Source organism: Nocardioides alkalitolerans DSM 16699, assembly GCF_000426525.1.
Lineage (GTDB): Bacteria > Actinomycetota > Actinomycetes > Propionibacteriales > Nocardioidaceae > Nocardioides > Nocardioides alkalitolerans.
The window spans coordinates 170029-222639 of the sequence record NZ_AUFN01000014.1; the positions used below are offsets into that span (position 1 = coordinate 170029).

The 52611-nt window shown below is 74.3% G+C and carries 49 protein-coding genes (1 of these 49 only partly in view); 33 read left to right on the top strand and 16 right to left on the bottom strand.

The window, feature by feature from the left end:
• Positions 1-1251, bottom strand: partial view of an acyl-CoA dehydrogenase family protein gene (locus tag K329_RS0114290; RefSeq protein WP_028473587.1) — the 5' portion only. The gene continues 870 nt to the left of window position 1, outside the view; only the first 1251 of its 2121 coding nucleotides appear in the window; it begins with the start codon at positions 1249-1251; the stop codon falls past the left edge of the window.
• A gap of 60 nt (positions 1252-1311) precedes the next feature.
• On the opposite strand from K329_RS0114290, the gene K329_RS0114295 reads away from it, so the two are divergent.
• Positions 1312-1923 carry a TetR/AcrR family transcriptional regulator gene (locus K329_RS0114295; protein ID WP_028473588.1) on the top strand — a complete coding sequence of 204 codons (612 nt, stop codon included), beginning with the start codon at positions 1312-1314 and terminating at the stop codon, positions 1921-1923.
• A 9-nt stretch (positions 1924-1932) separates the two neighbouring features.
• On the opposite strand, the gene K329_RS0114300 is transcribed toward K329_RS0114295, so the two are convergent.
• Positions 1933-2499: a hypothetical protein gene (locus tag K329_RS0114300; protein WP_043643612.1), complete on the bottom strand. Its 567-nt coding sequence runs from the start codon at positions 2497-2499 to the stop codon at positions 1933-1935.
• A gap of 72 nt (positions 2500-2571) precedes the next feature.
• Between K329_RS0114300 and K329_RS26905 the strand changes: the two genes are divergently transcribed.
• On the top strand, positions 2572-3126 hold the full coding sequence (locus tag K329_RS26905; RefSeq protein ID WP_052336905.1) for a uracil-DNA glycosylase family protein: 555 nt from the start codon (positions 2572-2574) through the stop codon (positions 3124-3126).
• Here K329_RS26905 and K329_RS0114310 read toward each other — a convergent pair.
• Entirely contained in the window at positions 3123-3803 is a 681-nt protein-coding gene (locus K329_RS0114310) for an HAD family hydrolase (RefSeq protein ID WP_028473590.1), read from the bottom strand. The two genes, K329_RS26905 and K329_RS0114310, sit on opposite strands and share 4 nt — an antisense overlap.
• Positions 3804-3818: 15 nt before the next feature.
• Complete coding sequence (locus K329_RS0114315) at positions 3819-5180, bottom strand: SLC13 family permease (protein ID WP_028473591.1); 1362 nt, start codon at positions 5178-5180, stop codon at positions 3819-3821.
• 123 nt (positions 5181-5303) lie between these two features.
• Here K329_RS0114315 and K329_RS0114320 point away from each other — a divergent pair, with 123 nt between their 5' ends.
• Entirely contained in the window at positions 5304-5921 is a 618-nt protein-coding gene (locus K329_RS0114320) for a FadR/GntR family transcriptional regulator (protein ID WP_028473592.1), read from the top strand.
• Between the two features lie 25 nt (positions 5922-5946).
• On the opposite strand, the gene K329_RS0114325 is transcribed toward K329_RS0114320, so the two are convergent.
• The 3 genes from K329_RS0114325 to K329_RS0114335 form a co-directional block, all read right to left on the bottom strand.
• The gene (locus tag K329_RS0114325) at positions 5947-7233 is read right to left on the bottom strand and encodes a PucR family transcriptional regulator (protein WP_028473593.1); all 1287 of its coding nucleotides are present in this window, start codon (positions 7231-7233) and stop codon (positions 5947-5949) included.
• An 86-nt stretch (positions 7234-7319) separates the two neighbouring features.
• Entirely contained in the window at positions 7320-8282 is a 963-nt protein-coding gene (locus K329_RS0114330; protein ID WP_028473594.1) for an HAD family hydrolase, read from the bottom strand.
• A gap of 137 nt (positions 8283-8419) precedes the next feature.
• On the bottom strand, positions 8420-9436 hold the full coding sequence (locus tag K329_RS0114335) for a hypothetical protein (protein ID WP_028473595.1): 1017 nt from the start codon (positions 9434-9436) through the stop codon (positions 8420-8422).
• 235 nt (positions 9437-9671) lie between these two features.
• Between K329_RS0114335 and K329_RS31945 the strand changes: the two genes are divergently transcribed.
• Both K329_RS31945 and K329_RS0114345 read left to right on the top strand, forming a co-directional pair.
• Positions 9672-10316, top strand: a complete 645-nt coding sequence (locus K329_RS31945) for a hypothetical protein (protein ID WP_028473596.1) — start codon at positions 9672-9674, stop codon at positions 10314-10316.
• 150 nt (positions 10317-10466) lie between these two features.
• Positions 10467-11093 carry a hypothetical protein gene (locus K329_RS0114345; RefSeq protein ID WP_028473597.1) on the top strand — a complete coding sequence of 209 codons (627 nt, stop codon included), beginning with the start codon at positions 10467-10469 and terminating at the stop codon, positions 11091-11093.
• Between the two features lie 113 nt (positions 11094-11206).
• Here the strand turns inward: K329_RS0114345 and K329_RS0114350 are convergent, their stop codons facing one another.
• Entirely contained in the window at positions 11207-12445 is a 1239-nt protein-coding gene (locus tag K329_RS0114350; protein ID WP_028473598.1) for a PucR family transcriptional regulator, read from the bottom strand.
• Positions 12446-12745: 300 nt separating this feature from the next.
• Here K329_RS0114350 and K329_RS32100 point away from each other — a divergent pair, with 300 nt between their 5' ends.
• The 12 genes from K329_RS32100 to K329_RS0114415 all read left to right on the top strand — a co-directional run bounded on the left by K329_RS32100 (position 12746) and on the right by K329_RS0114415 (position 25017).
• A complete protein-coding gene (locus K329_RS32100) occupies positions 12746-14530 on the top strand; it encodes an ABC transporter permease (RefSeq protein WP_084541299.1) in 1785 nt (594 codons plus the stop codon).
• The gene (locus tag K329_RS0114365; RefSeq protein ID WP_043643614.1) at positions 14530-15351 is read left to right on the top strand and encodes an MlaE family ABC transporter permease; all 822 of its coding nucleotides are present in this window, start codon (positions 14530-14532) and stop codon (positions 15349-15351) included. Before K329_RS32100 ends, K329_RS0114365 begins: the two co-directional genes overlap by 1 nt.
• A complete protein-coding gene (locus tag K329_RS0114370) occupies positions 15348-16679 on the top strand; it encodes an MCE family protein (RefSeq protein ID WP_028473600.1) in 1332 nt (443 codons plus the stop codon). The genes K329_RS0114365 and K329_RS0114370 overlap by 4 nt, the downstream gene beginning before the upstream one ends.
• A complete protein-coding gene (locus K329_RS26920; RefSeq protein ID WP_052336906.1) occupies positions 16676-17713 on the top strand; it encodes an MCE family protein in 1038 nt (345 codons plus the stop codon). The genes K329_RS0114370 and K329_RS26920 overlap by 4 nt, the downstream gene beginning before the upstream one ends.
• On the top strand, positions 17713-18747 hold the full coding sequence (locus K329_RS26925; protein WP_043643615.1) for an MCE family protein: 1035 nt from the start codon (positions 17713-17715) through the stop codon (positions 18745-18747). Before K329_RS26920 ends, K329_RS26925 begins: the two co-directional genes overlap by 1 nt.
• Positions 18744-19829, top strand: a complete 1086-nt coding sequence (locus tag K329_RS26930) for an MCE family protein (protein ID WP_043643616.1) — start codon at positions 18744-18746, stop codon at positions 19827-19829. Before K329_RS26925 ends, K329_RS26930 begins: the two co-directional genes overlap by 4 nt.
• Positions 19826-21208 (top strand): MCE family protein, encoded by a 1383-nt coding sequence (locus K329_RS0114390; protein WP_028473601.1) that lies wholly within the window; start codon positions 19826-19828, stop codon positions 21206-21208. The genes K329_RS26930 and K329_RS0114390 overlap by 4 nt, the downstream gene beginning before the upstream one ends.
• The gene (locus tag K329_RS0114395; protein WP_028473602.1) at positions 21205-22407 is read left to right on the top strand and encodes an MlaD family protein; all 1203 of its coding nucleotides are present in this window, start codon (positions 21205-21207) and stop codon (positions 22405-22407) included. Before K329_RS0114390 ends, K329_RS0114395 begins: the two co-directional genes overlap by 4 nt.
• Positions 22404-23081 carry a hypothetical protein gene (locus K329_RS0114400; protein WP_052336907.1) on the top strand — a complete coding sequence of 226 codons (678 nt, stop codon included), beginning with the start codon at positions 22404-22406 and terminating at the stop codon, positions 23079-23081. The genes K329_RS0114395 and K329_RS0114400 overlap by 4 nt, the downstream gene beginning before the upstream one ends.
• Positions 23082-23098: 17 nt before the next feature.
• Positions 23099-23695 carry a hypothetical protein gene (locus tag K329_RS0114405; RefSeq protein WP_157571740.1) on the top strand — a complete coding sequence of 199 codons (597 nt, stop codon included), beginning with the start codon at positions 23099-23101 and terminating at the stop codon, positions 23693-23695.
• Between the two features lie 176 nt (positions 23696-23871).
• Positions 23872-24777, top strand: coding sequence for a DUF6892 domain-containing protein (locus K329_RS31490; protein WP_211225868.1), 906 nt, complete (start codon positions 23872-23874; stop codon positions 24775-24777).
• Between the two features lie 30 nt (positions 24778-24807).
• Positions 24808-25017 carry a hypothetical protein gene (locus tag K329_RS0114415; RefSeq protein WP_028473605.1) on the top strand — a complete coding sequence of 70 codons (210 nt, stop codon included), beginning with the start codon at positions 24808-24810 and terminating at the stop codon, positions 25015-25017.
• Between the two features lie 60 nt (positions 25018-25077).
• Here the strand turns inward: K329_RS0114415 and K329_RS0114420 are convergent, their stop codons facing one another.
• Both K329_RS0114420 and K329_RS0114425 read right to left on the bottom strand, forming a co-directional pair.
• Positions 25078-27255 carry a glutamine synthetase III family protein gene (locus K329_RS0114420; protein WP_028473606.1) on the bottom strand — a complete coding sequence of 726 codons (2178 nt, stop codon included), beginning with the start codon at positions 27253-27255 and terminating at the stop codon, positions 25078-25080.
• Between the two features lie 179 nt (positions 27256-27434).
• Positions 27435-28427: an aldo/keto reductase gene (locus K329_RS0114425; RefSeq protein ID WP_028473607.1), complete on the bottom strand. Its 993-nt coding sequence runs from the start codon at positions 28425-28427 to the stop codon at positions 27435-27437.
• Positions 28428-28598: 171 nt separating this feature from the next.
• Between K329_RS0114425 and serA the strand changes: the two genes are divergently transcribed.
• Entirely contained in the window at positions 28599-29798 is a 1200-nt protein-coding gene (gene serA, locus K329_RS0114430) for a phosphoglycerate dehydrogenase (RefSeq protein WP_028473608.1), read from the top strand.
• 96 nt (positions 29799-29894) lie between these two features.
• Here serA and K329_RS0114435 read toward each other — a convergent pair whose 3' ends face one another.
• A complete protein-coding gene (locus tag K329_RS0114435) occupies positions 29895-30536 on the bottom strand; it encodes an SAM-dependent methyltransferase (RefSeq protein WP_028473609.1) in 642 nt (213 codons plus the stop codon).
• 232 nt (positions 30537-30768) lie between these two features.
• On the opposite strand from K329_RS0114435, the gene K329_RS0114440 reads away from it, so the two are divergent.
• The 8 genes from K329_RS0114440 (at position 30769) to K329_RS31285 (ending at position 38859) form a co-directional block, all read left to right on the top strand.
• Positions 30769-31371: a helix-turn-helix domain-containing protein gene (locus K329_RS0114440; protein WP_028473610.1), complete on the top strand. Its 603-nt coding sequence runs from the start codon at positions 30769-30771 to the stop codon at positions 31369-31371.
• A 74-nt stretch (positions 31372-31445) separates the two neighbouring features.
• Positions 31446-32240, top strand: a complete 795-nt coding sequence (locus tag K329_RS0114445; protein WP_028473611.1) for an SDR family NAD(P)-dependent oxidoreductase — start codon at positions 31446-31448, stop codon at positions 32238-32240.
• 56 nt (positions 32241-32296) lie between these two features.
• Positions 32297-34066, top strand: coding sequence for a SpoIIE family protein phosphatase (locus K329_RS29660; protein ID WP_052336908.1), 1770 nt, complete (start codon positions 32297-32299; stop codon positions 34064-34066).
• A gap of 132 nt (positions 34067-34198) precedes the next feature.
• Positions 34199-35059: an SDR family oxidoreductase gene (locus K329_RS0114455; RefSeq protein ID WP_028473612.1), complete on the top strand. Its 861-nt coding sequence runs from the start codon at positions 34199-34201 to the stop codon at positions 35057-35059.
• 35 nt (positions 35060-35094) lie between these two features.
• Entirely contained in the window at positions 35095-35685 is a 591-nt protein-coding gene (locus K329_RS0114460; protein WP_028473613.1) for a hypothetical protein, read from the top strand.
• A 53-nt stretch (positions 35686-35738) separates the two neighbouring features.
• The gene (locus tag K329_RS26945; protein ID WP_052336909.1) at positions 35739-36812 is read left to right on the top strand and encodes an acyl-CoA dehydrogenase family protein; all 1074 of its coding nucleotides are present in this window, start codon (positions 35739-35741) and stop codon (positions 36810-36812) included.
• On the top strand, positions 36809-38164 hold the full coding sequence (locus tag K329_RS26950) for a bifunctional PIG-L family deacetylase/class I SAM-dependent methyltransferase (protein WP_043643618.1): 1356 nt from the start codon (positions 36809-36811) through the stop codon (positions 38162-38164). Before K329_RS26945 ends, K329_RS26950 begins: the two co-directional genes overlap by 4 nt.
• A complete protein-coding gene (locus tag K329_RS31285) occupies positions 38161-38859 on the top strand; it encodes a glycosyltransferase family 2 protein (RefSeq protein WP_043643620.1) in 699 nt (232 codons plus the stop codon). The genes K329_RS26950 and K329_RS31285 overlap by 4 nt, the downstream gene beginning before the upstream one ends.
• A gap of 217 nt (positions 38860-39076) precedes the next feature.
• Here the strand turns inward: K329_RS31285 and K329_RS26960 are convergent, their stop codons facing one another.
• Both K329_RS26960 and K329_RS26965 read right to left on the bottom strand, forming a co-directional pair.
• Positions 39077-41371: a SpoIIE family protein phosphatase gene (locus K329_RS26960; RefSeq protein WP_052336910.1), complete on the bottom strand. Its 2295-nt coding sequence runs from the start codon at positions 41369-41371 to the stop codon at positions 39077-39079.
• A gap of 125 nt (positions 41372-41496) precedes the next feature.
• On the bottom strand, positions 41497-41970 hold the full coding sequence (locus K329_RS26965) for a PGPGW domain-containing protein (RefSeq protein WP_052336911.1): 474 nt from the start codon (positions 41968-41970) through the stop codon (positions 41497-41499).
• 97 nt (positions 41971-42067) lie between these two features.
• Between K329_RS26965 and K329_RS26970 the strand changes: the two genes are divergently transcribed.
• From K329_RS26970 to K329_RS0114510, 5 genes are all read left to right on the top strand, one after another.
• Positions 42068-42949 carry a siderophore-interacting protein gene (locus K329_RS26970; protein ID WP_043643622.1) on the top strand — a complete coding sequence of 294 codons (882 nt, stop codon included), beginning with the start codon at positions 42068-42070 and terminating at the stop codon, positions 42947-42949.
• 75 nt (positions 42950-43024) lie between these two features.
• Entirely contained in the window at positions 43025-43957 is a 933-nt protein-coding gene (locus K329_RS0114495) for an ABC transporter substrate-binding protein (protein ID WP_028473614.1), read from the top strand.
• Positions 43954-44976 (top strand): FecCD family ABC transporter permease, encoded by a 1023-nt coding sequence (locus K329_RS0114500; RefSeq protein ID WP_245596564.1) that lies wholly within the window; start codon positions 43954-43956, stop codon positions 44974-44976. Before K329_RS0114495 ends, K329_RS0114500 begins: the two co-directional genes overlap by 4 nt.
• Positions 44973-46052 (top strand): FecCD family ABC transporter permease, encoded by a 1080-nt coding sequence (locus tag K329_RS0114505; protein ID WP_028473616.1) that lies wholly within the window; start codon positions 44973-44975, stop codon positions 46050-46052. The genes K329_RS0114500 and K329_RS0114505 overlap by 4 nt, the downstream gene beginning before the upstream one ends.
• Positions 46049-46891, top strand: a complete 843-nt coding sequence (locus K329_RS0114510; protein WP_028473617.1) for an ABC transporter ATP-binding protein — start codon at positions 46049-46051, stop codon at positions 46889-46891. Before K329_RS0114505 ends, K329_RS0114510 begins: the two co-directional genes overlap by 4 nt.
• A 2-nt stretch (positions 46892-46893) precedes the next feature.
• Here K329_RS0114510 and K329_RS26975 read toward each other — a convergent pair whose 3' ends face one another.
• On the bottom strand, positions 46894-49104 hold the full coding sequence (locus K329_RS26975; RefSeq protein ID WP_052336912.1) for a TerD family protein: 2211 nt from the start codon (positions 49102-49104) through the stop codon (positions 46894-46896).
• 133 nt (positions 49105-49237) lie between these two features.
• On the opposite strand from K329_RS26975, the gene K329_RS26980 reads away from it, so the two are divergent.
• Complete coding sequence (locus tag K329_RS26980; RefSeq protein WP_052336913.1) at positions 49238-49915, top strand: potassium channel family protein; 678 nt, start codon at positions 49238-49240, stop codon at positions 49913-49915.
• Positions 49916-49997: 82 nt separating this feature from the next.
• Here K329_RS26980 and K329_RS0114525 read toward each other — a convergent pair whose 3' ends face one another.
• A complete protein-coding gene (locus K329_RS0114525) occupies positions 49998-50654 on the bottom strand; it encodes a hypothetical protein (RefSeq protein ID WP_157571741.1) in 657 nt (218 codons plus the stop codon).
• Positions 50655-50719: 65 nt separating this feature from the next.
• The gene (locus tag K329_RS0114530) at positions 50720-52066 is read right to left on the bottom strand and encodes an HNH endonuclease signature motif containing protein (protein ID WP_169721594.1); all 1347 of its coding nucleotides are present in this window, start codon (positions 52064-52066) and stop codon (positions 50720-50722) included.
• Positions 52067-52342: 276 nt separating this feature from the next.
• Between K329_RS0114530 and K329_RS0114535 the strand changes: the two genes are divergently transcribed.
• Positions 52343-52611: cupin domain-containing protein (locus K329_RS0114535; RefSeq protein WP_028473620.1), on the top strand; the 269-nt coding region annotated here is incomplete at its 3' end.

The following is a 52611-nucleotide window of genomic DNA, read 5'->3' on the forward strand; positions in this document are numbered from 1 at the left end:
GATCAGCATGGTGGCGCTCATCGCCCGGTCCACGGGGCCGCCGGCGTACTTCATCTCCTCGTGCACGACCGCCTGCTCGACGGCCGTGGCCGCCCGGCCGCCGAGCCCGTCCGGCCAGCCGAGGGCGAAGAGCCCCGCGGCCGCGGCCTCCCCACGGACACCATCGGCGTCGTGCCCCGTCGGGTGCGCGGCGCAGACGGGGCGGGCGTGACGCGCCAGGAGGTCGCGGACCTCGCGTCGCAGGGCCTCCGCCGCGGGGCCGAGGTCGAAGGCGGGCAGGGGACGGCCGGCGTCGACCAGCCGGGCGACGACACCGCCCCCGAGGTCGGCCGAGGCGTCGTCGACGCCGGGCGAGCGCAGCAGGGTGAGGTCCGCGTGGACGCGCCGGAAGAGCCACGGCACCTCGTGCTCCTCGAAGTAGCCGACCGCGCCCAGCGTGTGCTGCGCGCCGGCGACCACGCCCGCAGCGCCGTCGCGCACGAGCCGCGCCGCCAGGGCCGCGACGTACGGACCGTCGGGACGGCCGTCCGCGAGCAGCCGCCCGGCCCGCCCGACGAGGGACCGCGCCGCGGCGACCTCGACGTGGCACGAGGCCACGCGCTGCTGCACCGCTCCGAAGGCACCGACCGGACGGCCGAACTGACGACGGGTGCCGGCGTGGGCGACGGCGAGCTCGTGCGCCCCGGCCGCGGCCTCGAGGCACCGGACGGCGAGGGCGAGGCGCAGGACGGCGACCGCCTCCTCCGCCGCACCGTCGGCCAGGGGGTGGCGCTCGGCGGGGCCGAGCGTGAGGCGGTGCCAGGCGGGCACGGCGAGTCCCGGCGCCGCCCGCCGCCCACGGACGGCCCGCAGCCCCACCTCCGTCTCCCCCACCTCGAGCACGTGGGTGGCGTCACCCGCGCCCTCCAGAAGCACGTCGTCCGCGCCACCGACGACCACCAGCGGCCGCACCTCGCCGGCAGCGATCGCCGCCGCGAGACCGGGCAGCAGGCGCGCGGCGACGTACGCGTCGGCGATCGCGAACGGGCAGGCCCGACGCCCGAGCCGGGCGACGGCCGCGAGGAGGAAGTCGACCGCGTCGTGCTCGGCGAGCTCCAGCCACCCGTGCCGGACGGCCACGGCCCGGACCGCGTCCAGGTCGCCCGTCGCCGCCGCGGTGGCGTCGCCCCAGACCGCGTCCAGGAGCGCGCCGACGGACCGCCCGAGCTCCGTGACCTCGCCCTGCCGACTTCCTGCACGAGTGTCGTTCATGAACCGATAGTGAACGGGTATCGTTCAGGTAGTCAAGGTCCGTCGTCCCCAGGAGCATCGATGCCCCGCCCCGTCCCCGTCCCCGAGCGCAGCGGACGCCCTCGCGACCCCGAGGTCGACCGCCGCGTGCTCGACGCCGCCGTCGACGTCTTCGCCCGGACCGGCTGGGCCGGGTTCAGCATCGACGCCGTGGCCCGGGCGGCCAGCGTGGGCAAGGCGTCGATCTACCTGCGCTGGAGCGGCAAGGAGGCGCTGCTGACCGAGGCGGTCGGGTCCGCCTTCGCGCCGATCAGCACGATCGACTCCGGGTCCGTGCGCGACGACCTCCTGGCCCTGGCCCACCTGCTCCTCGACCTGTACGACGGCCCCACGGGCCTGGCCGCGCGCCGCATGGTGGTCGAGTCGGAGGCCACGCCGGGCCTCGCCGACCACTGGTCGGAGGTCCGGGCCGCCCAGGTGCGGGCCACCCGCGGCATCGTCCGCCGCGCGGTCCGTCGCGGCGAGCTGCCGGCCGGCACGTCGGTGACGCTGGTCGTCGACACCCTCTGCGGTGCCGCCATGCTGCGGTCCGTCGCCGTACCGGCACACCTGCGCGACACCGCCGGGCGCGCCCGGTCGCGCTACGCGCGGGAGCTCGTCGACTTCGTGCTGGCGGCAGCGACCCGGGGGTGACCGGGGGCGTCAGACCGTGCGCGCGCCCTTCCGTGCCCGCGTACGGCGGTAGCGCCGTACCACCGCTCGGGTCTCCACGACGAGATAGGGGACCCCGAAGAACGGCACCACGGCGTACAGGACCCTGGACACAGCGGGCGAGGAGTCGTCGGCGGCGAGCAACCCGAACACGAGCATCATCCCGACGAGGACCGTCAGCGACAGCACACGCCACCGGGTCGCGGAGCTCGGACGACCACCGAGGGGACTCCGCTCGTCCGCGGTCTCCGGAGGCAGGCCGAGGAACCCGTCCACGACGTCGAAGAGGTCGTCCAGGTTCCGGTGCTCGGGGCCCTTGGCGGCGAGGTTCGAGCTCATGGTGAGCCGCCCGGCGGCCCGGACGATCGCGCCGCCGGGCACCGGCACGACCTGGGCTGACACCGTCGCGCCCCACGACCAGGCCGAGATCTTGGTCCCGAAGAACACGCCGAGGTGCACGTCGTCACGACCGCGGAACTTGGCCTCCTGGTGGACGGCTGCGACCAGCGCCTCGAAGACGCGATCGGGGTCCACCGGGAAGAAGCGCTCGTGCTGCATGCGCACCGACCCTAGGGCTCCCCGACCCCCGCCGTCCGGGAGTTGCGAGCACAGCACCGGCACACTGGCCCGATGCACGACGACGAGCTGGTCGACCACCAGGCCCGCACGCAGTGGCAGGGCGCCACCGTCCTCACCCTCGCGAGCCTCTGGCCCGAGCGCCCGCGCGCGATGGTCGTCGGGCTCCACCCCGTGCCGTGCAGCGTCGAGGCCGGGCACTACTTCCAGGGTGCGGTCGGCCAGCGCCAGTTGCGACGCCTGACCGGGACGGGGCTCTTCGACGCCCCCGCCGACGACACCTTCTACGAGGCCGGTGCGCTCGCCGCCGGCGTCGGGTTCACCAACGTCGTGCCGCGCCCGGCCAGCGGCACGAACGCCGTGTCGCCCGACGAGATCACGCTCGGCCGCGAGGTCGTCACCCGTGAGCTCGCCGCGCGCGAGGTCCCCCTGGTCGTCTGCCTCACGCGGCTCCCGGTCCAGGCCCTCCTCGGCAGCCCGGGCACGCCGGGCTTCCAGCGTGGCACGGTCGCGGGCGCCCGGGTGTTCCGCATGCCCGGGCCCTTCACCGCGCTGGCCGACGTGGCGCCCGCGCTCGACGACCTCCGGGTCTGGCTGGCCGACGCCTAGGGCAGGTCCTGGCCCAGGGCGGCGACCACCGCGGCCAGGTCGGCGGCGTCGTGCACCTCGTGGGCCGGCTGCGGACCGTCCGGGTCCACCACGTGCCCGGGCCGCACCAGACGTACGGCGACGAGCCCCGCCTCGAGCGCGCCCCGCACGTCGCGGGCCGAGGCCGCCACGTGCACCAGCGGCTCGGGGGCCGCCTCGGCCCGGGCCGCCGCGTAGATCTCCGGGCTCGGCTTGAACGCCCCGAGCCGCTGCGAGCTGAGCACGAGCGAGGGGTCGACGAGCGCGTGGGCCCGGGTGGCCCGGGCGAGGTCGTCGTCGACGTTCGACAGCAGCCCGACCCGCGCGTGCCCGGCCACCGCGGCCACGGCGTCGGTGACGTCGGGCCACAGCGGCCACTCCCCCACGCCGTCGTGCAGACGGTCCAGGTCGCCGGCGGCCAGCCGGGGCTCGAGGCCGAGCGCGTCGTACGTCGCGACCAGCGCGCTCCGCGACACCTCGCGGAACGTGGTCGGCGGCCGGGCGTCGCGCTGGGCGGCCTTGTTGCGGGCGTCCCAGGCGTCGTACAGCTCGGGCCCGGTCATGCCCCAGCCGCGCTCGGCCGCGATCTCGGCGAACGTGCGCGACGCCCCGGTGCGGGAGTCGGTGAGGGCGCTGAAGAGGTCGAAGGTGACGATCACGGGAGTGTCCTCGGCTCAGGCGGTCGGCACGACGAGCACGGCCCAGGCCAGGAGCGGCGCGATCACCACGATCGACATGCCCCACTGCATGAGGCGCTTGAAGACGAGCTCGCGCTGGTCGGGCTCGGCGTTGGCGACCACCAGGGCACCGTTGGTGGAGAACGGGCTGCAGTCGACGACCGAGCTCGAGATGGCGAGGGCGGCGATGAGGCCGATGGCGCTGACCTGGTCGGTGAGCAGGAACGGCACGGCGAGCGGGATGAGCGCGCCGATGATGCCCGTGGTGGACGCGAACGCGGAGACCACGGCCCCGATGAGGCAGATGAGCAGCGCGGCGACGAGCGGCGCCCCGACGTCGGCGACGCCGTCGCCGAGCCAGTCGACGACACCCTGGTTCTGCAGCAGCGTCACGTAGGTGACGATGCCGCCGATGAGCAGGACTGTGCCCCAGCTGATCTTCTCGACCGCGCCCTTGGCCGAGGCCGGGAAGGCCAGCGTGAGGACGACCGCGATCGTCAGGGCGGTGAAGCCGACGTCGAGGTCGAAGCCGAGGGCACCGACCATGAGGGCGACGAGCCCCAGCAGCGTCACCGTGCGCTGGGTGTCGAGCCTCGTGACGTCGTCGCCCGACGTACCGGCCCCACCGACGGAGCGCTTGGCCTCGACGGCGGAGTGGGGTGTGCTGCGACCACCCTCGGTGCGGGTGGCGGTGAGCGACGCCTGCTCCGCCTCGGCGCCCATGGCGGCGACGGCCGCGTCCTCGCGACCGCGGGCGATGAGGGCGCGCCCGCCGAAGGCGACGTAGGTGACGACGGCGATCGTGGTGGCGGCGAGGAAGGTGGAGAAGAAGAGGAAGGTCTGGCTGCCCGGCAGGTCGTTCGACTCGACGACGCCGTTGGTGATGGAGCCGAAGATGCCGATGGGCGAGAAGCTGCCGGCGGTGGCGCCCTGCACGACCATCATGCCCATCATCACGGGGTGGATCTGGTAGCGCACCGCGAAGCCCATGGCCACCGGGGCCACGATCGCGACGGCCGCCGGGCTGACCGCGCCGATGGCCGTGACCAGCGCGCAGACGACGAACATCGCCCAGGGCACGAGGGCCACGCGGCCACCGACGGCGCGCACCGAGCCGTGCACGATCCAGTCGACGGTGCCGTTGTTCTTGGCCAGGGCGAAGAGGTAGGTGACCCCCACCAGGATGACGAACAGGCCGCTGGGGAAGCCGGCGAGCACGTCGTCGGTCGTCGCGTCGTACACGGCGAGGCCCACGATGAACGACGCCACGAGCGCCAGCGCGCCCATGTTGACGCCGCGCACGGTGGCGACGAGGAAGACGATCACGAGGACCGCGAGCGAGATGATCTCGTGGGACACGGCGGAGCCACCCTTGCTTGGTCGGTGAGGACGGGTCAGTGACCTGGGTCACCTGCAACGTCCCGCACTATGTCAGTGGCTAGGCCTCCTGACAACTGAACCACGACTGGCTACGATCGCGTCATGCCCGACGAGTCGAAGCGCACGCTGCCCCCGCTGCGACGGGAACGGCTCTACGAGAGCCTCGCGGCGCACATCTCCGACTTCATCGAGGCCCAGGGGCTCGTCAGCGGCGACCGCCTCCCGCCCGAGCGCCAGCTCGCGGCCGAGCTGGGGGTCAGCCGGGCCACGCTCTCCCGCGCGCTCGCCTCCCTGGAGACCCTCGGGCGGATCGAGGTGCGCCACGGCGTGGGCGCGCTCGTGCGCAGCTCCGACGGCCCGTCGGACACCCGGCTGCAGGAGCAGGTCGACAGCCGCCCGCGCACGGAGGTGGTGACGGCGCGCGAGTCGATGCTGGCCGGGCTCGCCCGGGCCGCGGCGGTGAACCCCAACGACTCGCTGCGGGTCGCGATGCTGGCCGACGACGGTCGTCCGCGCACCTTCGACCTGACCTGGCGCTGCGTACGACGCCTCGCGGCCTCGCCGCTGCTCGTCGACCTCGACGACCTGCTGGCCGACAAGGCACCGGCGCCGCCCGACTCCCCCGCCCTGCGGGCCTCCCTGGACCGCCTCGCCGAGGCGATCATCCGGGCCGACGCGGGCGCCGCCGCCGTGGCGTGCCTCGGCATGCTGTCCGACTAGACGCCGACGCCCCGCCGGGCCGCGCTCAGCCCGCGACGCCCCGGAACCGCTCGAAGTCCCGCTGGTCGCCGGCCTTCCACAGCGGCACGCTCGCCTTGAGCACCAGCGTCAGCCCCACGACGAACTCCGGGTCGTGCAGCGACTCGCCGAACAGCTCGTTGATGCGCTTCCAGCGGTAGCGCACGGTCTGCGCGTGCACCCCGAGCCGCGCGGCGATCGCCGGGGCACTGTCGCGCGACTCGAGCCACGCCAGCAGCGTCTCGGAGAGGATCTCGCGGGAGTTCGGCGTCTCCGCGAGCAGCGGCGACAGCAGGTCCTGCACCATGCCCTGGCGCAGGAGCGGCTCGGCGTGCAGCCACAGCTGCGTGCGGTGCTCGCTGCAGCGCAGCAACGGCCGGTCCGGCACGATGCCCGCCGCCGCCAGCGTCAACGTCGTGCGCACCCAGCGCAGCGCGTCACGCAGCTCCGCGGGGGCCACGGCCCACCCGAGGCTCAGGCGGTTGCCCTCCCCGGTGAGCACGGGATCGAGCACCTCCAGCACGTCGTCGACCTCGGCGGCCGGCACGAGCAGCAGCAGCCCGGCGGTGTCGGGACGCACGAGCACCCGGTCGAGCACCCGCGAGTCGGCGAGCAGACCGCGCACCCGGTGGCGCAGGGTCGTGGTCGCCTCCTCGCCCGCGTCACGGTCCCCGTGCTGCAGACCGGCGACGACGAGGCGCTCCGGCACCCGCCACTGGGCGGCCGCCGACAGGATGCGCAGACCCTCCCCCTCGGCACCCCGCAGCAGGGCGTCGAAGAGCCGACGCCGCGCCCGACCCCGGTCGGACTCGAGGCGGCGCCGCGCCACGTCGTACCCGATGCGGGTCTGCTCGACGAGGTGGTCGAGGTAGGCGAACATCCGGTCACCCAGCACCCCCAGCGCGTGCGCCGAGAGGTGGTGGGTGCGCGCCAGCGCGCGCAGGTGGCGCCACGCGTCCTGCGTGGCGATACGGAACGCGGCCTGGGTGGCGTCGAGGTCTCCCTCCTCCAGCGCCTCCCCCTGCCCCATCTGCCGGAACATGTCGTCGACCCGCGCGTTCGCGAACGGTCGCCCCTCGGTCACGGCCAGCAGGTGCTCGATCGCCGCCGAGACCGCGGTCTCGATCAGCTGGTGGCGGCGCCCGTCGGTCGGACCGGCGTAGCTGGCCACCTTGTCCTGGATCTCGTCGGCGATCTCCGCCGCGAGGTCGGCGGCCACCGCCCGTGCGGCGGCGGCGAGCTGTGCCGCCGCGGCGGCGTCCTCGGCCTTGATCGGCAACATCACGCTGCCCATGGCGCTCCCATCGTGTCCCTCCCCGAGTGCTGCGACCCGCCGCGAGCGCGACGGGCTCCTCCCCTGCTGCTGCGCGGCCGAGCCGTTCACAGCACCACTCCTGCAACGACCAGCGCGAGGCCGACCGTCACCCCCGTGCAGGCCCAGGCGCGCACGACGCGCACCCGTGCGGGCAGCGCCCGCAGTCCCGCGAGGAACCGCTCGACGCGCTGCACCGCGAGGTCCGGCAGCTGCACCACCGGACCGTGCGTCGTCACCGGGGCGCCCTCCGCGCCCGTCCGTGACGTCAACCAGAGGTCGGCCTCCGCCGGCGCCGAGCCCCAGGCCCCGGCGCCCGCCACGCAGGCGACCGTGCGGCCGGCGCCCCGCAGGTCGCTCACCGCGGCCCGCCAGCCGTCCGCGTCGGCCGCGGCCACCACGTCGTACGACGTCTCGGTGGCGAGGCGCCTGGCCTCGAGCTCCCCGGAGGCGCTGACGAGGCGGAGCGACCAGCCCGCCTCGACGAGGCGGCCGAGCGAGCCCGGCGCCTCCGGGCGCACGCGCTCGGCGACGGTGATGGAGCCGAGGGTGCGTCCGTCGACCTCGACGGCGACCGTGTGACCACCGGTCGCGACCGGCGGCGTGGCGAGCCCGAGCCAGCGGGGGTCGCCGACGCGCACGGGGTGGCGGTCCACGGCACCCTCGATGCCGGCGCCGGGCACCCGTCGGACGTCGGTGACGCGGCCGTTGCTCGACAGCCGCGAGATCGCGCGCGCCACCGGACCCTCACCCTGGTGCTGCAGGGCGCCGGCGAACCAGCGCAGGTTGCGGTCGTGGTCCGGCTCGACCGGCTGGACCGCCACCACCTGGAGCTCGCCGTCGGTCACGAACCCGCTGGCGTCGGCCACGAGCGCGTCGACGCGGCGTCCGACGACGGGCAGGTGCACGTCGCGCGGCAGGACGGCGCCGTCGCGGCGCAGGGGGGCGGTGGCGACCTTCTCCGCGAGCAGCCCGAGCAGGAGGCCGACGAGCAGCAGCACGGCACCGACGGCGAGCAGCGCGGCGGTCATGCCGGCCGGCTGGTCGGAGCGAGGGGTCGGCCCATCAGCCGACGACCGTGTGCGTCCACGCACTCACTTCCCGATAAGTCAGTGTGGTTCGGGTCACAGTTGTACGACGCGGTCGGTACGGCGTCAACTCCCGGCCCTCACGGAGCGACCTCGTCGTCGACGCCCTCGGGGAACGGCAGCGGGCTCGGGATGCCCTCGACGTCCTCGCTCACGTCGGGCGCACATCCCGCCTCAGCGATCGGCGTCCCGGGCAACGCCGGCAGCGGGGCGAACGTCTCCTCGTCGAACCCGTAGTAGCAGCCCAGGATGCCGAGCTTCACCGTGACCGGGTTGCCCGGACCGGAGATGACGGACGTGAGGACCGCCGAGAGGTCGTCGCCGTCCGGGGTGCTGCAGCCGGTGAACGGCGGGATGTCCAGGCTGCCGTCGAGGGTCCCGCCCTCGATGCCGGAGAAGCCCCGGTCCTGGTCGAAGGTCTCCCCCGCTCCCTGGTCGACCACGACGGCCTCGCTGGCGAGCGCCAGCCGCGCCGACGGGCCCGTCGCACAGGTGTCGGCCAGCGGGACGTCGACGGCGTCGATGCGCAGCCCCAGGACGGCGACGTCGACGACGTCCTCGAACCCGGTCGGCGGGTAGGTCCTGAGCTGTCGCGCGTAGTTGTCCGTGAACTGGGTCTCGATGTGGAAGCCGAACGGCAGGTCGGACGTGTCGCGGCGCTGGCGCAGCTGGAGCTGCACCTCGGTGGGGATCGAGCCGAACGCGACGGTGCGGATCGTGATGACCGGCGAGACGCCGTAGTCGTCACCGCCCCCGCCGGTCGGGAGGAGGTAGGCGTAGATGTCGTAGTCCGCCGTGACGTTGAGGTCGCCGTTGTCGTCGGTGAACTCGGTCGTCCGGAACTCGATGTTGGTGGCCAGGAGACCCGCCGGCACCCGGCCCCACTGCTGGGCGACGGGCGAGTACGCCCGACCCACCTGCGCCACCCCGAGCCAGCCGTAGGTGTTGCGGGTCGCCTGGTCCTGCTCCGACGGCAGCTCGGGCAGGCCGGGGTACGGCCCCTGCTCCTGCGCGTCGCTGGCCCCGGGCAGGAGCAGCAGCGGCATGACGAGAGCAGAGGCGATGACGGCGCGTCGAGCACGCGAGAGGGACCACACGGTCCTCACCCTCGTGGTCGGACCGCAGCGACGCCATCGGTGCACGGAGCGCTCCCCCGCCGTGGCCCACAACTTGTCACGTGGGTGACAAGTCCGCTTTCCCGGTTGTCACGCGCATGACAATCCACGCTCCCGATCCGCACCCGGACGCCCGACGTCCTGGACGTCGGCTCCCGGCACCTGGCTCCATGTGCTCCGTGACGCCCGTCACACGCTCGGACCCCCAGGAGGAATCATGAAGATCAGGCACATCGCCGCCGGTGTCGCAGCCGCCGCCGTCATCACGGTCTCCAGCCCCGCGTTCGCCGCCGGCCCGCCGTACACCGTCTCCGTCGGTGGCAGCAGCGCGGCCGGCACCCACGCCATCACCGCTGCCAGCGCCGGCAACGTGCAGTTCAGCGCGCGCAACAACGCCGGCACCGTGGTCAACATGAACTGCACCTCCGTGCGGGGAGCGGGCGCCGCCACGTCCGGCACCGGCGTCAACCCGGTCGCCACCATCACCTCCACCACCTGGACCGGCTGCAGCATCCCCGGTGGCGCCGCCACCGTCACCCAGTCGGGCACGTGGAACGTGACCGGCACGGGCACGAACGCCACCACCGGCAACGAGACCATCGCCGGCAACATCGGCAACGTCACCGCCGGCGTCCAGACGACGGCCAACCCGAACGTCTGTCGCTTCACGGTGACCGGGGCGCCCCGCGGCTCCTTCAACGAGGCCACCCAGCAGCTCGTCGTCACCGAGACCGGCTACACCGGCAACCTCGTGCTGTCGAACGTGGTCGGCTGCCTCGGCCAGCTGCAGAACGGCAACCCGGCCAACTTCGCGACGACGCTCGCCGTCACGTCCCCCGACGGCGCGATCAACCTGTCCTGACCGCTGACCGCTGACCGCTGACCGGCCGGGCCGGACCGGAGTTCCCTCACCCCGGTCCGGCCCGGCCACGCAGCACCCGCTCGCTCCTCGTCACCGCCACCGGCCATCGACGCCGGCGCCGGCGCCCACCCTCGCTCTCCAGGAGAGACCATGACCACGACCACCCGGGTACGTCGTACCCTCGCCGCCGCCGGAGCCGCCGCGCTCGTCGCGCTGATCCCCGTCGCCGCCCATGCCGCCACGATCGTCCCGATCGAGTACGACGCCGTCGGCACCAGCACCATCGCCAAGACCGACTCCGACGTCGCGCTCGGCCCCACCACGCTGCGCACCGACCTCGACGTCGACAGCGGCAACTTCACGGGCTCCCTGCCGCTGCCCGGCACGCGCACCTCGTTCAAGGCGGCGGGCTTCCTGCCCGTGCAGGCCGACGTGACGTTCGTCGAGGCGGCGCCGCTCACCGGCTTCATCAACCTCTCCGGCGACATCGCGTCGGTGACGTCGACCGCGACCTACAACGTGAAGCTGTCGAACATCAAGGTCCTCGGCTTCCCGACGTTCACCGGCCCGAACTGCCAGACCGTGGCACCGGTCACCATCCCCGTCGGCACGGAGCCCGGGGTGGGCTTCGACCTCGCCCTCGGCGGTCGCCTCGTCGGTGAGTACACGATCGGCAAGTTCGCGAACTGCGGCCTCAACACCGGCCTCATCAACGCGCTGGTGCCGGGACCGGGCAACACCGTCGACATCCAGGTCAGCAACGGGGTCTTCCTCTGACCGCTCCCCCGCTGCTGGTCACCTGACCGGCTGATCCCTCCCACCGCGGCCGTCGTGCCCGGGACCACCCCTCGCGGGCCCCGGGCGCGACGGCCGTGGTGCGTCCCGAGAGGTCAGGGGGCGGCGGAGCCGCGGTGGGCCTCGAGGGCCTGGAGGAGGGCGGAGACCTGGGCGGGATCGTCCAGGGCGTCGCCGAAGAGCTCCCGCACGCGGCGCAGGCGGTTGCGCACCGTCTGGTGGTGCACGCCGAGGCGCTCGGCCAGGACCGGCGCGCTCGCCCGGGTCTGCAGCCAGAGCAGCAGGGTCTCGCCGAGCACGTCGCGCTGCTGGGGCTTGAGGGCGAGCAGGGGCGCGAGCAGGTCCTGCGTGACGTGCTCGCGCAGCACCTGGTCGGCGTGCAGCCACAGCGCGGCCTGGTGGTCGGCGCAGCGCACGAGCCGGTCGGCGGGGAGCGGGATGACGCCCTGGCGCGCGAGCCGCAGGGCCCGCAGGGTCCAGCGGACCGCGTGGGCGACGTACCTCGGCTCGATGCCCCAGCTCAGTGCGACGAGACCGGGGCCGCCCCGCACGAGCGCCGCGGCGGCCCGCTCGGCGCCGGCGTCGTGCGCCACCAGCACGAGGTGCTCGCGGTGCACGCCCGCGAGCACGTCGGCCAGCCCGTCGACCAGCCCGTCGACCAGACCGCCGACCAGACCGGCGGCCGCGCGGCGCACCGTCGGACCGGCCGTGGCCGCCACGACGACGAGCGGCCCCGGGGGCGGCCAGTCGACGGCCGCGGCGCGCGCCAGCTCGACCAGCCGGCCCGCGGGGGCGCCGCCCACGAGGCCCCGGAACAGGCGGTCCCGGGCGGCCTCCTCGCCGCTCGGCGACGGCAGGCTCCGCTGCTCCCGCACGAACCCGTGCACGGCCTGGTCGTGCAGCCACTGCTGGTAGGCCAGCAGCACGCCCGTGAGGTGGTCGACGACGTCGACGGGCACGGCGAGCTCGGCGGCGACGTGGCGCAGCTCGGCCCAGCTCAGCTGGGTGACGACCTGCTGGGCGGCCCGCATGGCGTCGAGGTCGTGGCCGGCGGCCGCCTCGAGCCGGCCGAGGCGGTCGAAGTGGGCCGCCAGGGCCGTCCCCCGCACGGGGGCTCCCGCGAGGGCGTCCACGAACGCCTCGACGGCCAGCGAGATCGCCTCCGTCACCACCGGTCGCAGCGTCGGGTCGGCGTAGCCGGCGACGGCGGTGCACACCTCGTCGGCGATCCGACGGCTCAGCGCGGCGGCGCGCGGTCGGTAGGCCAGGGCCACGTCCGGCGCGGCCCCGTGGGCGCGCGCCAGGGGGAACGCGACGCGCGCCGGTGACGACATGGGGGTCCTTACGGGGTCGGGCTCCGCGGCGGCGAGGTGACGGGCCGCGGCGGACCGGTCCTGCTCCCTCCACGGACGGCCGGCACGCGCAGTGAACGTGGCCGGCGCGGTCGCGGTCCACCGCACCGACCGGCGGGGAGGAGAAGTTGTCAGCCCCGTGACAAGAAAAAGCCCGGTCGCCTCCGGGTGCTCCTGCATTCGCCTCTGACGCTGGGCACGTGACCGGTGCCACACCTACGGTCGCACCGGCCGCTCGCTGAGCCGGCCCCAGCAATCCACGCAGCACGGGGAGGACCGCACATGGGCGGCACCGTCGAGGTCAGCGGCCTCACCAAGAGCTACGGCAGCCAGAACATCTGGCACGACGTCACCGTCACCCTGCCGCCTGGCGAGATCACCGCGCTGCTGGGCCCCTCGGGCACCGGCAAGTCGGTCTTCCTGAAGTCCGTGATGGGCCTGGTGCGGCCCGAGGCCGGCACCATCCTCGTCGACGGCACCGAGATGGTCGGCGCCCGCGAGTCGCAGCGGCTGGCCCTGCGCAAGAAGTTCGGCGTGCTGTTCCAGGACGGCGCGCTGTTCGGCTCGATGAACGTCTACGACAACGTCGCGTTCCCGCTGCGCGAGCACACGAGGCTGCGCGAGCGCGACGTGCGCCAGCTGGTGCTCGAGAAGCTCGACATGGTCGGCCTGATCGGCCAGGAGCACAAGCTGCCCGGCGAGATCTCCGGCGGCATGAAGAAGCGCGCCGGCCTCGCCCGCGCCCTCGTCACCGACCCCTCGATCATCCTCATCGACGAGCCCGACTCGGGCCTCGACCCGGTGCGCACCTCCAACCTCGCGCAGCTGCTCATGGAGGTGAACACGGCCACCGACGCCACGATGCTCGTGGTCACCCACAACATCGAGCTGGCGCGCACCCTGCCCGACAACCTCGGCATGCTCTACCGCCGCGAGCTCGTGATGTTCGGGCCGCGCGAGGAGTTCCTCCTCACCGACCACCCGGTCGTCTCGCAGTTCATGAGCGGCGACCCCGAGGGCCCGATCGGCATGAGCGAGGAGACCGACCACCGACGTACGGACCCGCTCGCCGACCCGGGCTACGGGCCCGCCGGTCCCGGCGGTCCGGCGGGCACCGCCCTGCTGTCGCGCCACGCGGGCGCCCGCTCGATCGAGGTGCTCCCCCGCCAGCTGATCTCGGCCACCGGCAACCCGCGGGCGGCCGCGACCCGCCACCGCGAGCGCATCGAGACCGGGGCCTCGCGCCTCTACGTCGCCCCCGACGACGAGGTCGACCGAGCGCGACCCCCGCGGCGGCCCCTGGCGGCGGTGCGGGCCGCCACCGCGGTCGGCGACGTCTTCGGCCTCGGCCTCGACGCGATGCGGGCCTCGGTACGACGCCCGTTCGCCGCGAAGGAGCTGCTGGAGCAGTTCTGGTTCGTCGTCAGCGTCTCGTGGATCCCCGCGATGCTCGTCGCCATCCCCTTCGGCGCCGTGATCGCGCTGCAGCTCGGCACCCTCACCAAGCAGATCGGCGCCCAGTCGTTCACCGGCGCGGCCAGCGTGCTCGCCGTCGTGCAGCAGGCCGCCCCGATCGTGACCACGCTCGTGATCGCGGGCGCCGGCGGTGCCGCGATCTGCGCCGAGCTCGGCTCCCGCAAGATCCGCGACGAGATCGACGCGATGCGCGTGATGGGCGTCGACCCCGTGCAGCGGCTCGTCGCCCCCCGGGTGCTCGCCTGCATCGTCGCCGCCGTGCTGCTCAACGGCCTCGTCTCGGTGGTCGGCGTGCTCGGCGGCTACTTCTTCAACGTGGTCGTCCAGGACGGCACGCCCGGCGCCTACCTGGCGAGCTTCACCGCCCTCGCCCAGCTCTCCGACCTCTGGGTCGGGGCCCTCAAGGCCGCGATCTTCGGGTTCGTCGCCGGCGTCATCGCCTGCTACCGCGGTCTCAACGCCGCCGCCGGCCCGAAGGGCGTGGGTGACGCGGTGAACCAGTCCGTCGTCATCACGTTCCTGCTGCTCTTCTTCGTCAACTTCGTCATCACCACGCTGTACCTCCAGCTGGTGCCCGGCAAGGGAGCCTGATGTCCGTCCCGCTCGTGACCGCGCCCCTCGACCGCCTGGCCAGCCTGGGCGCGGGGCTGCGCTTCCACCTCCGCGTGCTCGCCAGCGTGCCGCACACGCTGCGGCGCTACCCCCGCGAGATCCTCCGCCTGCTCTCCGAGGTCAGCTTCGGCTCCGGGGCCCTCGCCGTCATCGGCGGCACCATCGGCGTGATGGTCGGCATGACCCTCTTCGTCGGCACCGTCGTCGGCATGCAGGGCTACTCGGCCCTCGACCAGATCGGCACCGCCGCCCTCAACGGCTTCATCTCCGCCTACTTCAACACCCGTGAGATCGCGCCCCTCGTCGCGGCGCTCGCCCTCTCCGCCACCGTCGGCTCCGGCTTCACCGCCCAGCTCGGCGCGATGCGCATCAACGAGGAGGTCGACGCGCTCGACGTCATGGCCGTCTCCAGCCTGGCGTACCTCGTCACGACCCGGGTGATCGCGGGCCTGGTGGCCATCGTCCCGCTGTACGTCGTGGGCCTGCTCGTCTCCTGGGCCGGCTCGAGAGCGGTCACCGTCTACTTCTACGGGCAGTCGGCCGGCACCTACGACCACTACTTCCTGCAGTTCCTGCCGCCGATCGACGTGCTGGGCTCCTTCGCCAAGGTCATCGTCTTCTCGGTGCTGATCATCCTCATCCACTGCCGCGCCGGCTTCATGGCGAGCGGCGGACCGGCCGGTGTCGGCATCGCGGTCGGCACGGCCGTGCGCCGCAGCATCGTCACCGTCGCGATCCTCGACCTCGTGCTCTCGATGGTGCTCTGGGGCACCACCACGACCGTGCGGGTCGCGGGATGACGCGCCGGGTCGACGTCGCGCTCGGCGTCGTGTTCCTCCTGCTGATCGCGCTCGGCCTCGGCGCCGCGGCGCTCGCCTACGACAAGGCGTTCACGCCGCGCACCGAGGTGGTGCTGGCGACCGGCACCGTCGGCAACGCGCTCCAGCGGGGCTCCGACGTGAAGCTCAACGGCGTGCCCGTCGGCGAGGTCACCGGCATCGAGCCCACCACCGAGGGCGCCCGGCTGACGCTCGCGCTCGAGCCCGCCATCGCGGAGGGCCTGCCCGACGACACCGTCGCCCGGCTGCTGCCCAAGACCCTGTTCGGCGAGCGCTACGTGCAGCTCGTCGCCGACGGCGCCACCTCGGGCGCGGGCATCGCCGACGGCGGCACCATCCGCCAGGACGGCTCCGACGAGGCCGTCGAGCTGGAGGAGGTGCTCGACGAGCTGCTCCCCGTGCTCCGCTCGATCCAGCCCGCCAAGCTGGCCGCCACCCTCGGCGAGCTGACGCTCCTCCTGCGCGGCCAGGGCGCCGAGATCGGCGAGTCCATGCGTGCCTGGGGCAGCTACCTCACCGACCTCAACCCCTACGTCCCCACCCTCACCGACGACCTGGCGCGCCTCGCCGAGGTGGCCGACGTGTACGACGTCGCGGCCCCCGACCTGCTCGGCGCCCTCGACGACCTGACCGTCACCGCCACGACGCTGGTCGAGCGCCGTACCACCCTCGACGACCTCTACGCCGGCGTCATCACCGCCGCCGGCACCTCCGAGACGTGGCTGGAGGCCAACCGCGACACCATCGTGGTGCTCGCCGACGACAGCCGCGACGCGCTCGCGGCGGTCGCGCCGTACGCCGAGCAGTTCCCGTGCCTCTTCCGGTCGGTCGCCGACTTCGAGCCCGTGATCGAGGAGGTGCTGGGGGTCGGGACCGCCGAACCCGGGCTCCACGTGGACCTCGACATCTCGTCGGCCCGCGGCGCCTACCGGCCCGGCACCGACGAGCCGACGTACCTGGTCGACGGCAGCCCCCGCTGCCCGTACACGGTGAGCTCGCGCAGCTCGGCTGCCCCGTCCGGCACGACGGCCGGCGGCACCGACGGCGGCGCCGCGCCCGCGCAGGTCGCTCCCCCGACCAGCGAGGTCGTCGCGGCCTACCTGGCGCCCGAGAACGCGCCCCGGCTGGCCCTGGCCACCGGTCTCGGCGACGCCAACTCGCCCGGGGAGAACCGGCTGATCGCCGAGCTCATGGCCCCGTCCGAGGGCATGGCCCCGTCCGACTACCCCGGCTGGGCCAGCCTGCTGGTCGGACCCGTCCTGCGCGGGGCGGAGGTGACGCTGCGATGACCACCCCCACCGACCGCCGCCACGTCGCCGTGCTGGCCACCAAGAGCATCGTCTTCACCCTCGTCACCCTGCTGGCGACGCTGGCCCTCGCGGCCACGATCCGCAACAGCAGCGGCGGCGGCGAGGAGTTCCGCGCCGACTTCTCCGACGTCACGAGCCTCAACCGCGGCGACGACATCCGGATGGCCGGCGTGAAGGTCGGCTCCGTGCGCGACATCGAGGTCGGCGACGACAACCTCGCCCGCGTCACCTTCACCGTCGACCCGGCCGTGACCGTGCCCGAGGGCACGCAGCTCGAGCTGCGCTTCCGCAACCTCGTCGGGCAGCGCTACATCGCGATGGAGCCGCCCGTGTCGGGCAGCGGCGGCGAGATCGAGGCGGGGCACACCTTCCCCGTCTCCGAGACGGCCCCGGCCCTCGACCTGACCCTCCTCTTCAACGGGTTCCAGCCGCTGTTCCGGCTGCTCGACCCGGAGGACGTGAACACGCTGAGCGGCCAGATCGTCGCCGTGTTCCAGGGCGACGGCGCCTCCGTCGACACCCTGCTCGCCAGCGCGGGTCGCCTCACCACCACGCTCGCCGAGCGCGACGCCGTGATCGGCGACCTCATCGACAGCCTCGGCTCCGTGCTCGAGACGGTCAGCACCCGCTCGGCGCAGCTCGACGCGACGATCGTGACGCTGCAGCAGCTCGTCACGGGCCTCGCCCAGGACCGCGACACCATCGGGCGCACGCTCGACGGCCTCGGCGCCCTCTCCGTGAGCGTCGCCGACCTGCTCGAGCAGGGCCGCGCTCCCCTGGCCGAGTCGATCGTCGGGCTCGGCGACCTGGCCGGCAACCTCTCGGACTCCGAGGAGGTGCTCGACCGGGTGCTCACGAACCTGCCGCCCAAGCTCGACGCGCTCGGCCGCACCGGCAGCTACGGCTCGTGGCTCAACTTCTACGTCTGCTCGATCCAGGGGAGCATCCCGCTGCCCGAGGGCTACCGGGGCGACCTGGGCGCCGAACCCGACGCTGCGAGGTGCTACGCCTGATGGGCACGACACGTTCCCCCCGCTTCCCGAAGGCGTTCACCGAGCGCAACCGGGTGGTCATCGCCATCATCGGCTCGCTCAGCCTGGTGGCGGTGTTCCTCCTGGCCTTCAACGCCTCCTCGCTGCCGGTCGTCGGCTCGGGGCGCGAGTACTCCGCCGAGCTCGCCGAGGCCGGCGGGCTCGCGGTCGGCAACGAGGTGCGGGTGGCGGGCGTCCGCGTCGGCGAGGTGACCGGGATCGAGCTCGACCAGGCGGTCGTCGTCGTGACGTTCCGCGCCAAGGGTGTCGAGCTCGGCGACCAGAGCCGCGCCGCCGTCCGCATCAAGACGCTGCTCGGGCAGAAGTACCTGGCCGTGGAGTCCGCCGGTCGCGGCGAGCTCGACGAGGCCATCCCGCTCGAGCGCACCACCACGCCGTTCGACGTCACCGCGGCGTTCTCGGAGCTCTCCGAGACCGTCGGCGAGATCGACACCGTGCAGCTCGAGGCCAGCTTCACCGCGCTGGCCGACGCCTTCCGCGACACCCCGGAGTCGCTCCGGGCGACGGTCGGCGGGCTGGCGGCGCTGTCGCGCACGATCTCGAGCCGGGACGAGGAGCTGGCGGCCCTGCTCGAGGCGAGCAGCGACGTGACCGGCACCCTGGCCAGCCGCAACGCGGAGTTCGCCAACATCCTCGACGACGGTGAGCTCCTGCTCACCGAGCTCTCGGCCCGGCGCGAGACGGTCGGCGCGATGCTCGAGGCCACCGTGAGCCTCGGCCAGCAGCTGCAGGGGCTCGTCGCCGACAACGAGGCCACGCTCGCCCCCGCGCTCGCCGAGCTCGACGAGGTGGCGGCGATCCTCAACCGCAACCAGGCCAACCTGGACGCCGCGCTCGCGCGCCTCGGCCCCTACTACCGCGTGCTGGCCTCGGCCACCGGCAACGGCCGCTGGGTCGACGCCTACGTCTGCGGCCTCTACACCGCCGACGGCGTGCCGCACCTGGACAACTCCGTCGAGCGCACCTGCGACCCCGCCGCCGGAGGTGGCTCATGAACGCCCTGACCCGACGCCCCGCCCTCGGGCGCGGCCTCGTCCGCAGCCTGCTGCTGGCCCTGGTGCTGGCCGTGGTGCTCGTCGGCACGGCCGCACGGTCGGCCCACGTGCGCGGCGCCAGCACCGAGCTCAGCGCCGAGTTCTCCTCGGCCGTCGGCCTGTACGTCGGGTCCGACGTGCAGGTGCTCGGGGTCTCGGTCGGCGAGGTGACCGCCGTCGAGCCCGCGGGCGACGTCGTGCGCGTCGACATGCGCCTCGACCCGGGCGAGCGGGTCGCCGCCGACACCGCTGCGGTCATCGTCGCGCCGACCGTGGTGAGCGACCGCTACGTGCAGCTGACCGAGCCCTGGACCGAGGGCGCCGAGACCCTCGCCGACGGCGCCCGCATCGGGCCCGACGACACGGCCGTGCCCGTGGAGATCGACGAGCTCTACACCAGCCTCGAGGACGTCAGCACGCAGCTCGGCCCCGACGGCGCCAACCGTGACGGTGCGCTCTCCGACTTCCTCGACGTCGCCGCCGAGAACCTCGAGGGCACGGGCGCGGACCTCAACACGATGCTCACCGAGTTCAGCCGGCTCAGCGCCACCACGGCGGGCGTCGACGACGACCTGTTCGCCACGGTCGGCAACCTCGCCGAGTTCACCGACGTGCTCGTGGCGAACGACGACACGGTGGCCGCCCTCAACACGCTGTTCGCCGACGTCACCGGCTACCTGGCCGAGGACCGGGGCGACCTCGCCGGGGCGATCGACCAGCTCGGTGCCGCCCTCGCCGTGCTCGACGACTTCATCGCCGAGAACCGCGACGACCTGCGCACGAGCGTCGACAACCTCGTCGGTCCCACCCAGACGCTGGTGAACCAGCGCGAGTCCCTCGAGGAGCTCCTCCGCATGGCGCCGCTGACCCTGCAGAACTTCCTCCAGGCCTACAACCCCGAGACCGGCAGCATCGAGGGTCGCGGCAACCTCAACGAGGCCAACCTGTGGGCCGGTGGCGGCCTCGGTGCGCAGAGCTCGCCCGACGCCCCGCCGGTGCTGCTGCCCGGCCTCGGCGACAGCCCGACCGGAGCCGGTCGATGAGCGCCCTCGCGCGTCCGCGCACCCGGCTCGTGCGCGGCGTGGCCGCGCTCGCCCTGAGCCTCGGGGTGCTCGGGGCCACCGCGGGCTGCGGCCTGCTGCAGGGCGGGGTGTACGACGCCCCGCTCCCCGGCGGTGCCGACGTCGGCGACGACCCCATGACGCTCACCGTCGAGTTCGACGACGTGCTCGACCTGGTGCCGCAGTCGGCCGTGAAGGTCGACGACGTGCCGGTCGGCCGGGTCACCGACATCCGGCTCGCCGAGGACGGACTGTCGGCCGAGGTCGAGCTGCTGGTGAACAGCGACGTCACCCTGCCCGCCGGCACCAGCGCCCGGCTGCAGCAGACGTCGCTGCTGGGCGAGAAGTACGTCTCCCTCGATCGCCCCGCGGAGGCGGGCGACGGCGCCCCGCTCGCGTCGGGGGCCCACATCGCGATCGCCGACACCGACGAGGCCGCCCAGGTCGAGCAGGTGCTCGGCGCCCTCTCGATGGTGCTCAACGGCGGCGGCATCGCGCAGTTCCAGGAGATCTCGACCGAGCTGCAGGCCATCTCGGGCGACGACCCGGAGCAGGTGCGGGTGTTCCTCCAGCAGCTCGACGGCCTCGTCGGCCAGCTCGACGAGCGCCGCGGCTCCATCACGGCCGTCATCGACTCGCTCGCCGACCTGTCGGGCACGCTCGAGGACCACGAGGCCGAGATCGTCTCCGCGCTCGACGGCCTCAGCCCGGGGCTGGCGGCCCTCGAGGAGCAGCGGCCCCAGCTGGTGGCGATGCTCGAGGCGCTCGAGGGTCTCTCGACCATCGCGGTCGACACGCTCGACGCCGCGCAGGCCGACATCGTCGCCGACCTGCAGCTGCTCGCGCCGGTGCTCGAGCAGCTCGCCGCGGCCGGCACGGCGCTGCCCGACGCGCTCGGCATCCTGCTCACCTACCCCTTCCCCGACTCGGTCACGGGGGCCATCCGGGGCGACTACCTCAACGTCTTCGTCACCACCGCCTTCGCGAGCCTGCCGGCCGGGTGCGAGGGCATGGGCTGCGCCTGGCCCCAGCCGGTGGTCCCGCTCGCCGACGGCGAGGTGCCTGCGCCGGCGGGCCGCCCGGCCCTGCCGCCCGGCCTGCTGCCGCCGACGAGCTCGGCCACGCCCGGCCTGCCGTCACCCACGGTGACCGTGCCCACGCCCACGGGCTCGCCCAGCGCCGTACCGAGCGCGCCGTCGACCGGTGCGCCCACCGGCAGCCCGACGTCGCCCCCGACCGGGTCGCCGGCGCCGCCGACGTCGTCGCCCTCCTCGACGCCGTCCGCCTCGCCGTCGGCGAGCCCCACGGGCACGCCGACCTCCACGCCCTCGGGCACGCCCACCTCGGGAGGGGACCGATGATCACCCGTCGTGTCGCGCTCAAGCTCGTCGCCTTCGTCGTCATCGGCGTCGTGGCGACGGTGCACCTGCTCTCGACGTACGTCGGCATCGCCCCCTTCCGGGACGACGTGCGGGTCACCGTCGCGCTCACCGACGCCTCCGGCCTCTTCGAGGGCAGCGAGGTGACCTACCGCGGTGTGCAGGTCGGACGGGTCGAGGAGATGACGGTGACCGACACCGGCACCGAGGTGTCCGTGCTGCTCGACGACGACGCCCCCGACCTGCCCGCCGACCTCGACGTGACGGTCGCGAACCGCTCCGCCATCGGCGAGCAGTACCTCGACCTGCGCGGCGCCGAGGGCGGCGGCGACGAGGTGCTCGCGGCGGGCGACCGCATCGACGCCACCGAGGCGACGGTGCCGCCCTCGTTCGACAACGTGCTGCGCTCGGGCCGCGACTTCGTGGCCTCGGTGCCCGAGGACTCGCTGCGCACCGTCATCGACGAGAGCTACCTGGCCTCGCAGGGCGTCAGCGACGACGTCGCCCAGCTCGTCGACACCTCGCTGTCGTGGGCGAAGACGGCCGACGCCAACTTCCTCGTCACGACCCAGCTCATCGAGAACTCCGCCACCGTGCTCGACACGCAGCTCGCGTCGGCCCGGAGCATCCAGGGGTTCAGCGCCGACCTCGGCCTGCTCGCCGAGACGCTGCGCACCTCCGACGGCGACCTGCGCGCGCTCATCACGGCGGTGCCGCCGGCCGCGACGCAGGTGCAGCAGCTCGTCGCCGAGGTCGGACCGTCGCTCGGCGTGCTGCTCGGCAACCTCGTCACGCCGGCCTCGGTCTTCGGCGTCAACGCCGCCGGGGTCGAGGACGTGATGATCCGGCTGCCCGAAGCCGTCAGCGCCGGGTGGGTCGTGGCCGGGTCGGGCGAGCTCCAGCTCACCCTCGTGACGAACTTCGCCGACCCGCTGCCGTGCACGACCGGCTACGAGGGCACGACCCTGCGGCCCGGCCTCGACACGAGCGGCGCCACCTTCAACACCGACGCGGGCTGCACGACGGGCGACGCGGGCAGCAACGTCCGCGGGCCCGGGTCCGTGCCGAGCAACCTCGACGAGATCGCGACCCCCGCCCGCTCGGGCTCGGGCTCGACCACCGGTGACGTCGTCGTCCGCGACGCCACCACGCTGCAGGACCTCTTGGGAGGAACGGAATGAGCACGGACACGAGCATCGACAGCGACCGCGACGTCGACCGGGACGACACCGACGCCGGGACCGGCACGGGCACCCCGAAGGACGCGGCGGCGGCGACGACGGGTGGCGCGACGGGCTCGACGGGCGGTCGGACGGGCTCGACGGACGGCACCCGGTCGGGCGGGCGCCGGGCCCTGCTCGTGGCCGCGGTGCCGTGGGTCGTCCTCGCGGCCGCCCTGCTCCTCGCGGTCGTCGGCGGGCGGGCGTGGTGGTTCGCCGAGCACGACCCGGACCTCGACCGCGCCGCCTCCCGCGACGCCGCCCTCATCGCGGCCCGCACCCACGTCGCGACGCTGACGACGCTCGACGGCACCGACGTCGACGCCGGGCTCGAGGCCTGGCAGGCGGCCACGACGGGGCTGCTGCACGACCAGGTGAGCGAGGTCGACGACACCAACCGCGCGCTGCTCGCCGACATCGGCAGCACCTCGACGGGTCGCGTGCTCGACGCCGCGGTGCTCGAGCTCGACGGCTCGACGGCCTCCGTGATGGTGTCGGTCGAGGTGACGGTGGCCGACCTCTCGACGCCCACGGCCGAGCCGACGATCAAGCGCAACCGGTTCGCCGCCGACCTGCGTCTCGTCGACGGCGAGTGGTTGCTCGAGGACCTGCAGCAAGTGGCGGTGACCCTGTGAGCGCGACGGAGGACGGCGTGGAGACCACCGAGGTGACGACGGACGGGACGACCAAGGGGACGCCGAAAGGGACGACGCGGGGCCGGTCCACGAGGGCCCGCGGCACGCTCCTCCCCCGCGTCCGGCGCCTGGCGCCGTGGGTGCTCGCGGTCGCGCTGGTGGCGGTCGGCGTCGTCGGGCTGGTGCAGGCGGACGACGTGCGGTCGACCGCGTCGGCCGAGAACGAGGCGCTCGTCGACGCCGCGGGCACGGCCGAGGTCCAGGCGGCGCTGACGCAGGGACTGAGCCGGGTGCTCAGCTACGACCACACCGCGCCGGAGGCCACGACGGCCGCCGCCGACTCGCTGCTCAGCGGCGCCGCGCGCGAGGAGTTCGACACCCTCTACGCCGGCCTCGCCGAGCGGGCGCCCGACCAGGAGCTCGTGCTGACCGCCCGGGTGCAGTCGGTGGCGGTGCGCACGCTGACCGACGACACGGCCGAGGCGCTCGTCTTCCTCGACCAGACGAGCACCCGCGCCACCGACGAGGAGAGCACCGTCTCCGCCGCCCAGCTCGCCGTCGTGGCCGAGCGCGACGGCTCGACCTGGACCATCACGGAGCTCACGCCGCTCTGAGCGTGAGCCGTGCAGGACGCCGGGGCGACCCGGCGCCGAGCGTGGCGGACCGACGCACACCCAGGCCGGGTCATCGGTGCACGGGTCCGCCACGCTCCGGTGGGAGGAACGCACGACGTACGACGCGGGCTCGGGGCCCGCGTTTCCGCCGTACCCCCGCAGGGCACCACGGACCCATGACGAACCCGAGCACGCCCGCCGTGCGCCTGGACCTGCGTGCCGACGGCCTCGACGTCGACGGCCGCCTCCTGCCCCACCCCGTGGTGCTCGCCGACCTCGACGCCCTGCTGCCGGCGGAGGTCGCGCGGACGCCGAGCCAGGGCAGGATCCAGGCCCTCTGGGCGTGGCCCGACCTCGGGATGGAGGCACGCTCGGCCGACGACGTCCGGTCGACCCTGCTCATCGTCCACGAGCCCGACGTCCGGGGACTCCTCGTCGAGGGCCGACCGGCCACGTCGTACGTCGGCACCCGCGACCTCGTCGACCTGGGTCCCGACGGCGAGCTGATGGTGAAGCGCGACGGCGACGGCCAGATCGAGTGGATCGGGTTCGACTGGATCGACCCGTCCCCCGCCACCGCTGCGGCCCCCGCCCCGGCGGCCCCCGCCCCGGCGGTCCCCGTCGCAGCCGGCCCGGTCGTCCCGCCGCCCGCGGCCCCGGGCGACGTCGTCGAGTTCGCCGACCTCAACCTCAAGCTCGCGGTGGTGCAGGTGCTCATGTACGAGCGCGAGCTGCTCACGCCGGCCTTCGACGTGCGCGCCTTCGTCGCCGGCCACTCCGCACGCCGCATCGACGTCGACGCGGAGGGCCACGACCCGATCCCCGAGGTGCTGGCCTGGTTCGCGGCGCTGCCCGTGCCGGCGCACCTGCTCGCGGAGGTCGACGACCTCTTCATGGACGGCGGCAACGAGGTCTACCTCGAGGTCGCGCCGCGGTGGAGCGGGGAGGACGGGGCGTTCGACATCCGCTCGTACGACGATCTGGCCCTGCTGCCGAACCTGGCGTCGATGACCGTCATGGGCGCCGACGAGGCGACCCTCGAGATGCTGCGCGAGCGCGGCATCGACGCCCAACCCCTCTGACGCCCAACTCCTCCGAGGCAGGATCCCCCCATGACCACCGCCGCGACCCTCGCGACCGTCGGCACCGCCGTCGCCCTCGTGCTGCTGGTGACGGCGGTCGTCGTGGCGCGCCGGGGCTGGCTCTACCGCTGGCCGCGCTACCTGGCGTGGCGCACGGCGAAGTCGCGACGTGACCGCGGAAGGGTGCGGGCGGGCGGCCCCTCCGACGGCGGTGGGACCGACCCGACCGCCGGCTTCTAGCCCCTCGCCGACGGGCCCGGCGCCGGACGATCGACGTCCGGGACCGGGCCCGCGGGTGGATCAGAGGACGTAGAGCATCTCCTGGTAGGTCGGCAGCGACCAGAGGTCGTCGGCCACGAGGCCCTCGAGCTCGTCGGCCGCCGCCCGCACCTTCGCCATCGCCGGCAGCACGGTGTCGCGGATGACGGTCGCCGTCTCGAGCGCGTCGTCGGCGTGCTCGTGGGCGATCGCCCCGGCGAGCTCGGCGAGGCCGGCCCGCAGCGCGGCGAGCGGGGCGGAGACGGTCTGCAGCGTCGAGAGGTCGGCCTCGACCCCGGCCGCCTTGAGCGCCGCCACGTTGGCGGCCAGCTCGGTCTGGTAGCGGACCGCGGCCGGCAGGATGATCGTGGTGCCCATCTCCAGCGTCAGGTTCGCCTCGACGCTGACGGAGAGCACGTACTGCTCCAGCCCGATCTCGTAGCGGCTGTGCATCTCGCGCTCGTTGAACACGCCGTACGTCGAGAAGAGCTCGATCGCCTTCGGGGTGATGAGCTCGGGCAGCGCGTCGACGGTCGTGCGGAGGTTCTTCAGGCCCCGCTGCTCGGCCTCGATCGGCCACTCGTCGGAGTAGCCGTCACCGTTGAAGATGACGGAGCCGTGGTCGGAGATGATCGTCGTCAGCAGGGTCTGCACGGCCTCGTCGAAGTCCGTGCCGTCGGCCACGGCCGCCTCGAGCGTGGTGGCGCAGTAGTCGAGCGCCTCGGCCATGATCGTGTTGAGCACGACCATCGGGCCGGCCACCGTCTGGTTCGAGCCCGGTGCGCGGAACTCGAACCGGTTGCCCGTGAACGCGAACGGGCTGGTGCGGTTGCGGTCGCCCGGGTCCTTGGTGAGGTTCGGCAGCGTGTCGACGCCGATGGTGAGGGTGCCGCGCTCCTTGGAGCGGGTCGCGCCGCCCTTGGCGATCTGGTCGAACACGTCGGCCAGCTGCTCGCCGAGGAAGATCGAGATGATCGCCGGCGGTGCCTCGTTGGCGCCGAGGCGGTGGTCGTTGCCCGCGGAGGCGACCGACGCGCGCAGCAGCCCGCCGTACTGCTCGACGCCCCGGATGACCGCGGCGCAGAAGACGAGGAACTGGGCGTTGTCGTGGGGGGTGTCGCCCGGCACGAGGAGACTGCCGAGCTCGGAGTTGCCCACCGAGAAGTTGACGTGCTTGCCCGAGCCGTTGACGCCCGCGAAGGGCTTCTCGTGGAAGAGGCACTCCATCCCGTGCTTCTTCGCGACCGACTTGAAGGTGGTCATCAGCAGCTGCTGGTGGTCGGAGGCCTCGTTGGCGCGCTCGAACATCGGCGCCACCTCGAACTGGCCCGGGGCGACCTCGTTGTGGCGGGTCTTGGCCGGGATGCCGAGCTTGAAGAGCTCCCGCTCGGTGTCCATCATGAAGCCCAGCACGCGCTCGGGGATCGCGCCGAAGTAGTGGTCGTCGAACTCCTGGCCCTTCGGCGGCTTCGCGCCGAAGAGGGTGCGGCCGGCGTTCAGCAGGTCGGGGCGCGCCATGAGGAAGTGGCTGTCGACGAGGAAGTACTCCTGCTCGGGGCCGCAGTAGGCCACCACGTTCTCGGGATCCTCGTGGCCGAACAGCTCGAGCACCCGCTTCGCGTGCACGGCCATCGCCTGCTGCGAGCGCAGGACCGGCGTCTTGTGGTCGAGCGCCTCGCCCGTCATGGAGATGAAGATCGTCGGGATGCAGAGCGTGTTGCCGGCGGGGTTCTCCAGCACGTACGCCGGGCTCATCACGTCCCAGCCCGTGTAGCCGCGCGCCTCGAACGTGTTGCGCAGGCCGCCGTTCGGGAAGGACGACGCGTCCGGCTCGCCCTGGATGAGGGTCTTGCCCGAGAACGACGCGAACGCCGTGCCGTCGCCGACGGGGTCGAGGAAGCTGTCGTGCTTCTCCGCGGTCAGGCCGGTGAGCGGGTAGAACACGTGGGCGTAGTGGGTCGCACCCTTCTCCATCGCCCAGTCCTTCATCGCGGAGGCGACGGCGTCGGCCACGTCGGGGTCGAGCGGCGTCGACTTCTCGATCGTGGAGACCATCGACTTGTAGACGCTCTTGGGCAGGCGCCGCTGCATCACGCTGAGGCTGAACACGTTCTCGCCGAAGATCTTGCCCGGCTCCTCCGCCGGGTCGAAGGCGGTGGCCGGGGGCTGGTAGGCCTCCACCTGGTGCATGGCCTGCATCCGGACGGGGTTGGCGCTCATGGTGCTCCTCTGGGTGTGCCGAGCTCGTCGGCGTGCGTCGTCGTACGTCGTGGCCGACGAGGAGCGGCCGCGTGCCCGAACAGGCAGCGCCCTCCACCGGTGCTCGCACCGTAGACAGCGCGTGTTTCGGGGAGGTGCCGGTCGTGCAACAGCGGGGAGCACGCCTGCCCGGGCGTTCCTCAGCGGTCGATGAGCGCCTGCATCGCCTCGGGGTAGCGCTCGCCGACGACCCGCACCTGGGCCGCCGCGGCGTCGATCTCGGCGAGGTCGGCCGGGGTCAGCGCCAGGTCGGCGGCGCCGACGTTCTCCTCGACGCGGGCGCTGCGCGTCGTGCCCGGGATCGGCACGATCCACGGCTGCTGCGCGAGGAGCCAGGCGAGGGCGACCTGGGCGGGGGTGGCGTCCATGCCGGCCGCGATGATGCCGATCCGGTCGACCAGCGCCTGGTTGGCCTCGCGGGCCTCGGCGGTGAAGCGCGGGATGGTGCCGCGGATGTCGCCCTCGGCGAACGAGGTGCCGGCGTCGATCGCGCCCGTGAGGAAGCCCTTGCCCAGCGGGCTGAACGGCACGAAGCCGATGCCGAGCTCGGCCAGCGTCGGCAGCACGGACTGCTCGGGCTCGCGCCACCACAGGGAGTACTCGCTCTGCAGCGCCGTCACCGGGTGCACGGCGTGGGCGCGCCGGATCGTGCCCGCGCCCGCCTCGGAGAGCCCGAAGTGCCGCACCTTCCCGGCCGCGACGAGCTCGCCCACCGCCCCGGCGACCTCCTCGATCGGTACGTCGGGGTCGACGCGGTGCTGGTAGAAGAGGTCGATCGTGTCGATGCCGAGGCGACCGAGCGAGGCGTCCGCGACCTCCGTGATGTGCTCCGGCCGGCTCGAGACCCCGGGGTGCTGCCGCCCGTCGGCGTCGATCGCGAAGCCGAACTTGGTGGCGATGACGACGTCGTCCCGCACCGGCGCGAGGGCGGCGCCGACGAGGCGCTCGTTCGTCCAGGGGCCGTAGACCTCGGCCGTGTCGAAGAACGTGACGCCGCGCTCGACCGCGCCGCGGATGACCGCGACCATCTCGTCGTGGTCGCCGGCCGGCCCGAGCCCGTGGCTCATGCCCATGCAGCCCAGCCCGATCGCCGAGACCTCGAGACCGCTGGTGCCGAGGGTGCGCTTCTCCATGTGGTGTCTCCTCCGGTGGTGGTGCTCCTCCGGTACCCACCCGTCTCCGCGGCCCCACCCCGGGGCGTCCACGGGACGCTCCGCTTTCGGTGCTGCACGGGCTCCGGCGGTACCGTCGTGCCATTGGCGCGGAGCCGCGCCCGACCCCCGTCCCGCCGACAGAAAGCGCCCATGAAGGTCCTCCTGCTCGAAGACATCCACCCCTCGTCCCAGGTCGTGTTCGACGACGCCGGCATCGAGGTCGTCCGCCGCTCCGGATCGCTCGACGAGGCCGAGCTCATCGAGGCCCTCGAGGGCGTCGACCTGCTCGGCATCCGGTCGAACACCCGGGTCACCGAGAAGGTGCTCGACGCGGTCCCCCACCTCCAAGCCGTGGGCTGCTTCTGCATCGGCACGAACCAGGTCGCCCTGGCCGCGGCCGCGGAGCGCGGCCTGCCGGTGTTCAACGCGCCGTACTCGAACTCGCGCAGCGTCGTCGAGCTCGTCATCGGCGAGCTGATCGCGCTCGCCCGCCGCCTCACGGAGAAGACCGAGCGCCTGCACAACGGCGTCTGGGACAAGTCCGCGAAGGGCAGCCACGAGGTGCGCGGCCGCACGCTCGGCATCATCGGCTACGGCAACATCGGCACCCAGCTGTCGAACCTGGCCGAGGCCCTGGGCCTGCGCGTCATCTTCTACGACATCGCCGACCGCCCGGCGCACGGCAACGCCCGTCGCATGGACTCGATGGACGCCCTGCTCGGCGAGGCCGACGTCGTCAGCCTCCACGTCGACGGCCGCCCCGGCAACGCGGGCCTCTTCGGCGCGGAGCAGTTCGCGAAGATGAAGCCCCGCGCCCTGTTCATCAACGCCTCGCGCGGCATGGTCGTCGACGACCTCGCGCTGCGCGACAACATCCTCTCGGGCCACATCGCGGGTGCCGCCCTCGACGTGTTCCCGGTGGAGCCCAAGGCGCAGGGCGACGAGTTCGAGTCGGTGCTGCGCGGCCTGCCGAACGTCATCCTCACGCCGCACGTGGGTGCCTCCACGCTCGAGGCCCAGGAGGAGATCGGCCGCTTCGTCGCGAACAAGCTGACGAGCTTCGTGGGCCAGGGCAGCACCGCGCTCTCGGTGAACCTGCCGAACGTGCAGCCGGCGCCGCGCAGCCCGGGCGCCACCCGCCTCGGCTACCTGCACAGCAACGCGCCGGGCGTGCTCGGCCAGCTCAACCAGCAGCTCTCCGCGGGCGGCAACATCTCCACGCAGTACCTGGCCACCTCGGGCGAGCTCGGCTACGTCGTCACCGACGTGGACGCCCCGGTGCCGGCCGACGTCGTCGCCGAGATCGAGGCCTCGCCCCACACGCGCTGGCTGCGCACCTGGAAGGACTGACCTCCCGGTCGCTCCGCTCCTCCTGCTCCTCCGCGTCACACCGATCGCGGTAGGTGGCACCCGTCCGACGGGTACCACCTACCGCGATCCGTGACTTCAGGCCGTACGGCGGGCCACCACGACCGTGTCGGCCACCATCGCCTGCTCGCCGTCCGGTCCGGTGGCCTCGCGCTCGGGCGCCGCGCACACCAGGAGCTCCCACGCCCCCGCCCCGTCGACCCCGATCGACGTGGCCAGCTCGTCGGGCGTCGGGAACCCCGGGTGGTCGTCGGGCCGCCACGACCACGGCGCGAAGGACCCGTGGTCGACGACCACGAGCAGCCCTCCGCGTCGTACGGCGTCGGTGGCGCGCCGCAGGATCGCGTCGCGGTCGATCTTCACCGGTGTCTGGAAGTAGGACGCCGTCACGAGGTCGAACGTGCCGTCCGGGAAGGTCGCGGTCAGGTCGTGGGCCTCGGTGGCGACCCGGTCGGCGAGACCGCGCTCGGCCGCCGCGGCGTCGATGCGGTCGAGGGCGGTGCGGGCGACGTCGACCGCGCGCACCCGCCAGCCCGCCGCGGCCAGCCAGAGCGCGTCGCCCCCGTGGCCGGCGCCGAGGTCGAGCGCGTCGCCGGGGGTCGGCGCGAGGTCGTCGAGCAGCCGGCGGAGCACAGCGTTCGGCTGCGTGCCCCAGCCGGGGTCGGCGGTGCGGTAGCGGTCGTCCCAGAACGCGGCGCTCGGGCCGTCGAGTGTGCTCATGGCGTCAAGTGTGGGCGCATCGGGGCTAGCATCGTGAGGAGACTTGCCGAAACCGCAAGACCTGCGCCGAGTTGTCGCGTCTGCACGCTCGGTTCACGCCGAGTTGTCGCGTCTGCACGCTCGGATCACGCCGAGCTGTCGCGTCTGCACGCGGAGGTCGGCGCAGACCCGACAACTCGGCATCCGTACGTCGTGCAGACGCGACAGCTCGGCACGTGGCGAAGAAGGAGGCATGCCGGTGACGGACGACGTCGAGGCCACGCTCGCGGCGGTCCCGTCGCGCCTGCGGGACCTGCGACACCGACGGGGGTTCACGCTCACCGAGGTCGCGGAGGAGACCGGGATCGGCGTGAGCACGCTGTCCCGTCTGGAGTCCGGGCTGCGCCGGGCGTCGCTGGACCTGCTGCTGCCGCTCGCCCGCACCTACCGCGTACCGCTGGACGACCTCGTCGGGGCGCCCCCGAGCGGCGACCCGCGCATCCACCCGAGGCCGGTGCGCCGGGACGGCATGGTCTACCTCCCGCTGTCGCGTCGCCCGGGCGGCGTGCAGGCGTTCAAGCTGCTGCTGCCGGGACGCCCCGCACCCGCGGCCGGGCCCGCGGGCGACGTCGTACGACGCGAGGCCCGCACCCACGAGGGCTACGAGTGGCTCTACGTGCTGAGCGGGCGCCTGCACCTGCACCTCGGCAGCACCGTCACCGAGCTCGGGCCCGGCGAGGCCGCCGAGTTCGACACCCGGACGCCCCACGTGCTCGCGAGCGCCGGCCCGGAGCCGACCGAGGTGCTGACGCTGTTCAGCCCGGAGGGCGAGCGGGTGCACGTCCGGGGAGGCTGACACCGAGCGGCCCCTCGTCCTGTCGGCGGCCGGGTGCAGGATGGGCGGACACCCACCGCAGCAGGAGGCACACCGTGCAGCTGGACCTCTCGGGCCGAACGGCCCTCGTCACCGGATCGAGCCAGGGCATCGGGCTCGCGATCGCCACCGGCCTGGCCCGCGCGGGCGCCCGCGTCGCGCTCAACGGGCGGCGGCCCGAGGCGCTCGAGGAGGCGGCCGCGACGCTGCGGGCGGCGGTGCCGGGCGCCGAGGTGCTGCAGCTGGCCGCCGACCTGGGCACCGGGGCCGGGGCGGACGACGCCGTGCGCCAGCTGCCCGAGGTCGACGTGCTCGTCAACAACCTCGGCATCTTCGGCCAGCTCGACCCGTTCGAGGTCGACGACGCGACCTGGGAGCAGTACTTCCAGGTCAACGTGATGTCGGCGGTGCGGATGCTGCGGGCCCACCTGCCCGGCATGCGCGAGCGCGGCTGGGGCCGGGCCATCACCATCGCGAGCGACTCGGCCGTGGCGATCCCGGCCGAGATGATCCACTACGGCGTCACGAAGACGGCGCTGCTCGGCGTCACCCGCGGCTTCGCCAAGGCCGTCGCCGGCAGCGGGGTGACGGTCAACACCGTGATCGCCGGCCCGACCCACACCCCGGGCGTGGAGGACTTCGTCGCCGAGATGGTCGGCACCGACGGTCCGTGGGAGGACCGCCAGCGCCAGTTCATGCGCGAGCACCGGCCCGCCTCCCTCGTGCAGCGCCTGCTCGAGCCCGAGGAGATCGCGCACATGGTCGTCTACCTCGCCTCCGACCTCGCGTCGGCGACCACGGGTGGAGCGCTCCGGGCCGACGGCGGGTACGTCGACGCGATCCTGCCGTGACAGGTCCACTCTCTCGGGGTGAGGCGCCCGCGCCCCCTTCTGCCTAGGGTGGTCGGGTGGACGACCTCTCGGGCCCCGGCGACGCGTTCTCCGCGTCGTACGACCAGGTCGACTGGGCGGCCACCCCGCTCGGTCCGCGCGACACCTGGACCTCGACGCTGCGCACGGCCCTCGACCTCGTGCTGGAGAGCCGGTTCGCCGCCGTCCTGATGTGGGGCCCCGACCGGTCGCTGCTCTACAACGAGGCCTACGTCGACATGATCGGCACCAAGCACCCGGCCGCGCTGGGGGCGTCCGCGGAGACGGCGTACGCCGAGGCGTGGCGGCAGATGGCCGGCCAGGTCGAGCGCGCCTCCCGGCCCGGCGGGGCCACCTGGGTCGAGGACGAGCTCGTCGCGATCGACCGCCACGGCTTCCTCGAGGAGCGTCACCTGACGTCGTCGTACTCCCCCGTCGTCGACTCCGCCGGCGACGTCGTCGGCGTGCTCGGCATCGTCCACGACACGAGCAGCGACGTCGTCGTACGACGCCGGCTGGGCACCCTGGCCCGGCTCTCCGACACCCTCGGCAACGCCGAGACCGTGAGCGAGTGGCGCAAGCTGGCGCTCGAGGTGCTCCGCCAGGACGGCGTGGACCTCACCGGGGTCGAGATCCACCTGCCGGAGGAGATGGGCTCGCCCGCACGACCGACGCCCCCCACCCTCTCCACCTCCTCCGACCCGGGACCCTCCGACCCCGAGCTCGCCGAGGCACTGGCCGCCAACCCGATCGCGCTGGAGGCCGCGCGTGCCCTCGCCGCTGAGCAGGAGCCGGCCCATCGGCACCGGGCGATCGCGCCCCCGGACGTGATGGACCGGATGCCCTCCGACCTCTACGTCGAGGAGACCACCGACGGCCGGCTGGTGTGGCAGACGCTCGCCTCCGACGTCGTGACGGAGCACCCCGCGCCGCAGCTGGTGTGCGCGGTCAGCAGCCGACTGGCGCTCGACGACGAGTTCCGCTTCTTCCTCCGCCTCGTCGCGAACGCGCTCACGCAGGCGCTGCACCGCATCCGCTTCCTCGAGATCGAGCGCAAGGTGGCGAACACCGAGCGCGAGATGTCCCTGGCGCTGCAGCTCAGCGCGCTCGTGGCGCCGGCGAGCGTGCCGGGCGTCGCCGTCTGCGCGCGCTACCTCCCCGCCGCCGACCAGGCCCGCATCGGCGGCGACTGGTACGACGCGTTCGTGCAGTCCGACGGGTCGCTGGCCGTGAGCATCGGCGACATCGCCGGCCACGACCGCGCCGCCGCCGTGGCGATGGCCCAGGTGCGCAGCCTGACCCGGGGCATCGCGACCGCCATCGCCCGCGGCACCGACAACTCCCCCGCCCGGGTGCTCGAGCTCGTCGACGAGGCCGTGGCCCACGTGCCGGACTCCCCCACGGCGACCGCGCTGTTCGCCCGTCTCGACCTCGACGGGCACGCCGGTGTCCTGCGCTGGTCGCGGGCCGGCCACCCTCCGCCATTGCGCGTCGACGCCGACGGCACCGTGACGGTGCTTGAGTGCGGCGGCGACCTCCTCCTCGGGGTCGACCCCGCCACCTCCCGCACCGAGATGCAAACCCAGCTCGACCCGGGCGACACGATCGTGCTCTACACCGACGGCCTCGTGGAGCGCCGCGGCGTGCCGCTCGACGTCAGCACGCGGCAGCTCGCCGAGAGCCTCGCGGGCGCCCACGGCTCCTCGCCCGACGAGGTCTGCGACCGGCTGCTCGGCGAGATCGGTCCCGGGCACGACGACGACACCGCGCTGCTCGTGCTGCGCGTGGAGCCGCTGACCGGCTCCTGATCCGCTCCGGCGGACCGGCGCTCGACCCCTCTCGGCCGCCGGGTCACCGGCGTGCGAGGCGGGTACCAGCCGTCCGCCAGCACGCCCACCGGTGCCCGGCCCCGGCCGTCGTACCGCGAGAGGAGAGCGATCGTGAGCGACCAGCAGTTCCCCCGCCAGCAGCAGGAGCCCCCCGGCACCACCACCGCCATGGACCCCGTGCCCGACCACGGCGAGACGAGCTACGTCGGCCACGACCGGCTGCTCGACAAGGTCGCCCTCGTCACCGGTGGTGACTCCGGCATCGGTCGGGCGGTCGCGATCGCGTACGCCCGCGAGGGCGCCGACGTCGCGATCACGCACCTGCCCGAGGAGCGGGAGGACGCGGCCGAGACCGCGCGCCTCGTGCACGACGCCGGCCGCCGCGCCCTGGTGCTGGAGGCCGACCTCCGCGACGCCGCGACCTGCGGGCGGGTCGTCGACAGCACGGTCGCCCAGCTGGGCCGCCTCGACGTGCTCGTCAACAACGCCGGCTACCAGATGGCCCGCGGCGCCGGTCTCGACGACCTCGACGAGGAGCGCATCGACCGCACGTTCCGCACCAACGTCTACGCCCTCTTCTGGCTCGTGCGCGCCGCGGCCCCGCACCTGCGCGAGACCCGCGGCAACATCATCAACAACTCCTCGATCCAGGCCTACCAGCCAGCGACCAACCTGCTCGACTACGCCGCCACGAAGGCGGCGATCAACAACGCCACCGTCAACCTCGCCGCCGAGCTCGGCGGTGACGGCATCCGCGTCAACGCCGTGGCCCCGGGCCCGATCTGGACGCCCCTGCAGCCGGCCACGCAGCCGGAGCAGAAGATCGCGGAGTTCGGTCTCGAGACGCCGATGAAGCGTGCGGGCCAGCCCGCCGAGGTCGCGCCCGCGTTCGTGTTCCTCGCCGACGAGGCCTCCGCGAGCTACGTCTCCGGCACCGTGCTCGGCGTCACCGGCGGGAAGCCGGTCTTCTGAGCGCCGGGGGCGGTGTCGCCGACCCCGCGGGGCTCGTGCGGGACCTGGTGGCCGAGGAGGGGCGGACGTACGCCGAGCAGGCGGGCATCACCCTGCGCGACGAGCCGGCGTCGCTCTTCCAGCTGCTGGTGCTCACGACCCTGGCCTCGACGCGCATCGCGGCCGACGTCGCGGCCGCCGCGGCCCACGAGCTGTTCGCAGCCGGGTGGCGGACGCCGCAGCGACTGCTCGACTCGACGTCGCGGCAACGGGTCGACGCCCTCGGCCGGGGCGGCTACCGCCGGTACGACGAGCGCACGGCCACGGTGCTCGCGGAGTCGGCGACGCTGCTGCTCGAGGAGCACGGCGGCGACCTGCGCCGGCTCCGGCCGTCGACGGCCGACGAGGTGCCCGAGCTGGTGACGCGGTTGCAGGACTTCCCCCGCGTCGGCCCGACCGGTGCCCGCATCTTCTGCCGCGAGGTCCAGGCGGTCTGGCCCGCGGTGCGCCCGTTCTTCGACGACCGGGCCCTCGCGACGGCCGGGCGGCTCGGGCTCCCGGAGGACGCCGCCCGGCTCGGCGCCACGGTGGCCGACGACGACGTCGTGCGCCTCGCGTCGGCGCTCGTGCGGAGGGGCACGCGATGACGCTCACCTCACCGGGTGGCGCGCCCACGGGCCCCACCCGCTCTGATGAGCACATGGAGCCCACCGCGCCCGTCCTGCTGCGCCCCGCCGACACCGTCGGGGACGACGACACGGCGTACCTCGACCGGCTCCTCGCCGACGCCCCCGCCGACGACCGCGACCTGGAGGCCCACGTCGCGTTCGCGCACCGCCACGGCGCCGGCTTCCCGCTGCCGGGAGCGGGTCGCACCGCCCTGCGCTGGGAGGCCCTCGCGAGCCTCGGCGCGCACGGGCTGCAGCTGGCTCGCACCGTCGAGCCCCACACCGACGCGCTCGCGGTGCTGGCGGAGGCCGACCAGCAGGCCGTCGCCGGCGCGACCTGGGGCGTGTACGCCGCCGAGGCGCCCGGGGCCCGGCTGGACGCGACCCCGACGGGCGACCACTGGTCGCTCACCGGCGACAAGGCGTGGTGCTCGCTCGCCGACCACGTCACCCACGCCCTCGTGACGGCCTGGGCCGGCGAGACCCGCGGGCTCTTCCAGGTCGACCTGCGCCAGTCGTCGGTCGTGACCGACGAGGCGCCGTGGGTCTCGCGCGGCCTCGCCGACGTGCGCAGCACCGGCCTGCGCTGCGACGCCGCGGTGGCCTACCCGGTCGGCGCGCCCGGCTGGTACCTCGAGCGGGACGGCTTCGCGCACGGCGGCGCGGGCGTGGCCGCGGTCTGGTACGGCGCCGCGGTGGCGCTGTCGCGCCGGCTCGCGCAGCCCGGGGGGCGCGAGCCCGACCAGGTGCTGCTGATGCACCGGGGAGCCGTCGAGGCGGACCTGCACGCGGCCCGCACCGTGCTCGCGGACGCTGCCGACGCGATCGACCGCGGCATCGCGGGCGGCCCGGCCGGGGTGCTCGTGGCCGGACGGGCCCGCCTCGTCGTCGCCGACTGCTGCGAGCGGGTGCTCACCCGCGTCGAGCACGCCCTCGGACCGCAGCCCCTCGTCGCCGAGGAGCGCCACGCGGCCCGCGTCGCCGACCTCCGCACCTACCTCCGCCAGCACCACGCCGAGCGCGACGCCGCGGCCCTCGGCCGGCTGCTCACGACGGCGGCCGCGAGCAGCACGGGCACCCCGGGAACTGGCGACGGAGCGCCGTGACGCGCGCCTTCACCCACGACGAGACCGGCACCCCGGCGGCGGCCTGGCGTCGTACGACGTCGTGGTCGGCCGTCGCGCCCCTCGAGCTCGTCGACCGCGACGGCACGCCGTGCGACCGGCTGGTCGTGCTGGCGGCCCACCCGGACGACGAGTGCCTCGGCGCCGGCGGGCTCGTGCACGTGGCCGCGGCCCGCGGGCTGGCCGTCGACGTGATCGTCGCGACCCAGGGCGAGCACAGCCACCCGCGCTCCCCCACGCACCCGCCCTCCCGTCTCGCCGCGCTCCGCCGCGTGGAGAGCGAGGTGGCGCTGCACCTGCTCGCCCCCGGTGCGACGCCGACCTTCCTCGGCCTGGTCGACGGCCGGCTCGCCGACGAGGAGGACGGGCTCGTGGACGTGCTGGTCTCCCGGATCGGCGACGGCCGGCGCACCCTGCTCGTCGCGCCGTGGCGCGACGACGGCCACCCCGACCACGACGCCGCCGGTCGGGCCGCCGCCGTCGCCGCGCACCGCACGGGGGCGCGGCTGCTGGAGCACCCCGTGTGGTCGTGGCACTGGCGCGACGCGGGCGACCTGCCGTGGCCGCGGGCCCGGCGCCTCGAGCTGACGCCGGACGTCACGGCCCGCAAGCGGGAGGCGCTCGCGGCCCACCGCACCCAGGTCGCCCCGCTGTCGCCGGCCGCGGGTGACGAGACCCTCCTGCTCCCCGGCTTCCTCGCCCACTTCGACGCCGGCGACGAGACCTTCCTCGAGCTGCCGACGGCCGACGACGCGCTCGACGACCTGCACCGCGCGGAGACGGACCCCTGGGGCGTCGACCGCCGCTGGTACGAGGAGCGCAAGCGCGCGCTGCTCCTCGCGCTGCTGCCCGCCCGCCGCTTCGCCCGAGCGTGGGAGGCGGGCTGCTCGACCGGCGCCCTGACGCAGGCGCTCGCCACCCGCTGCGACCACGTCGTCGCCACCGACGCCAGCGCCGCGGCCCTCGAGGCGGCCCGCGGACGCCTCGGCGACGTCCCCGGCGTCGAGCTCCGCCTCGGCGACGTCGCGACGCCGCAGCCGGGGGCGTCGTACGACCTCGTGGTCGTCTCCGAGGTCGGCTACTTCCTCTCCCGGGCGGGCCTCGAGCGGCTCGTCGACGTCGTCGGCGACGCGACGACCCCGGACGCCGTGGTCGTGCTCTGCCACTGGCGCCACCCGGTCGTCGGCTGGCCGCTCGACGGCGCCGACGTGCACGCCGCCTTCCGCGACCACGCCGCCGCTCGGGGCCGGCACACGCTCGCCGCGTACGTCGACCGCGACGTCGAGCTGCTGCTGCTGGGTCCCGCCGACGCCCTGCCCCGGCCGGGCGAGTGAGGCCGACCCACGTCCTGGTCGTCGTGCCGGCCCACCAGGAGGGCGACCGTCTCGCCGCCTGCCTGGACGCTCTCGCCCGCGCGACGGCCGCGGCCACGTCGTGCGCGCCGGGGCTGCGGGTGCGCACGACGGTGGTGCTCGACCGCTGCTCCGACCGCAGCGCCGAGGTGGTGGCCGGGCACGACGTCGACGCCCTGCCCACCGACGCGGGCAGCGTGGGCGCCGCCCGGCGGGCCGGCATCGCGCACGCCCGCACCGTCGCCGGTCCGATCACGCGTCCCGCCCGCTGCTGGGTGGCCAACACCGACGCCGACTCGACCGTGCCCGAGGGGTGGCTGGTCGAGCAGCTGGACGCCGCCGCGGCCGGGGCGGACCTCGTGCTCGGACCCGTGCGGCTCGACCCCGCCGAGGCCGACCCGGTGCTGGTCGCCGCCTGGACCGACCGGCACACCCGGCCCGAGCAGCACGTCTTCGGGGCCAACCTCGGGGTGCGGCTGACGTCGTACGACGCGGCGGGCGGCTTCGGCGCGCACCACGAGCACGAGGACGTCCGGCTGGTGGAGGCCGTGGCGGCGCTGGGCGGGCGGGTGACCCGGTCGCGGTCGGCGGTGACGACGTCGGCCCGGCGCACCGGCCGCACGCCCGGAGGTCTCGCGGGCTACCTCGCGACGCTCGAGACCGACCTCGTCGGCTAGCCCGGCTGCGCCCCGCTGCAGGTCACGGTCGGCACGGATCCGCCCGACGGGGGCGGGGGCCGTGGCCCGGCATCGCCGCGCCGGGCCACGGTCGTCCCCGATCACCCCGTGCGGGTGGAGACACCACTCGGTCGTGGTGAATACGCCGAGAACACCTCCACGGTGTCATCGCTGCCGGTGGCACATCACACCCGCCGGGGTGGGCCGGCCCGGTGCGTCAGGAACCGAGCGGACGACGGACCGCGAGGACGGTCGTGTCGTCGTCCTCCGTGCCGTCGCGGATGGTGAGCACGCCGTCGATCCACGCGTCGAGCGGGCGCTGGGGGTCGTACGACGCGAGCCCCCGCACGATGTCGGTGCGGGCGTCCATGTCGACGCCGCGGCGCTCCACGAGCCCGTCGGTGTAGACCATGAGCGTGTGGCCCGGCTCGAGGGTGAAACGGGCGACCGGCGCCGCGCCGTGGCCGAGACCGACCCCGAGGAGCGGCCGTGCGTCGACGTCGAGGTCGTGGGTGCCGTCGGGCCCGACCACCATCGGCGGCAGGTGGCCGGCGGCGGAGAGCTCGACGGCGCCGGTGGCCAGGTCGACCAGGGCGACCACCGCCGTGGCGACGTGCTCGCCCAGCAGCCGGGTCATGAAGAGGTCGAGGCGGTCGAGGGCGGCGCCGGGACCGGCCCCCGTGCAGAGGTAGGCGCGGAGCGCGGTGCGCACCTGCACCATCGCCGAGGCGGCCTCGACGCCGTGGCCGGCGACGTCGCCGAGCACGAGGGCGACGCGCCCGGTCTCGACCTCGAAGGCGTCCCACCAGTCGCCGCCCATCTGCAGCGTCGCGGCGGGCAGGTAGCTGGCGGCGACCTGGAGGTTGTCGAACTGCGGCACCTGGCCGAGCACGACGCTCGCCTGCACGGCCTCGGCGACGAGGATGTGCTCGCGCGAACGGGAGAGCAGCAGGCCGGTGAGGTGCACGCCGAGGGCGTCGGCGGCCTCGGTGCGCCACGACTCCCACGGCAGCGAGCGGCCGTGCACGGTCTCGCGCCACTTCGCGAAGGAGCGCCGGGGGCTGAGCCGCACCTCCGGGCCCTCGGCGGCGGCCACGCGCTTGTTGGTCGGGTCGCCGCCCCAGTCGACCGTCTGCTCCTGCTCCGGGCGCAGCCACAGCAGCCAGCGACCCTCCTCGGAGCCGATGCGCAGGGCGCCGGCCGCCGTACGGACGAGGTCGTCGCGCCCGAGCTCGGGGTCGAGGCCGGAGAGGTCGTCGGTGTAGGTGGCGTAGCTGTCCTTGTCGGCCAGCGCGCGCGAGATCGCCCGCAGGTCGGCCTCGGACGGCACGGCGCCTGCGGTGAGCAGCAGCTCGTCGTAGGCCAGCGCGGCTCCGGTGGCCCCCATGAGGCTGAGCATCTCGGGGTCCTCGATCAGCGTGACGAGCGGGTTCTCCAGGCTGGCCGTGATGCGGGTGAAGATGCCCGACAGCATCGTGCGCGCCTGGAGGGCGGCCTCGCGACCGTCGGACCGCTCGCGCTCGGAGATGAGCTGCGAGGCGACCTGGGCGAGAAACGCGGAGGCGGACCGGGCGTCCTGCGCCGGGCGGTGCGAGCCGGAGTAGTGGTGGCAGGCGATGAGGCCCCACAGCTCGTCGTCGACCACCAGCGAGATCGACATCGAGGCGGAGACGCCCATGTGGCCGAGATACTCGACGTGGATCGGCGAGACGCTGCGCAGCCGGGAGTGCGAGAGGTCGAGCGGCTCGTCGGTGAGCGGGTCGATCACCGGGTCGAGCGCCACCGGGGTGTAGGCGATGTCGGTGATGAGGCGCGTCCAGTTCACCGTGTAGAGGCGGCGCGCCTGGGCGGGGATGTCGGTGGCCGGGTAGTGCAGGCCCATGAACGAGTTGAGGTCCTCGCGCTTCTCCTCGGCGACCACCTCGCCGTTCCACTGGGGGTCGAAGCGGTAGACCATGACGCGGTCGAAGCCGAGGAGCGCACGGACCTCCTTCGCCAGCACGGCGGAGAGATCGACGATGGAGGTGGCGCTGGCGAGGCGCGACATCGCGCCGCGGGCCGAGCCGTACGTGAGCGGCACCGTGCCCGCCCCCACGACCGGCTCCAGCTCGACGACGAGGCGCTCGCCGGAGACGAAGAGGTGCACGTCCACCTCGACGCCGGCCAGCGTGCCGGCGGCGGTGGGCGGCATGCGCACGACGAGGGGCTCGTTCGGCAGGCCGGCCGCCACGCGGTTCGCGACGGTGGCGGCGATCTCGGCGCCCAGCAGGTCGGCCGGGGCGCAGCCGAGGATGCCGCCGACGGGGGTGCCCAGGCAGCCGGCGGTGTTGGTGGAGGCCACGACGACCTCGCGCAGGTCGCGGCTCAGCGCGAGCAGGACGCCGTGGGGCTGGATCGCGCCGGGCACGTGGATCGGCTCGCGGTCGCAGTTGGTGAGGTCGGCCTCGGGGTACGCCGGGGTGTGGGCGACGCCCATGGGGAAGGCGACCGGACGGGGCACACCGGTGTGCATCGACGTCCCTCTCGATCTCTGGCCCGCGCAGCGCCCGCGGGCACCCCGCAGCGCGTCCGGGCGGACGCGTACGGCCCTCGACCCTAGGTGTCGCGACACGGGCCGCGTGGGGGAACGTCCTTTACTCACCCCACCGGGCGAGCCGACGCCGTGCGGTCGACGGCGGCCTCGAGCCGGGCCAGCTCGTCCGGAGCGCCGTGGTAGCGGCGGTAGCTGTGCACCACCAGCGCGAGGCTGACGAGCCCGGAGAGGATCTGGCTGAGCCCGGCGGTGAGTCCCCCGGGCAGCCAGGTCCAGGTCGGGAGCGACCACCACGACGGCTGCTCCGGCGCCCACAGCCACAGCACGCCCGACGCCGCGAGCAGCGCGGTCACGCCGATCGACGCCCAGGCCCGCGGGTGGGTGCGCACGCTGCGGGCCGTGCTCAGCTCGACCCGCACCCGCCACCGGTCGACCCGGCGGGCGGCCCAGCGCTGGTAGCGCGCCAGGATGCCGAGTCCGGCGACGCCGAGGAGCAGGCCCGGCCCGGGCAGCGGGAAGAGCACGATGCCGGCGAGCAGCAGCACCCAGCCGACGACGATCGCAGCGAGCCTGGGCACGTGAGCGAGGGTGACGCACCCGCGCGACGAGGGGATGAACGTACGGCGACGCTCACCCAGCGGTCGGCGTGGCGGGCCGTGCTGGTAGCAACGGGGCATGCCTCCGGACGTCGTCGCCCGCTTCGCGGACTCGCCGAACCGGCTGGTCGCGACCACCGTCGTGCGCCGGGAGCGCCTCTCCCCCGGCTTCGTCCGCGTGGGCCTGACCGGACCCGGTGTGGGCCTGCTCGCCGACCTCGGGCGCGACCTCCGCGTGAAGATCCTGCTGCCCGGGCCGGACGGGTATCCCGCGTCGCTCTCGGACGGATCGTCCGAGGCCGCCTGGCGCGCGGCCTGGCGGGGGCTGCCGGCGCAGAAGCGTCCCGTGATGCGCAGCTACACCGCGCCGCGGATCGTCCCGGAGCAGCGCACGCTCGACCTCGACTTCTTCCTCCACGACCCCGCCGGCCCGGCCAGCCGCTGGGCGGCGCGGGCCCGCGCGGGCGACCCGCTGCTCGTCTCGGCCCCCGCGGCGGCGCGGGCCCCCGCGTCGTACGGCGTGCAGTGGGCCCCCGGCCTGGCGACCCGGGTGCTGGTGGGCGCGGACGAGACGGCGTTCCCGGCCGTGGCGGGGATCCTCGCGAGCCTCGGCCGGGACGTGCGCGCCACGGTGCTGCTGGAGTGCGGCGACCCGGCCGACGTGGTGCCGTTCGTCGGGGCGGGTCCGGGGGCGAGTCCGGGGGTCGAGGTGCGGGTGCTGCAGCGCGGCGGGCGGCCGGGCGGGGTCGTGCTGCTGGCGGCGGTGCGGGAGTGGGCCGAGCGGTACGGCGCCGGCGCGGCGGCCGCGGGCGCGGGGTTCTACGCCTGGTGCGCCACCGAGAGCGCCCGGGTGGCGGAGGTCCGCCGCTGCCTGCTGGGCGCCGGGCTCGCGGGGACGCAGGTGCACACCCAGGGCTACTGGATCGACCGGTCGGGAGCGGCCCGTCACCCCGAGGGGTGAACCCGGTGAGGCAGGCCTAACTTAGGGGATGCTAACTTCTCGGTCGCTCTCGTCGCCGTACCGAAAGGCCCCCGCATGCGCCCCCGCCGTACCCGCTCGTCCCGTTGGTCCGTCGTGGCGGCCGGTGCCGTCACCTGCCTCGCCCTCACCGGCTGCGGCAACCCGGCCGACAGCGCCTCGACCGACGCCGACGACACCCGCGACGTGACGCACGCGCGCGGCGAGAGCGCCGTGCCGGCCGACCCGCAGCGCGTGGTGGTGCTGGAGCCCGTGCAGCTCGACACCGCCGTCGCGCTCGGCGTGACGCCGGTCGGCACCGCGGTGCTGAATGAGGCGGCCGGCGTGCCGGCGTACCTCGGTGACGAGGCCGCCGACATCGAGATGGTCGGTACCGTGACGGAGCCCGACGTCGACCGCATCGCGGCCCTGCGCCCCGACCTCATCCTCGGCACCGAGAGCCGTCACTCCGCGCTCTACGACCAGCTCGCCGACGTCGCCCCGACCGTCTTCATGGACTCGCAGGCCGACCCCTGGCAGGACAACGTGCGCTTCACCGCCGAGGCCCTGGGCGACACGGACGGCGCCGACGAGCTGCTCGACGCCTACCAGGACCGCTGCGACGAGATCGCCGAGGAGCACGACACCGCGGGCGGCTCGGCGCAGCTCGTGCGCCCGCGCGACGGGCTGATCACGCTCTACGGCCCGACCTCCTTCGCCGGGAGCACGCTCGAGTGCGCCGGGTTCACCACGCCCGAGCGTGCGGAGTGGGCCGACGAGATCTCCGTCGATCTCTCCCCCGAGCGCGTGCTCGAGGCGCAGGCCGACCTCGTGCTCGTGACGACGACGGACGTCGACGACCCCTCGACGATCCCGACCGCGCTCTCCGCCAACGCCGACGCGTTCCCCGACCTGCACCTGGTCGACCAGTCCTTCTGGATCACGGGCGTCGGACCGCTCGGCGGGCAGGCCGTCCTCGACGACCTCGAGCGGATCCTCTCGGGCTCGTGACCTCCCGCACGGCGACGCCGGTCGGGGCGCGCCGCCGTCGCCTGCCCGTGGTGCTGCTGGCGGCGTCGCTGCCGGCGGCGGTCGCCCTGTCGCTCCTCGTCGGCTCGAACCTGCTGCCGCCCGGCGAGATCTGGGCCGCGCTCACGGGCGGCGGGGACGCGACCGCGTCGTACGTCGTCGAGCACCAGCGCCTGCCGCGCACCGTCGCCGGGATCGTGGTCGGGCTGGCGCTCGGGGTGTCGGGTGCCCTGATGCAGGCCTACACGCGCAACCCGTTCGCCGACCCCGGGCTGTTCGGCGTGAGCGCGGGGGCCTCGTTCGCCGTCGCCGTGGCCGTCGCGTACGTCGGCGTCACGCAGCCCGCCGGGTACGTCGGGTGGGCCGTCGGCGGCGCCCTCCTCGCGAGCCTGGTCGTCGTGGCGCTCGGCCGCCCCACCGACCCGCGCACCCCGCCCACCCGGCTGGTGCTGACGGGCGTCGCGGTCGGCGCCGTGCTGGCGGGGCTCACCACGGGCATCTCGTTGAGCGACCCCGACGCGTTCGAGCGGATGCTCACGTGGCACGCCGGGAGCCTCATCGACCGGGGGTACGACGTGACGCTCGCCGTGCTGCCCGTCCTGCTGGCGGGCGTGGTCGCCGCGGTGGTCGCGGCGCCCTCGCTCAACGCGGTGGCGCTCGGCCGCGACCTGGCCCAGGCGCAGGGCGTGGACCTGCGCCGCTCGGACGCGGCCGCCCTCGCCGCCATCACCCTCCTCGCCGCCGCGGCGGCCGCCGTGGCCGGCCCCGTCGTCTTCGTCGGGCTCGTCGTGCCCCACGTCGTGCGCTGGTGCGTGGGCGTCGACCAGCGCCGCATCCTCGCCGTCTCGGCCGTGGCGGGCGTCGTGCTCGTGCTGGTGGCGGACGTCGTCGGCCGCGTCGCCGTGCTCCCGGGCGAGATGCCCGCCGGGATCGTCACGGCGTTCATCGGCGCCCCCGTGCTCGTCGCGCTCGCGCGCCGTTCGAGGGCGACGGGGCTGTGAGCGGGGTCGACCCGGGCCGGGTGCGTGAGTCGAGCCGGAGCCGGGTGCGGGTCGTCGGGGGCGAGCGCGCGCACGTCGGCCTGGACCGTCGCGAGGTGCGGGTCTGCGTCGCCCTCGGGCTGGTCGCCCTCGTGCTCGGGTTCGTCGGGCTGTGGGCGGGCGACTTCCCGCTGACGCCGGGCGAGGTGATGGGTGCGCTCGTCGGTCCGCCGTTCGCGGTGGTGGAGCCGATCGCCTACACCGTGGTGGTGGAGTGGCACCTGCCGCGCGTGGTCGCGGCCCTGGTGTTCGGCGCGTCGCTGGCGGCCTCGGGCGCGATCTTCCAGACCGTCACGCGCAACCCGCTGGCGAGCCCGGACGTCATGGGCCTCGCCAACGGCTCGTTCACCGGGATGCTGCTCGGCCTGGTGGTGCTCGGCGGGTCGTGGGCCGGGGTCATGGCCGCGGCGCTGGCGGGCGGGCTGCTCACCGCCGCCGCGATCTACGTGCTCGCGCTGCGGGACGGCCTGCGCGACTTCCGCTTCATCGTCGTCGGCATCGGGGTCTCGGCCTTCCTGGCGGCGACGAACTCGTGGATCCTGCTGCGCCTCGACGTCGAGACCGCGCTGTTCGCCTCGGCGTGGGGCGCCGGCACGCTCAACAACGCGACGGCGGGGGCGGTCTGGCCGACGGCCGCGGTCGTGGTGCTCCTGCTCCTGGTGCTGCCCACCGGCGCCGCGACGCTGCGCCAGATCGAGCTGGGCGACGACCTCGCCCGCGCGACCGGGGTCGCGCTCGACCGCCACCGGCTGCTGCTCCTGCTGCTCGCGGTCGCCCTGGTCAGTGCCGTGACGACCGTGGCCGGTCCGATCGCGTTCGTCGCGCTCGCGGCGCCGCAGATCGCCCGGCGGATCGTGGGGTCCTCCGGCATCCCGCTCGGCGCGACCCTCGCCGTCGGCGCGGTGCTGCTGCTGGCGGCCGACCTCGTCGCCCAGCACGTCGTGCCGCTCACCGTTCCCGTCGGCGTCGTCACGGTCGTGATCGGCGGCGCCTACCTGACCTGGCTGCTCCGACGAGAGATGCGGACCGATCGATGACCCTGGACCGCCCCGCCCCCACGAGGCCGCCCGCCGTGCCCGCGACCCGCCTCGCCGCCGAGGGCCTGACGCTGCGGTACGACGACCGGACCGTCGCCGAGGACCTGAGCGTCGCCGTGCCCGACGACCGGTTCACCGTGATCCTCGGCCCGAACGCGTGCGGCAAGTCGACCCTGCTGCGGGCGCTCGCGGGCCTGCTCGCGCCCGCCCAGGGGCGGGTGCTCCTGGACGGCGCGCCCCTGCTGTCGCTGTCGGCGAAGGAGCGCGCCCGCCGGCTCGCCCTGCTGCCGCAGACGATGAGCGCGCCGGAGGGCATCACGGTCCAGGAGCTCGTGCAGCGCGGCCGGTTCGCGCACCAGCGGGTGCTGCGTCGCCACTCCGAGTCCGACCGCCGGGCCGTCGCCGACGCCCTGGAGGAGACGCAGGTCGCCGACCTCGCCAACCGCCGCATCGACGAGCTCTCGGGCGGGCAGCGCCAGCGCGTCTGGATCGCCATGACCCTCGCGCAGGACACGCCGCTCGTGCTGCTCGACGAGCCCACCACCTTCCTCGACCTGCCCCACCAGATCGAGGTGCTCAACGTGCTGCACCGGCTCGTCGCCCGCGGTCGCACCGTCGTCGCCGTGCTCCACGACCTCAACCTCGCCGCTCGGTACGCCGACCACGTCGTCGCCCTGCGCGACGGCGCCGTCGTCGCCACGGGGTCGCCCCGGGACACCATCACCGCCCCCCTCATGCGGGAGGTGTTCGCGCTCGACGCCACCGTCCTGCCCGACCCCCTGACCGGGGCGCCGATGGTCGTGCCGGCGGACACGCGGAGCGGTGTCCCGGTGTCCTGAGATCAGGAGCGCTTGGGCGGCGTCCAGGGGCGGAGGTGCTGCACGACGTCGGCGTAGAACGTCGTCGTCACGCTCTTCACCGAGCCGATGAGCGTGCCCGTGCCGGCGGCGCGCTTGCTCCCGAGCGGCACCTCCAGCGACACCGTGAACGACTTGATCTCCCGCTGGTCGTCGGGCAGCAGGCACGCGGGGTCCTGGCGGGCCTTGTCGAGCAGCGCCGCCGTGGAGGTCGAGCGGGGCCCGGCGAGGTGGGCCTCGATCCGGATCGATCCCTTCGCCTCCTCCGGCAGCTGACGCAGCAGCCACTGGATGCGGGTCGCGGGCCGGGTGTCGCCGCGCGGCGCGGGGATCGTGATCGCTGCGGTCGCACGGTCGGTCCGCAGGTCGGCCCCGACGACGACCACGTCCACGGCGCCGGGCACCTTGATGCGGCCGAACAGCAGGCCGGAGTCCGCGAGCTGCTGGCTGCGGCTGGCGTGGTCCGGGGTCTCCCGTGCGGGCAGCGCCCGGACCTCCACGCCGAGCAGCCCCGACATGTGGTGACCCAGGTGCTGCACCAGCTCGTCGAACCGGGCGCTCACCTCGCCGGTCGCCTTGTCGGAGGAGCGCGCGGTCTTCGCCTTCACGGCGTCGCGCACCTTCACCCAGCTGGGCCCCATGTCGCCCATCCCGCCCATCCCGGACCGGGCGTGGTTCATGTAGCGGATGAACTCCTCGAGCACCTTGCCCTGCGTCGCGTCGGCGACCCCGCGGTGGCGCGCGGTGAGGATCGCCTCGGCCCGGATCTGGTCCCACGAGAGGTGGTGCAGCGAGACCTTCCGGAGCTTGCGCCGGTCGATCGCCACCGGGTGCTCGGCGTCGCCCCCGGCCAGCTCGTTGCTGATCGTGACGACCGCGTCGTACCCCCGCGACCGTGCGATCTCGACGTACCGGTCGATCTGCTCGGTGTTCAGCTTGCCGGTGGAGGTCTTCACCTCGACGAGGGCGGTCCACTGCGTCTGGCCCCGCGTCACCTGGACCACGCCGTCGGGGCGGTAGGCCTCCTCGTCCTGGCCGAACGGCACCTCGATGTACGTCGTCAGCGTCCCCCGCGGTGCGCCGCACCGGCCCGCGAGCGCGTGGCCGAACTCCCGGACCGTGCTCATCACCGCCAGCAGCGCCGACGTCGCCCGGCGCTCCTGCTCCTCGCCGCTGCCGATCCCCGCGACCGGGAAGAGCCGCGCCGGCTGCCAGTCGTTGCCGTCGTCGGCCGGGATGGAGGCGTTCCAGTCGGCGGGCAGCCGCGGCGCGCGCGTCGGGCGCCGTACCGAGACCGAGCGCTTCGGCCCCGCCGGGGCCTCGGGCGGCGTGGCGTCCGAAGTGTCTGGGGCGTCCGCGGTGGGTAAGGCGGCCGGGGCGTCCGCGGTGGGTACGGCGGCCGGGGCGTCGGCGGTGGGTGCGGCGGCCTCGGCTGCAGCATCCGGACGGTCGTTCGACGCGTCGCTCTCCGGCGCGGACTGCGTCTCGGCGGTGGATCCGAGCGGACCGTCGAGGAGCTCGACGTGACCGGCGTCGTCCACCGCATCCACAGCGTCCACGGCGTCCCCGGCGTCCCCGGCGTCGTCCGAGTCCTCGGGCTCGTTGTCGACCTCGATGCCGTGCTCGACGACCAGAGCGGTGAGCCCCTCGGCGTACCCCCGCCCGACCGCCCGGATCTTCCACTCCCCGTTGCGCCGGTAGATCTCGCCGAACACGAGGGCGAGCTCATCGGTCGCGTCGTCGATGTCGTAGACGAGCAGGTCGATGGCGTCGGCGGTGCGCTGGAGCCGGAGCCGGATCGCTGCGTCCCCGAAGGTGAGGTCGGTGGAGGGGTCGAGGCTCGCGGAGACGACGATCCGCTCGATCTCCTCGGGCACGTCGTCGAGCTCGAGCGTGATGACGTCGGACGACCAGCCGAGCTCGGCGTCCTCCGTCCCGGGCTCCGGCCGCACCTTGTCGCGCAGGTGCACCGCACCGTTGAGCGCGATCGGCTGGTTGTAGAACACGAAGTCCGCGCCGGACCGCACCTTGCCGGTGGCCTCGAGCAGCAGGACGCTCACGTCGGCGTCGATCGGCTCACCGTCCCGTCCGCGACTGTCGAGGAAGACCGTCAGCCCGCCGAGCTCGGCCCCCAGCTCCCCCAGTGCGACGTTCGCGCCCTTGCGCAGCTCCCGTGCTCCCCCGTGTGCGTCCATCTCGCGAGGATCACACGCACGCCGCACGGGCGTGGCCGGTTCGCGAGAACCCGTCTCCGTCCGGCACCCGAGGGTGCTCGCGACCTTCATCGGTTCCGCGCACACGACGCTCCACCGCCGATAGCGTCCGTCCGTGCCTCCTCCCCCACCCACCCAGGTCTCGCGCGTCGAGGCCTGGGAGCGCCGTACCGAGCTGCCTCTCATCGCGCTCGCCGTCGCCTTCCTCGTCGCCTACGCCTGGCCCGTGCTCGACCCGCGGCTCGAGCCGGACCTGCGCACCACCCTCGTCACCGTCTCCTGGACCGTCTGGGTCGCGTTCGCCCTCGACTTCGCCGTGCGGCTGCACCTCGCGGAGGACCGTCGTCGGTACGCCGCCGCCCACTGGTACGACGTCGCACTCATCGTGCTCCCGATGCTCCGACCTCTTCGCCTCCTCCGGTTGCTCGCCTTCATGCGGGTGCTGCAGCGCACGGCCGCCGGCGGCCTGGTCGGGCGCGCGACGACCTACGTGCTCGGCACCGCGGTCCTGGCGATGTTCCTCGGCGCGATCGCGGTGCTCGACGCGGAGCAGGACGCTCGCGACGCCAACATCACGACGTTCGGCGACGCCCTGTGGTGGGCGACGACCACCGTCACGACCGTCGGCTACGGCGACCGCTTCCCCGTCACCTTCGAGGGTCGCCTCGTCGCAGTCATCCTGATGATCGTCGGGATCGGTGCCGTCGGCGTCGTGACCGCCGCTCTCGCCACCTGGCTCGTCTCCCACGTCCAGCAGGAACGCGACCGCGCCGGCGAAGAGGCCGTCGGGTGACGTCCGGCTGGTCCTGCCTGCCTGGTGAGGTGCAACTGCTCTGCGGGTCAGGTCTGCCGGGGGCGGCCCAGACCCGCCGGGATCAACGCGGGTCTGCGGGGGTGACCCGGGCGACGCGCAGCAGCTCGTGCCACCGGCGGACCACCTCAGGGAGCCCCTGAGCACCGACACCGGTCCCGACACCGGCCCCAGCCACGGTCTCCGACGCAGGCTGCGAGCCCGACACCGCCAACGCGGCCGACAGCTCGTCCACCACGGTGAGGAGCGAGACCCGACCGTCCCCGTGACGCTCGTGGAGGTCGTACCCGGTGACGTCGGCGACCCGCCGGAGGTCGTCGGCCTCGAGCCGGAACAGCGACCTGAAGTCGAGGCGCCGGACAGTGGGCGGGCCGCCGGCCCTCTGGGCGTGGACGGTCAGCTCGTCACGCATGTAGTCGTTGTCCACGCACGCCAGGCGCGCCCCGCACGGGCACAGAAGACCACCCACCTGCCCGTACCGGCTGCCACCGAGCTCGTACGCCGCCGGCAGCCAGGTGTCGCAGACACCGCACGGCAGCCGAGCCAGGTCGACGTCGACCTCGAGACGTCGTCGATCAGCGGCCTGGTCGCGGCGCGACGGCACCCCGCGGACGACCCCGTCTCCTGTCCCGGGGTCCCCGGACGGCGACCGGAGTCCCGGGCGCGCCCGCAGCCGCACCGTCGGATGCGTGGCCTCGGCGGTGGCATCGACTTCTCGCATCACCCGGTCAGTCTGCCCGCTGCGGCGCCGCGTCCTTCTTCTTTCACGCCTCGCGCCTCGCCGACCTACGTCCGGCGGTGGAAGGTGACGGCGCCGGCTTCGGACCAGGTGGTCGTGTAGGTCGGGTCGTGGGCGCGGTGGTGGTGATGGGCGCAGAGCAGGACGAGGTTGGCGAGGTCGGTGGGTCCGCCGGTGTTCCAGGGGGTGCGGTGGTGGCGTTCGCACCATGCGGCGGGGATGTCGCATCCGTCGGTCTGGCACTGGCGGTGGGTGATGGTGTGGGCGCGGGCTTGGTGGTGGCTGAAGAGTCGGGCGGAGCGGCCGAGGTCGAGCGGGACCGACGCCCCGCCCATCACGGCGGGGATGAGTGCGTGCTGGCACGCGAGGCGTCGGGCCTGGGCGGCGGAGATCTCCCCGCCGGTGTCGAGGGTGACCGCACCCAGGGCCTCGGTGAGCTTGTCGAGCTCGACCGTGGCCACCACCGCGACCGGTGACCCGCCCTGGCTGGGCAGACCGTCCACCGGGAGGTGCTCGACCAGGGCGCAGAACGCCTGCCCCCGCCGCACCTCGGCCGGGATCCGCCGCCCGTCACCCGCGGCCCCGACGACGCCGGCCTCGACGTGTGCCGGGCCCGCACCGTCTACGTCGCCCGCGCCGGCTGCGGCGCCCGTCGTACCGGCGCCGTGGTGATCACGGCGTGGGTTCGTGTACGCCTCCAACGCCCGCGACAGCACCGCCGCCGACAGGTCCGGGATCAACCCCGTGATCCTCGTCGTCCCGTCCCCCTGCGGCGACAACGTCAACCGGGTCCGGACCCGGGCTCGGGCCTCCTCCGCGTTCAGCACCGCCTCCTCGTGGGCGTCGGCGCGTTCGGGGGCGACCACGCGCAGGAGGTGGCGCCCGAGGCGTCGTACCTGCCTCGGGGTGAAGGACACACACTCGCCCAGCAGGTGCACCTCCGCGCGGGCCACCGCATCCGGGTCGAGATCCGCGGGCAGCTCCTCCAACGCATCGAGCACTGCCGCCGCGTGGCCGACCGACACCTCACCCGCCCCCAGAGCCGCCCGCGTCGCGCCGTACGACTCGAGCCGGGAGGCCAGGCGTTCCTCGAACCGCAACCGCCCTGGGTCCTGCCGGGTCGCGTGCGCCAGCCACGCCCCGGCCGAGCGTGCCCCGTCCGCGGCCGCCACGTCCGAGGCCCCGGCCAGGACCTGCAACCGCAGAGAAGCGACCCGCTCACCGACGCGCGCCAGCTCCACCAGCAACGCCGCCTTCGTGGGCACGTCCAGCCAGTCCGGATCGACCCCCGACCCGGCCAACCGGTCCAACGACCCCGTCAGCTCGGCGACGCACGCGACCCACGGATGCACACCCACCGCACCGCTCTGCGCTCCCGCCCTGACCCCCGTCATGACACCCACGCTAGGGGTCACCACCGACAACGCCGGCCCCGAAAGCGACCCCCTGGGGACAACTCCGAGGCGTGGTGTCGAGACACTCGCTGCGCTCGCTCCTCCACCACCGAGAGGCGTGGTCTCGAGACGCTCGCTCCTCCACCCTGAGAAGCGCTCAGCCCCTCCGTCACCGGCAGGCCCCCGCCCTCGACCTCCCGGCCCCATGCCAGCCATCCCCGCCCCCGATACCCCCACCCGTTGCCGCGCCGCCCCGCGCGCTGCTGGACTCCCCCCATGACCTTCACCGCTCCCCGTCGCGTCGTCACCGGCCACACCCCCGACGGCGTCTCGGTGGTCGTCCACGACGGGCCGGTGCCGGTCAGCCGCGAGCTGCCCACGGACGGCGTCGCCTTCCACGAGGTCTGGAACACCGAGGGGGCGCCCGCGCTCGTCACGGCACGGGAGGCGATCGACCCCACCGAGCGCGACCTCACCGTGCCGCCGCCGAAGCTGGGCACGAAGATCCGCGTCAACGAGTTCGCCCCCGGCCACCTCGACGAGCG

Excerpts from the sequence above, each read along its gene's own strand:
- K329_RS0114370 (WP_028473600.1), top strand. The coding sequence starts at position 15,348 with ATGACGCGCCGGGTCGACGTCGCGCTCGGCGTCGTGTTCCTCCTGCTG.
- K329_RS26960 (WP_052336910.1), bottom strand. The coding sequence starts at position 41,371 with ATGCACACCGGTGTGCCCCGTCCGGTCGCCTTCCCCATGGGCGTCGCC.
- K329_RS0114320 (WP_028473592.1), top strand. The coding sequence starts at position 5,304 with ATGCCCGACGAGTCGAAGCGCACGCTGCCCCCGCTGCGACGGGAACGG.
- K329_RS31945 (WP_028473596.1), top strand. The coding sequence starts at position 9,672 with ATGAAGATCAGGCACATCGCCGCCGGTGTCGCAGCCGCCGCCGTCATC.
- K329_RS26905 (WP_052336905.1), top strand. The coding sequence starts at position 2,572 with ATGCACGACGACGAGCTGGTCGACCACCAGGCCCGCACGCAGTGGCAG.
- K329_RS26925 (WP_043643615.1), top strand. The coding sequence starts at position 17,713 with ATGGGCACGACACGTTCCCCCCGCTTCCCGAAGGCGTTCACCGAGCGC.
- K329_RS0114345 (WP_028473597.1), top strand. The coding sequence starts at position 10,467 with ATGACCACGACCACCCGGGTACGTCGTACCCTCGCCGCCGCCGGAGCC.
- K329_RS0114330 (WP_028473594.1), bottom strand. The coding sequence starts at position 8,282 with ATGACCGCCGCGCTGCTCGCCGTCGGTGCCGTGCTGCTGCTCGTCGGC.
- K329_RS0114400 (WP_052336907.1), top strand. The coding sequence starts at position 22,404 with ATGAGCACGGACACGAGCATCGACAGCGACCGCGACGTCGACCGGGAC.
- K329_RS0114390 (WP_028473601.1), top strand. The coding sequence starts at position 19,826 with ATGAGCGCCCTCGCGCGTCCGCGCACCCGGCTCGTGCGCGGCGTGGCC.
- serA (WP_028473608.1), top strand. The coding sequence starts at position 28,599 with ATGAAGGTCCTCCTGCTCGAAGACATCCACCCCTCGTCCCAGGTCGTG.
- K329_RS0114530 (WP_169721594.1), bottom strand. The coding sequence starts at position 52,066 with ATGACGGGGGTCAGGGCGGGAGCGCAGAGCGGTGCGGTGGGTGTGCAT.
- K329_RS0114495 (WP_028473614.1), top strand. The coding sequence starts at position 43,025 with ATGCGCCCCCGCCGTACCCGCTCGTCCCGTTGGTCCGTCGTGGCGGCC.
- K329_RS0114415 (WP_028473605.1), top strand. The coding sequence starts at position 24,808 with ATGACCACCGCCGCGACCCTCGCGACCGTCGGCACCGCCGTCGCCCTC.
- K329_RS0114440 (WP_028473610.1), top strand. The coding sequence starts at position 30,769 with ATGCCGGTGACGGACGACGTCGAGGCCACGCTCGCGGCGGTCCCGTCG.
- K329_RS0114300 (WP_043643612.1), bottom strand. The coding sequence starts at position 2,499 with ATGCAGCACGAGCGCTTCTTCCCGGTGGACCCCGATCGCGTCTTCGAG.
- K329_RS26945 (WP_052336909.1), top strand. The coding sequence starts at position 35,739 with ATGGAGCCCACCGCGCCCGTCCTGCTGCGCCCCGCCGACACCGTCGGG.
- K329_RS0114325 (WP_028473593.1), bottom strand. The coding sequence starts at position 7,233 with ATGGGCAGCGTGATGTTGCCGATCAAGGCCGAGGACGCCGCCGCGGCG.
- K329_RS0114350 (WP_028473598.1), bottom strand. The coding sequence starts at position 12,445 with ATGTCGTCACCGGCGCGCGTCGCGTTCCCCCTGGCGCGCGCCCACGGG.
- K329_RS0114295 (WP_028473588.1), top strand. The coding sequence starts at position 1,312 with ATGCCCCGCCCCGTCCCCGTCCCCGAGCGCAGCGGACGCCCTCGCGAC.
- K329_RS31490 (WP_211225868.1), top strand. The coding sequence starts at position 23,872 with ATGACGAACCCGAGCACGCCCGCCGTGCGCCTGGACCTGCGTGCCGAC.
- K329_RS0114395 (WP_028473602.1), top strand. The coding sequence starts at position 21,205 with ATGATCACCCGTCGTGTCGCGCTCAAGCTCGTCGCCTTCGTCGTCATC.
- K329_RS0114420 (WP_028473606.1), bottom strand. The coding sequence starts at position 27,255 with ATGAGCGCCAACCCCGTCCGGATGCAGGCCATGCACCAGGTGGAGGCC.
- K329_RS0114525 (WP_157571741.1), bottom strand. The coding sequence starts at position 50,654 with ATGCGAGAAGTCGATGCCACCGCCGAGGCCACGCATCCGACGGTGCGG.
- K329_RS26975 (WP_052336912.1), bottom strand. The coding sequence starts at position 49,104 with ATGGACGCACACGGGGGAGCACGGGAGCTGCGCAAGGGCGCGAACGTC.
- K329_RS0114425 (WP_028473607.1), bottom strand. The coding sequence starts at position 28,427 with ATGGAGAAGCGCACCCTCGGCACCAGCGGTCTCGAGGTCTCGGCGATC.
- K329_RS0114510 (WP_028473617.1), top strand. The coding sequence starts at position 46,049 with ATGACCCTGGACCGCCCCGCCCCCACGAGGCCGCCCGCCGTGCCCGCG.
- K329_RS0114435 (WP_028473609.1), bottom strand. The coding sequence starts at position 30,536 with ATGAGCACACTCGACGGCCCGAGCGCCGCGTTCTGGGACGACCGCTAC.
- K329_RS26920 (WP_052336906.1), top strand. The coding sequence starts at position 16,676 with ATGACCACCCCCACCGACCGCCGCCACGTCGCCGTGCTGGCCACCAAG.
- K329_RS32100 (WP_084541299.1), top strand. The coding sequence starts at position 12,746 with ATGGGCGGCACCGTCGAGGTCAGCGGCCTCACCAAGAGCTACGGCAGC.
- K329_RS26970 (WP_043643622.1), top strand. The coding sequence starts at position 42,068 with ATGCCTCCGGACGTCGTCGCCCGCTTCGCGGACTCGCCGAACCGGCTG.
- K329_RS26930 (WP_043643616.1), top strand. The coding sequence starts at position 18,744 with ATGAACGCCCTGACCCGACGCCCCGCCCTCGGGCGCGGCCTCGTCCGC.
- K329_RS0114365 (WP_043643614.1), top strand. The coding sequence starts at position 14,530 with ATGTCCGTCCCGCTCGTGACCGCGCCCCTCGACCGCCTGGCCAGCCTG.